Origin of the sequence: Amycolatopsis sp. NPDC051371 (assembly GCF_040682155.1) — a bacterium.
GTDB lineage: Bacteria > Actinomycetota > Actinomycetes > Mycobacteriales > Pseudonocardiaceae > Amycolatopsis.
Genome location: NZ_JBFBAG010000005.1, coordinates 56110 through 102208, shown reverse-complemented (window position 1 = coordinate 102208; position 46099 = coordinate 56110). Strand labels below are relative to the sequence as shown.

Annotated in this window: 41 protein-coding genes (1 of these 41 cut by a window edge); 11 read left to right on the top strand and 30 right to left on the bottom strand. The window is 71.6% G+C overall.

From position 1 onward, the window contains the following. Positions 1-463: 463 nt before the first annotated feature. The 5 genes from AB0M59_RS08805 to AB0M59_RS08785 form a co-directional block, all read right to left on the bottom strand. On the bottom strand, positions 464-1195 hold the full coding sequence (locus AB0M59_RS08805; RefSeq protein WP_364610958.1) for a ComF family protein: 732 nt from the start codon (positions 1193-1195) through the stop codon (positions 464-466). 39 nt (positions 1196-1234) lie between these two features. After that, complete coding sequence (locus AB0M59_RS08800) at positions 1235-2944, bottom strand: LpqB family beta-propeller domain-containing protein (protein ID WP_364611465.1); 1710 nt, start codon at positions 2942-2944, stop codon at positions 1235-1237. 38 nt (positions 2945-2982) lie between these two features. Further along, on the bottom strand, positions 2983-4707 hold the full coding sequence (mtrB, locus tag AB0M59_RS08795) for an MtrAB system histidine kinase MtrB (RefSeq protein ID WP_364610955.1): 1725 nt from the start codon (positions 4705-4707) through the stop codon (positions 2983-2985). 7 nt (positions 4708-4714) lie between these two features. Beyond that, positions 4715-5392, bottom strand: coding sequence for an MtrAB system response regulator MtrA (gene mtrA / locus AB0M59_RS08790; RefSeq protein ID WP_005150760.1), 678 nt, complete (start codon positions 5390-5392; stop codon positions 4715-4717). A gap of 157 nt (positions 5393-5549) precedes the next feature. Further along, a complete protein-coding gene (locus AB0M59_RS08785) occupies positions 5550-5864 on the bottom strand; it encodes a bifunctional 3-phenylpropionate/cinnamic acid dioxygenase ferredoxin subunit (protein WP_364610952.1) in 315 nt (104 codons plus the stop codon). A 164-nt stretch (positions 5865-6028) separates the two neighbouring features. On the opposite strand from AB0M59_RS08785, the gene AB0M59_RS08780 reads away from it, so the two are divergent. Beyond that, a complete protein-coding gene (locus AB0M59_RS08780; protein WP_364610949.1) occupies positions 6029-6853 on the top strand; it encodes an IclR family transcriptional regulator in 825 nt (274 codons plus the stop codon). Here the strand turns inward: AB0M59_RS08780 and AB0M59_RS08775 are convergent. Beyond that, on the bottom strand, positions 6850-7818 hold the full coding sequence (locus AB0M59_RS08775; RefSeq protein WP_364610946.1) for a WYL domain-containing protein: 969 nt from the start codon (positions 7816-7818) through the stop codon (positions 6850-6852). The two genes, AB0M59_RS08780 and AB0M59_RS08775, sit on opposite strands and share 4 nt — an antisense overlap. Positions 7819-7882: 64 nt before the next feature. On the opposite strand from AB0M59_RS08775, the gene AB0M59_RS08770 reads away from it, so the two are divergent. The 3 genes from AB0M59_RS08770 (at position 7883) to solA (ending at position 11603) form a co-directional block, all read left to right on the top strand. Beyond that, positions 7883-8332: a hypothetical protein gene (locus AB0M59_RS08770; RefSeq protein WP_364610943.1), complete on the top strand. Its 450-nt coding sequence runs from the start codon at positions 7883-7885 to the stop codon at positions 8330-8332. Positions 8333-8418: 86 nt separating this feature from the next. Continuing rightward, positions 8419-10476 (top strand): FAD-dependent oxidoreductase, encoded by a 2058-nt coding sequence (locus tag AB0M59_RS08765; protein WP_364610940.1) that lies wholly within the window; start codon positions 8419-8421, stop codon positions 10474-10476. Next, positions 10473-11603, top strand: a complete 1131-nt coding sequence (gene solA / locus AB0M59_RS08760) for an N-methyl-L-tryptophan oxidase (protein ID WP_364610937.1) — start codon at positions 10473-10475, stop codon at positions 11601-11603. Before AB0M59_RS08765 ends, solA begins: the two co-directional genes overlap by 4 nt. Here the strand turns inward: solA and AB0M59_RS08755 are convergent. The 3 genes from AB0M59_RS08755 to AB0M59_RS08745 form a co-directional block, all read right to left on the bottom strand. Further along, the gene (locus AB0M59_RS08755) at positions 11592-12224 is read right to left on the bottom strand and encodes a dTMP kinase (RefSeq protein ID WP_364611463.1); all 633 of its coding nucleotides are present in this window, start codon (positions 12222-12224) and stop codon (positions 11592-11594) included. The genes solA and AB0M59_RS08755 overlap by 12 nt on opposite strands. Positions 12225-12309: 85 nt before the next feature. Then, a complete protein-coding gene (locus tag AB0M59_RS08750; protein WP_364610934.1) occupies positions 12310-13068 on the bottom strand; it encodes a hypothetical protein in 759 nt (252 codons plus the stop codon). Next, complete coding sequence (locus AB0M59_RS08745; protein ID WP_364610931.1) at positions 13065-13640, bottom strand: papain-like cysteine protease family protein; 576 nt, start codon at positions 13638-13640, stop codon at positions 13065-13067. The genes AB0M59_RS08750 and AB0M59_RS08745 overlap by 4 nt, the downstream gene beginning before the upstream one ends. Before the next feature lie 247 nt (positions 13641-13887). On the opposite strand from AB0M59_RS08745, the gene AB0M59_RS08740 reads away from it, so the two are divergent. Further along, entirely contained in the window at positions 13888-14886 is a 999-nt protein-coding gene (locus AB0M59_RS08740) for a hypothetical protein (protein ID WP_103341215.1), read from the top strand. Here AB0M59_RS08740 and AB0M59_RS08735 read toward each other — a convergent pair whose 3' ends face one another. Then, positions 14887-15492 carry a TetR/AcrR family transcriptional regulator gene (locus tag AB0M59_RS08735; RefSeq protein ID WP_364610928.1) on the bottom strand — a complete coding sequence of 202 codons (606 nt, stop codon included), beginning with the start codon at positions 15490-15492 and terminating at the stop codon, positions 14887-14889. Between the two features lie 48 nt (positions 15493-15540). Between AB0M59_RS08735 and AB0M59_RS08730 the strand changes: the two genes are divergently transcribed. Beyond that, positions 15541-16986 carry an MFS transporter gene (locus AB0M59_RS08730; RefSeq protein ID WP_364610925.1) on the top strand — a complete coding sequence of 482 codons (1446 nt, stop codon included), beginning with the start codon at positions 15541-15543 and terminating at the stop codon, positions 16984-16986. A gap of 153 nt (positions 16987-17139) precedes the next feature. Here AB0M59_RS08730 and AB0M59_RS08725 read toward each other — a convergent pair whose 3' ends face one another. The 4 genes from AB0M59_RS08725 to ahcY form a co-directional block, all read right to left on the bottom strand. Continuing rightward, positions 17140-17481 (bottom strand): VOC family protein, encoded by a 342-nt coding sequence (locus tag AB0M59_RS08725; RefSeq protein ID WP_364610922.1) that lies wholly within the window; start codon positions 17479-17481, stop codon positions 17140-17142. After that, positions 17478-17921, bottom strand: a complete 444-nt coding sequence (locus AB0M59_RS08720) for a type II toxin-antitoxin system VapC family toxin (protein WP_364610920.1) — start codon at positions 17919-17921, stop codon at positions 17478-17480. Before AB0M59_RS08720 ends, AB0M59_RS08725 begins: the two co-directional genes overlap by 4 nt. After that, a complete protein-coding gene (locus AB0M59_RS08715; RefSeq protein ID WP_364610918.1) occupies positions 17915-18202 on the bottom strand; it encodes a toxin-antitoxin system HicB family antitoxin in 288 nt (95 codons plus the stop codon). The genes AB0M59_RS08720 and AB0M59_RS08715 overlap by 7 nt, the downstream gene beginning before the upstream one ends. A 109-nt stretch (positions 18203-18311) precedes the next feature. Continuing rightward, positions 18312-19784, bottom strand: coding sequence for an adenosylhomocysteinase (gene ahcY, locus AB0M59_RS08710; RefSeq protein WP_364610916.1), 1473 nt, complete (start codon positions 19782-19784; stop codon positions 18312-18314). 93 nt (positions 19785-19877) lie between these two features. Between ahcY and AB0M59_RS08705 the strand changes: the two genes are divergently transcribed. After that, a complete protein-coding gene (locus AB0M59_RS08705; protein ID WP_364611460.1) occupies positions 19878-22136 on the top strand; it encodes a hypothetical protein in 2259 nt (752 codons plus the stop codon). Between the two features lie 65 nt (positions 22137-22201). Here AB0M59_RS08705 and AB0M59_RS08700 read toward each other — a convergent pair whose 3' ends face one another. The 3 genes from AB0M59_RS08700 to AB0M59_RS08690 all read right to left on the bottom strand — a co-directional run bounded on the left by AB0M59_RS08700 (position 22202) and on the right by AB0M59_RS08690 (position 25679). Beyond that, on the bottom strand, positions 22202-22885 hold the full coding sequence (locus tag AB0M59_RS08700; RefSeq protein WP_364610914.1) for an LPXTG cell wall anchor domain-containing protein: 684 nt from the start codon (positions 22883-22885) through the stop codon (positions 22202-22204). A gap of 261 nt (positions 22886-23146) precedes the next feature. Beyond that, positions 23147-24676, bottom strand: coding sequence for an amino acid permease (locus AB0M59_RS08695; protein ID WP_364610912.1), 1530 nt, complete (start codon positions 24674-24676; stop codon positions 23147-23149). Positions 24677-24761: 85 nt separating this feature from the next. Next, complete coding sequence (locus AB0M59_RS08690; protein ID WP_364610910.1) at positions 24762-25679, bottom strand: cation diffusion facilitator family transporter; 918 nt, start codon at positions 25677-25679, stop codon at positions 24762-24764. A gap of 224 nt (positions 25680-25903) precedes the next feature. Between AB0M59_RS08690 and AB0M59_RS08685 the strand changes: the two genes are divergently transcribed. Then, the gene (locus tag AB0M59_RS08685; RefSeq protein WP_364610908.1) at positions 25904-28813 is read left to right on the top strand and encodes a BTAD domain-containing putative transcriptional regulator; all 2910 of its coding nucleotides are present in this window, start codon (positions 25904-25906) and stop codon (positions 28811-28813) included. 602 nt (positions 28814-29415) lie between these two features. Here the strand turns inward: AB0M59_RS08685 and manA are convergent. From manA to AB0M59_RS08660, 5 genes are all read right to left on the bottom strand, one after another. Continuing rightward, positions 29416-30645 carry a mannose-6-phosphate isomerase, class I gene (gene manA / locus AB0M59_RS08680; RefSeq protein ID WP_364611457.1) on the bottom strand — a complete coding sequence of 410 codons (1230 nt, stop codon included), beginning with the start codon at positions 30643-30645 and terminating at the stop codon, positions 29416-29418. Between the two features lie 54 nt (positions 30646-30699). Then, positions 30700-31794, bottom strand: coding sequence for a hypothetical protein (locus tag AB0M59_RS08675; protein WP_364610906.1), 1095 nt, complete (start codon positions 31792-31794; stop codon positions 30700-30702). Then, the gene (locus tag AB0M59_RS08670) at positions 31778-31999 is read right to left on the bottom strand and encodes a Trm112 family protein (RefSeq protein WP_364610904.1); all 222 of its coding nucleotides are present in this window, start codon (positions 31997-31999) and stop codon (positions 31778-31780) included. Before AB0M59_RS08670 ends, AB0M59_RS08675 begins: the two co-directional genes overlap by 17 nt. Positions 32000-32084: 85 nt before the next feature. Further along, entirely contained in the window at positions 32085-33440 is a 1356-nt protein-coding gene (locus AB0M59_RS08665; RefSeq protein WP_364610902.1) for a phosphomannomutase/phosphoglucomutase, read from the bottom strand. A gap of 80 nt (positions 33441-33520) precedes the next feature. Beyond that, positions 33521-33874, bottom strand: a complete 354-nt coding sequence (locus tag AB0M59_RS08660) for a DUF3499 domain-containing protein (protein WP_026468546.1) — start codon at positions 33872-33874, stop codon at positions 33521-33523. A 79-nt stretch (positions 33875-33953) separates the two neighbouring features. Here AB0M59_RS08660 and AB0M59_RS08655 point away from each other — a divergent pair, with 79 nt between their 5' ends. Then, positions 33954-34418 (top strand): metallopeptidase family protein, encoded by a 465-nt coding sequence (locus AB0M59_RS08655; RefSeq protein ID WP_364384953.1) that lies wholly within the window; start codon positions 33954-33956, stop codon positions 34416-34418. Between the two features lie 104 nt (positions 34419-34522). Here the strand turns inward: AB0M59_RS08655 and AB0M59_RS08650 are convergent, their stop codons facing one another. Beyond that, complete coding sequence (locus AB0M59_RS08650; protein ID WP_364610899.1) at positions 34523-37819, bottom strand: glycosyltransferase family 2 protein; 3297 nt, start codon at positions 37817-37819, stop codon at positions 34523-34525. A gap of 134 nt (positions 37820-37953) precedes the next feature. Then, the gene (locus AB0M59_RS08645; RefSeq protein ID WP_247063648.1) at positions 37954-38241 is read right to left on the bottom strand and encodes a WhiB family transcriptional regulator; all 288 of its coding nucleotides are present in this window, start codon (positions 38239-38241) and stop codon (positions 37954-37956) included. 261 nt (positions 38242-38502) lie between these two features. Here AB0M59_RS08645 and AB0M59_RS08640 point away from each other — a divergent pair, with 261 nt between their 5' ends. Then, on the top strand, positions 38503-39264 hold the full coding sequence (locus AB0M59_RS08640; RefSeq protein ID WP_364611454.1) for a site-2 protease family protein: 762 nt from the start codon (positions 38503-38505) through the stop codon (positions 39262-39264). 28 nt (positions 39265-39292) lie between these two features. On the opposite strand, the gene AB0M59_RS08635 is transcribed toward AB0M59_RS08640, so the two are convergent. From AB0M59_RS08635 to mshB, 3 genes are read right to left on the bottom strand one after another with little or no spacing between them, the layout of a single operon-like run. Beyond that, positions 39293-40084 (bottom strand): hypothetical protein, encoded by a 792-nt coding sequence (locus tag AB0M59_RS08635; protein WP_364610896.1) that lies wholly within the window; start codon positions 40082-40084, stop codon positions 39293-39295. Beyond that, a complete protein-coding gene (locus AB0M59_RS08630) occupies positions 40077-40469 on the bottom strand; it encodes a hypothetical protein (RefSeq protein WP_364610893.1) in 393 nt (130 codons plus the stop codon). The genes AB0M59_RS08635 and AB0M59_RS08630 overlap by 8 nt, the downstream gene beginning before the upstream one ends. Continuing rightward, positions 40466-41308 (bottom strand): N-acetyl-1-D-myo-inositol-2-amino-2-deoxy-alpha-D-glucopyranoside deacetylase, encoded by an 843-nt coding sequence (gene mshB / locus AB0M59_RS08625; RefSeq protein ID WP_364610890.1) that lies wholly within the window; start codon positions 41306-41308, stop codon positions 40466-40468. Before mshB ends, AB0M59_RS08630 begins: the two co-directional genes overlap by 4 nt. A 113-nt stretch (positions 41309-41421) precedes the next feature. Here mshB and AB0M59_RS08620 point away from each other — a divergent pair, with 113 nt between their 5' ends. After that, entirely contained in the window at positions 41422-43203 is a 1782-nt protein-coding gene (locus AB0M59_RS08620) for an ABC transporter ATP-binding protein (protein ID WP_364610887.1), read from the top strand. A 92-nt stretch (positions 43204-43295) separates the two neighbouring features. Here the strand turns inward: AB0M59_RS08620 and AB0M59_RS08615 are convergent, their stop codons facing one another. From AB0M59_RS08615 to AB0M59_RS08605, 3 genes are all read right to left on the bottom strand, one after another. Beyond that, positions 43296-44312, bottom strand: a complete 1017-nt coding sequence (locus AB0M59_RS08615; protein WP_364610884.1) for an ABC transporter permease — start codon at positions 44310-44312, stop codon at positions 43296-43298. An 80-nt stretch (positions 44313-44392) separates the two neighbouring features. After that, positions 44393-45313, bottom strand: coding sequence for an ABC transporter permease (locus AB0M59_RS08610; RefSeq protein ID WP_364611451.1), 921 nt, complete (start codon positions 45311-45313; stop codon positions 44393-44395). A 1-nt stretch (position 45314) separates the two neighbouring features. Next, positions 45315-46099, bottom strand: partial view of an ABC transporter permease gene (locus AB0M59_RS08605; protein WP_364610881.1) — the 3' portion only. 232 nt of this gene lie beyond the right edge of the window; only the last 785 of its 1017 coding nucleotides appear in the window; its start codon lies off the right edge, out of view; it ends in the stop codon at positions 45315-45317.

The window sequence follows — 46099 nt, the reverse complement described above, 5'->3', positions numbered from 1 at the left end:
CACCGCGGGTCGGCGCCCAGCCACCACGCGGCGATCGCAGCCGGCGGCCACCGCGGGTCGGCGCCCAGCCACCACGCGGCGATCGCAGCCGGCGGCTACCGCCGCCGGCCGCCTAGTGCCGCGCGTCCGAGGTTCGTTGACAGCGCGGCGGCGAGTACGAACGTCTTGAATGAGTCATTCAGGTCTTCGGAGGTCCTGAATGACTCATTCAAGACCTTTGGTCGGGCTACCGAGCCTGGCCCGGGCTCGGCTCGGCGAGCGCCCTCACTCCAGCGGCCCGAAGGTCGACATACTTGCCGCGCGCAACACCAGCGCCGCGCGCGAGGTGGGAGGCGCGTGGATGGGCAGACCCGCGGCAGGCATTCGCGCAGGACGGGCCGGCAGCAGGTTGCGGCGCCGAGCGCTGCCGAGTTCCATACCGGCTACCGCGAGCGGCATGGCGGTCGGCAGCCCACACCGCGCATCACCCGGCCGCGAGCAGCGTCAAGACCGCGGCGACCTCGATCCCCTCCCCCTCCAACGCTCGAACACAAGCCGCTGCCGTGGCTCCTGTGGTGATGACGTCGTCCAGCACCACCACCGGGAAGCCGGGCGGTGGGCGCCCCGCCTCGCGGAAGCGCAACCGCCCCGCCAAGTTGGCCACCCGTTCCGCGCGGTCCAGGCCGACCGCGTCGCGCGCGCCGCCGGTCAGCTCCAGTGCCGGGGCCACCGCGACTTCGAAACCCCAGCCGGCCAGGACGCTCGCCGCCGCGTTCGCCAGGCGCTCGACGTGGGGGCCGCCGCGGACCCGGGCCGCCGATCGGCGGCTCGGCGCCGGAACCAGGCAGATCTTCCGGGACGCGGAAGCGGTTCCGGCTTCCCCCGCGAAGGACGTCGCCGAGGTCCCGGAACTGACGGGATTCCGGACACCAGCGGAAACAGCCGTCCGAAGCGGCAGCACGACCACAGCCTCCGCCAACGCGCGCCCCAGCGAAGCGGCCAAATCCCGGCGTCCGCGTTCCTTGTAAGCGATCAGCAACCGCCGCGCCACACCCCGGTACCGGGCCAGCGCGAACACCCGCGCCACCCCCGCCACCGGGACCCGGACGACCTCGGACACCGAACTCCACACCCCCGCGCACCGGGCGCAGCACGGCGCCCCGCGGGCCCCGCAGCCGGCGCACCGGGCGGGGATCAGCAAATCGAGCAGCAGCACACGGACAGTGTCCCCGTCACCACCGACAGTTTCGCCCACTCAGCCCGGGTAGAACGGATCCGCGTCCTTCATCGAGTGGTTCTGCGGCCGCCACACCTCGCCCAGCACCGACGCCGTCCACAGTCCGCTCGCGTCCGCCACCACGATCGGGCGGCTGGGGGCCGCCGTCACGCCGTGGACCTGGGGCGTCAGGTTGGAGCTGTTGAACGCGTCCATCCGCTGGCCGTCCACGGTCACGCGGACCACCGGCTGGGACGTCGACGTCGTCACCGCCACCAGGGTGTCCTGGGCCAGCCAGTCCACGTCGACCACGTCGTGGAGGTCGTGGGGTTGCAGCAGCCTCGGCTCGCGCAGGGCCACCGAGTCGCCGGCGCCGACCACCGAAGCCACCCACAGCTGGCCGTTCACCACCGCCGCCACCCGGGCGCCGTCGCGGGAGAACCGCAGCTCCGTGACGTCGCCCTGCTGGGTCAGGTCCGTCGCGTTGACCTGCAGCGGCGTCCATTGGCCGTTCTGGTTCACCACCATCCGGGCCACCGACACCTGGTCGACCACCGTCCACACCTCGCCGGTGCCCGGGCGCCACGTCGGACGGCTCAGCGTGGTCCCGCCCAGGCCGACCAGCGGCAGGTCGTGCCCCAGGTCGCCGATCCGCAGTCGCACCTTGCCGCCGTCGCGCTCCACCACCGCCAGGCGCTTGCCGTCGACCGACTGGGCCGCGTTCACGACGTCGTAGCCGCCGTTGCCCGCCGGGCCCCCCACCGGCGCGCCGTCCTCCAGTGACCGCACCCGGCCGCCGACCGTCATCAGGCCCGGCAGGTCCCGGCTCGGCGACAGCGTCGCGCCGTACGCGGGTAGCTCGTTCGACCGCCAGTCCGGGTGGTTCGCGACCAGCGGGGCGCCGTCGGCGAGGATCCGGATCCGCGCCGACGTCACGTACTGCAGCGTGAGGACGATCTGCGCGGCGATCAGGTTCCGGATGTCGTCGGCGACCCCGGACAGCCCGGTCAGCGGCACCAGCAGCGTCCCGTCGTCGAGGCTCTTGACGTTCGTGTCGATCTCGACCGGCTCGCCGAGCAGGTTCTTCACCGACCCGGCCAGGCTCGTCGACGGGCCGTTGACCAGCAGGTACATCACCCGGCTCGGCAACCCGGACTGCGGCTTCGCGACGACGTAGCGCCGGTCGGGGACGAAGGTGGCCGACTGCTCCGAGTAGAAGTTCACCGGCACCGCGGTGTAGTTCTCGCTGAAGTCGGACTCGGTCGCGTACAGGTCGGGCGGTGCGTCGACGATCCGCCATTGGCCGGTCGCCTGCTTACGCACCTTCACCTTCAGCGCCGCCGGGCTGTAGTCCGGGACGAACGCGCTGTTCTGGTCGAGCGTGCCGACGTCGACCCCGCGCACGTTGACGACGAGGGTGTTCGGGTCGGGCTGCGGCGCCGGGTCGTAGACCGTGCCGAAGGTGTCCTGGATGATCGTCAGGCTGCGGCTCGGGCGCCAGTTCGCCCGGCCCTGCTCGTCCAGGTAGGCGCGCGCGGCCGCGTTGTTCTGGCCCGGCTTGAGGGTTGCGCCGACGAAGTCGCGCACGAGGGTCAGCGGGTCGCTGTCGGGCTTCGGCTCCGGCACGACGTCACCCGAACCCTGGCCCTGACGTTCGCCGGAGACGACGACGGGCTGGGACTCCAGCGGGACGTTCGCGCAGCCGGCGACCAGCACCACGCACAGCACCGCGAGCACGAGGCGCGGCAGCCGCGGCTTTGGCCCGCGTCCCCGGAAAGCTGGTGGGTTCACTGACCGATTTCCTCACGTTCGGCGAAGATCGCCTCGGGCGCCGGCGTGATCTCGATCAGCCCGAGGTGCACCTCGGCGGCGATGCGGTCGGGCGGCGGCAGCACCAGCGGCGGGTCGCCCGCGGGCACCTCCTGGCGACGCGGCAGTACGAGCCGGAAGCACGCGCCGTCGCCGGGTGCGCCCCACGCGTCGAGCTCGCCGCCGTGCAGGCGGGCGTCCTCCAAGCTGATCGCCAGGCCGAGCCCGGTGCCGCCGGTGCGCCGGTTGCGCGACGGGTCGGCGCGCCAGAACCGGTTGAACACCAGGTCGGCCTCGCCGGCCCGCAGCCCGACGCCGTGGTCCCGGACGGTCACCGCGACCGCGGTCTCGTTGGCGCCGACGGTGAGCACCACCGGCCGGCCCTCGCTGTGGTCGACGGCGTTGCCGAGCAGGTTGCGCAGGATCCGCTCGACGCGCCGGGCGTCGACTTCGGCGATGACCTCCTCGTCGGGCAGCACGAGCTCCACCGAGCTGCCCGCGTTGCCGGCGATCACCCGCACCTGCTCGACCGCGCGGGTGGCGATCGGGCGGACGTCGATGAACTCCGCGGACAGGTCTTCGACGCCGGCGTCGAGCCTGCTGATCTCCAGCAGGTCGCCGAGCAGCGACTCGAACCGGTCGAGCTCGTCGACCAGCAGCTCGGTCGAACGCGCGAGCCCGGCCGGGAACTGCTCGCGCGACGCGTGCAGCACGTCCGCGGCCATCCGGACGGTGGTCAGCGGCGTGCGCAACTCGTGCGAGACGTCGGAGGTGAACCGGCGCTGCAGCCCGCCGAAGTCCTCGAGCTGGCGGATCTGGCGCTGGATGCTCGCGGCCATCCCGTTGTAGGACACCGCAAGCTTCGCCAGGTCGTCTTCGCCGAGCACGGTGAGGCGCTGGTCGAGGTCGCCCCCGGCGAACTGCTCGGCCGCCGCGGCGGCCTGCCGGACCGGGCGGACCACCTGCCGCGTCACCAGGTTCGTGATGCCCGCGAGCAGGAGCAGCAGCACGAGCCCGCCGACCAGCAGCGTGTTCTGCACGGTCGCGACGGTGTTCTGCTCGGTCGTCAGCGGGAACAGCAAGTAGAGCTGCAGCGGGCTGGAGACGGTGTTGAGCGGCGTGCCGACGATCAGGTACGTCGTGCGACCGCCGTCGGAGTCGCCGGCTGTGTGCTCGAGCCAGCTCATCTCGTTGGCTTCGACGAACTGGCGCAGCCGCGGCGGCACGTTCTGGAACGGCCCGGCGAACGAGGGCTCGTCGCCGGACTGGTCGTGGCCGCCGCTGGCGAGCACCGGGACGAACGTGCCGGCCGCCGAGCCGGCCGCGTCCTGGCTGGTCGGCGTGATCGCGATCTTCTTCAGCGCGTTCTGGAGGCGGTCCCGCATCGCCTCGTCGGTCTCGTCGCCGAGGCCGACCAGCTCACCCGCGGCGGTGTCCGCGGCCGCGCGGGTCTGCGCGATGGCGGCGTCGCGCTTGGTGTCCAGCAGGCGCTCGGTGATCTGGTTCTGCAGCACCATGCCGAGCACGAAGACCACGGCCGAGGACAGCGCGAGCGTCGACACGGTGACGCGGAACTGCAGCGAGTGCTTCCACAGCTCGTTGAACGCGACCGCGCGCCGACGCGCGAAAACGACGACACGCCGCACCAGGCGTGCCGTCGTACGCGCGAACGCGGGGAGCCGTCTACCGGTCGCGAGAGTCATCGACTCGTCACGGAGGGCCGGCCTTGTACCCGACGCCGCGAACGGTCAACACCACCTCGGGGTGTTCCGGGTCCTTCTCCACCTTCGAGCGCAGCCGCTGGACGTGGACGTTCACCAGGCGGGTGTCCGCCGCGTGCCGGTAGCCCCACACCTGCTCGAGCAGCACCTCGCGGGTGAACACCTGGCGCGGCTTGCGGGCCAGCGCCACCAGCAGGTCGAACTCCAGCGGGGTCAGCGGGATGGCCTTGCCCTCCCGCGTCACCTCGTGACCCGGCACGTCGATCGCCAGGTCGCCGATGGTGAGCGACTCCGCGGGCTCGGCCTCGGTGCGGCGCATCCGGGCCCGGACGCGCGCGACCAGTTCCTTCGGCTTGAACGGCTTCACGACGTAGTCGTCCGCGCCCGACTCCAGGCCGAGCACGATGTCGACGGTGTCGCTCTTGGCGGTGAGCATGACGATCGGCACCCCGGACTCGGCGCGGATCGCCTTGCAGACGTCGATCCCGTTCATCCCGGGCAGCATCAGGTCGAGCAGGACGAGGTCGGGCTTCAGCTCGCGCAGCGCGGGCAGCGCGCGAGAACCGTCGGCGACCACGGCCGTGTCGAACCCCTCCCCACGGAGCACGATGGTGAGCATCTCCGCGAGGGCGGGGTCGTCGTCGACCACGAGAACACGTGCCTTCATGTCCACATATTCGCACTAGTTCCGGCGCCCGCACGCGCGACCCGCGTGTTTGACCACCAGAAAGATCAAGATCGCGACCATCGCCTGCTCCATCCGGGTGCCCCTGGACGGTCCGTGAAGGCCGGCACGCGGCCTTCACGGACCTGCGGGGAAAGGGTCAGGAGACGGCCGGGACGGGCGCGTCGACGTGCACCGCACCGTCCGCGACGACCACGCGGTGCGTGCGCACGGGGTTCTTGGCCGGCAGGCAGGTCGGCGCACCGGTGCGCAGGTCGAACCGCGCGGCGTGCAGCGGGCACTCGACGAAGCAGCCTTCGAGCCAGCCGTCGGCGAGCGAGGCGTCCTGGTGGGTGCAGGTGTCGTCGACGGCGAAGAAGCCGTCGTCGGTGTGGAACACCGCGATCGGGACCGGGCCGTCGACCCGGAGGGCTTCGCCCACGGGCAGGTCGGCGACGGCGCACGCTCGGATCATCGAGGCCTCCGGAAAAGACTGGCGGGGTGCCGGGACGGTTCGTGAATGTTGCGCATGGCGCGACTCTGCGCTTCTTGCGCAACAATCCGGTTCCGATGGCGTCCACGTCAAGCGATTCGCCCACTCAGCCGATAGGAACGGGGCGAAACGGATAGTGTTGCGCTATGCGGAACCAGGACTCTGCTGACGCAACCTCGGCGGGAAAGCATGCCTCGGCTGGTGGCAACGCAACTCAAAGCCAGGTGCAGTCGGTCGATCGGGCGATCAGCGTGCTCGAGCTGCTCGCCCGCAACGGCGAAACCGGCATCACCGAGATCGCGGGCGAGCTGGGCGTCCACAAGTCGACGGCGTCGCGGCTGCTCAGCGTCCTGGAGTCCAGAGGCCTGGTCGAGCAGCTCGGCGAACGCGGGAAGTACGCGATCGGGTTCGGCATCGTACGGCTGGCGGGTGCCGCGACCGGCCGGATGGACCTGGCGAAGCTCGGCCGCGCCAGCTGCCTGACTCTCGCCGAGGAGCTGGGCGAGACGGTGAACATCGCCATCGCCGACGACGGCGTCGCGATCAACATCAGCCAGGCCCGCGGCTCGGCGGCGATCACCACGCAGAACTGGACCGGCCAGCGCACGCCGCTGCACGCGACGTCCAGCGGCAAGATCCTCCTCGCGTACATGGGCGAAACCGAGCGCAAGCGGGTGCTCAAGCGGAAGCTGGAGCAGTACACGCAGCGCACGACGGTCGAGCCGGACGAGCTGATGACCGAGCTGGAACGGGTGCTCGAAGACGGCTTCGCGGCCTGCTACGAGGAGCTCGAGCTCGGCATGCACGCGGTCGCCGTACCGATCCACGGACCGGGCGGGGACGTCGTCGCGGCGATGAGCGCTTCGGGTCCGTCGTACCGGCTTTCGAAGCAGCGGGTGAAGCAGATCGTGCGGCCGATGACCGAGGCGGCGGAGGACCTTTCCGCGCAGCTCGGTTACTTCCGGGACTAGGGGTACAGCCGCGCCATCGCGCGGATCGTGGTTCCCAGGTGTGCCACCAGTTCCGCGGGCGCCAGCGCCTGCGCGTCCGCGCCGAGCCGGAGCACCCCGGCGGCCGCGTGTGGCACGCTCTCCATGGGGATCTTGGCGCGGCGCCGGCCTTCGTCGTCCGCGGGTTCGAGGGTGCGCCGCACGAGCCGGGCCGCTCGCGGGCCCAGGATGTCCGGCAGGGCCTCGATTCCCGCCGGTGACAGCCGCACGACGGCGGTCTCGCCGGCTTCGCCCTCTTCGTAGCTTTCGACGTTCGCGCGCCAGAACTCCGCCAGGTCGAAGCCGTCCGGCCGGGTGAACCGCTCGTCGAGCGGCTGCAGCTCCTCGATATTCGCGACGCGGTAGGTGCGCACGCGCGGCCCGGCGACGAGGTACCAGACGCCGGCCTTGAGGACGAGGCCGAGCGGGTGCAGCCGGCGCGTGACGATGCCGGGTGTCGGCGACCAGCGGCGGTAGGAAACCTCGACGACCTGGTCCTGCCACAGGGCTTCCGCCGCCGCGAGCAGCTGCGGAACCTGGTCCGCCTCGCGGTACCAGCCGGGCGCGTCGAGGTGGAAGCGCTGCCGGATCCGCACCGACGCGTCGCGGTACGGCGTCGGCAGCGCGGCCATCAGCTTCAGCTCGGCCGCGGCCACCTGGGCGCCCAGGCCCAGCTCCGCGGCCGGCTGCGGCAGGCCGGTGAGGAACAGCGACCCGGCCTCGCCGGCGGTCAGCCCGGTCAGCCGGGTGCGGTAGCCGTCCATCAGCCGGTAGCCGCCGTCGGGCCCGGTCTCGGCGTAGATCGGGACGCCCGCGGCCGCGAGCGCTTCGACGTCCCGGTACACAGTCCGCGCCGTCACGCCCAGCTCCGCCGCCAGTTTCGCGGCGCTCATCAGGCCGCGGTTCTGCAGCAACAGCAACAGGGACACCAGCCGGCTCGCGCGCATGCCACGAAGTCTGCCGGAAACCACTGACAGAAGATGTCAGTGGTGGCAGCCCAAGATCACCGGCATGACCGATTTCGCCTTCTTCCACGGCTCCTGGACCGTCGTCAGCCGCCGGCTCGAAAAGCTGTTCTCCGGCTGCGACGACTGGGACGTCTTCCCCGGCACCACCACCTGCACGCCGCTCTTCGACGGCGGCGGCAACACCGAGGAGATCCACTTCCCCGCTCGCGGGTTCCGCGGCTTCACGCTGCGCCTGTTCGACGTCGAGCGGAAGGAGTGGTCGATCTACTGGGCCAGCAGCCGCACCGGGCTGCTCCAGCCGCCGGTCGTCGGCACGTTCACCGACGGTCGCGGCGACTTCTACGGCGACGACACCCACCACGGGAAACCGATCCGGGCGCACTACATCTGGTCGGACATCACGGACACCTCCGCCCGGTGGGAGCAGGAGTTCTCCGCCGACGGCGGGCGGACCTGGGAATCCAACTGGGTCATGGAGTTCACCCGGGCCTGAGCAGGCACCTTTCGGGCGCTTGACACCACGTCTCGCATGACGCACTTTGTTGCCGAAGACGCAACTTCGTCGCCCGGAGGGACACGATGGCAGCACGGCCCCGGGTGGTCGTCGCCGGCGCCGGCCTGCTCGGCTGCGCGCTGGCCGACGAGCTGACCGAGCGCGGCTGGACCGACGTCACCGTCCTGGGCGGCGGCGAGACGGACGACCGGCCGGGGCTGGTGTTCCGGACCGACGCGGACCGCACGCTGACCGAGTTCGCGAAGTACACCGCCGAGAAGTACGGCGGCCTCGACGGCCCGTGGTGCTTCAACCCGGTCGGCAGCCTGGACCTCGCGACCACCCCCGAGCGGCTCGCGGACCTGAAGCGGCGCCACGGCTGGGCGACGTCGTGGGGCGTGCGCGGCTTCCTGCGCACGCCCCGCGAGTGCGCCGACCTGCACCCGCTCCTCGACGAAACCCGGCTGCTGGGCGGGTTCCACGTCCCCGGTGACGGCCTGCTGCACGCGCGGCGCGCAGCCGAAGCCCAGGTCCGGCGGGCGAAAGCCCGTGGCGCCCGGTTCACCGCCGAGGAGGTCGTGACGGTCGAGCGGGCCGGCGGCCGCGTCACCGGGGTCGTCACCGCGACCGGGCGGGTGCGGGCCGACGTCGTCGTCTTCTGCGACGGCTCGGACGGGCTCGCCCGGCCCGAAGTGCCGCTGCGGCTGCGGTACACGCGGACGTCGCCGCTGCCGGAACTGGCCGGGCACAACGACGACCACGTGCAGGCGGGCAAACCCGTGCTGCGCGACCTCGACACCGGGCTGACCGTCCGCGAGCACGTCGACCGGCTCGGCATCGGCGGCGACTGGGACACGGCGGTCGCGCTCCTGCCCGCGCTCCGGGACGCCGAGGCCGAAGCCACGACGACGATCCTGCTGCCCGGCACCCCGGACGGGCAGCCGCTGCTGGGTGAACACCCGGAGCTCGACGGCTTCTGGGTGGCGAAGGCCGTCCGCGCCGAGCACTCCGCCGGAGTCGCGCGCGAGCTGGCGCGCTGGCTCGTCGACGGGCAGCCGGTGCTCGCGCTGCACGGCTGCGACCTCGCCCGGTTCGCGCCGTCGGCCCGGTTCACCGCGGAGCCGGTGCGGACCGGACCCTTCCACGAGCGGCAGCTCGCGCTGGGCGCGCACTTCGGTTCTGCGGACGGCTGGACGCGGCCTGAGCGGTACTCATCCGACGCCGGTGCGGAAGCGCTCGTCACCCGTGAGCGCGTCGCGATGTTCGACCTGACGTCCGCGCCGCGGCTGGCCGTCACCGGGCCCGGCGCGCTGCCGTTCCTGCGCACCATGACGACCGGCGACCTGGCGGAACCGCCGGGAACGCTCACGGGAACGCTGCTGCTCGGCGAAGACGGCGGGGTGCGCGGCCGCCTCACCGTGGCCCGCCTCGGCGACGAACGGTTCCACGTCGGCGCCGGCGGGCGCCTGGACTTCGACTGGCTGCGGCGGCACCTGCCCGGTGACGGCACCGTCCAGGTCCACGAAACGACTCCGGGCACGTGCTGTGTCGGCGTGTGGGGACCACTGGCGGACTCCGTCCTGACCGAACTGTCCACAACGGACTTCTCAGCCGAGGAGACGTACGTCGGCGACGTCCCGGTCGTCGCGTTGCGACTGTCCACTGTGGGTGAACCCGGCTGGGAGCTGCACACGACGGCGGACCTGGGCCGCCGCCTGTGGGACACCCTGCGCGAACGGGACATCGCCGTCGCGGGTTATCAAGCGTTAACGAGCCTGCGGCTGGAGGCCGGCACTCCCGTCGCCGGCGTCGACTTCACCACCGAGCACGACCCCTACGAGGCCGGGCTCGGGGATTCCGTCCACCGGGACAAGGGCTACTTCCTCGGCCGGGACGCGCTGGCGGGCCGGTCCGCGGAGACCGTGACGCGCCGGCTGAGGCGTCTGACGACCGGGAAAGTGTTGCAAGGCAAGGAACCCGTCTACGTCGAAGGCCGCGCCGTCGGGTACGTGACCAGCGCCGGGTACGGCTACACCCTGGGCCAAGCCCTCGCGTATGGCTGGCTTCCGGTGGAGCACAGCGGATCCGGGACACCGGTCGAGATCGGGCACTTCGGCGAGCGCGTGCCGGGGAGGGTCGTGTGACGCACTACGACGTGATCGTGCTCGGCCTCGGCGGGATGGGCAGCGCCGCGGCGTACCGGCTCGCGCGGCGCGGGCAGCGGGTGCTCGGCATCGACCAGTTCGCGCCGGTGCACAACCGCGGGTCGAGCCACGGCGGTTCGCGGATCACGCGCCAGGCGTACCTCGAAGGCCCCGAGTACGTGCCGCTCCTGCTGCGCGCCCACGAACTGTGGGACGGCCTCGAGCGCGACAGCGGACGGCGGCTGTTCACCCGCTGCGGCGGGATCATGGTCGGCACGGCCGGCTCGCGCACGATCACCGGCAGCGTGGCTTCGGCTCGCGCCTTCGACATCCCGCACGAACTGCTGGACGCCGGCGAGATCCGGCGCCGGTTCCCGACCTTGGCGCCGTCGACCCGCGAAGTCGCGCTGTACGAGCCGGGCGCCGGGCTGGTGTCGCCCGAGGGCAGCGTCGCCGCGCACCTGCAGCTCGCCGCGCGGTGCGGCGCCGAGCTGCACCACGAGGAGAAGGTGTTCACCTGGAGCACGATGGCCGGCGGGGTGCGCGTCGGGACGTCGCACAGCTATTACACGGCCGACCGGCTGGTGCTCGCGCCCGGCGCGTGGGCCGGCGAGCTGCTGCGCGATTTCGGCGTGGAGTTCACGGTGCGGCGGCAGGTGCAGTACTGGTTCGCGCCGACGGGCGGGATCACGCAGTACCAGCGGCACCCCGTGTACCTCTGGGAAGGCGACGGCTACACGTTCTACGGCTTCCCGGCGCACAACGCGCCCGCGGACGGCGTGAAGGTCGCGTTCCACACCGGCGGCCGCGCGTGCACCCCGGACGGCATCGATCGGACGGTATCGGCCGAGGAGGTCCACGAGATCGCTTCCGTCGTGAAGCGGCACCTCCCGACGCTGCCGGGAGAGTTCCTCCGCGCGGCGACGTGCATGTACACCGATACGGCCGACGAGAGCTTCGTCGTGGCGCCGCACCCGGACGAGGAGCGGGTGGTGCTGGCGTGCGGGTTCTCCGGCCACGGCTTCAAGTTCGCCCCGGTGATCGGCGAGATCGTCGCGGACCTGGTGATCGACGGCTCGACGACGCATCCGATCGCGAAGTTCGACCCGGCCCGGCTACTCCCCTAGCAGCGTCTTCGCGAGCGCTTCGAGATCGACACCCGCGACACCGTCCAAGACGTGCCACGGCGCCAGCCAGCCCGACGCGGCCAGCTCGTCGTACACCGCCGCGCACCGTCGCTGCAGTCCGTCGTCGGTCTCGAACGCGTCGCGCTCGCGGTCGGTCTCCGCCTCCGCGCGCCGTTCCGCGCGCTCGGCCGCGACCGCCGGGGCCACCCGCAGCAGCAGGTGCGCGTCGGGGCGGGGCAGGCCGAACCGGCCGACCTCCAGCTCCCACACCCACTTCACGACTTCGCCGGCCGCGTCCTGGCGCAACCGCGCGGCCGCGTACGCGGCGTTGGACGCGACATAGCGGTCGAGGAGAACGACGTCGTGCGCGTCCCGCAGGGCTCGGATGTCGTCCGCGGCGCCGCTGCGGTCGAGCGCGTAGAGCACGGCCATGCCGTACACCGAGTCGGCGAGGTCGCCGTGTCCGCGGTGCAGCGCCTCCTTGACGAGGTCCGCGTGCACACTCTCGCCGTAGCGAGGGAAGGCCAGCGACGCCACGCTCGCACCCTTCGCGCGCAACGCGTCCGTCAGCCCGTCGGCGAGCGTGCGCTTGCCCGCGCCGTCGAGCCCTTCGATGACCACCAGTCGACCCACGGGCGTCACCATAACGGTGGTGGACCGGCGGGCTCGGTGGAAGGGGATCGACGCCGAGCCCGCCGGTTCGTCTTCAGGCGGAGATCCGCCTCAGGTGCAGCACGTAGCCCGCGCCGCTCACGGCCAGCACGCCGACGAGGATCAGCAGCGGCACCCAGCCGGTGTCGTGGCCGGACGGCGCCGGGCCACCGTCGCCGCGGGGCATGACCTGCGATGTCGCGTCGTAGCCGCCCGCCTCGCCTTCGCGGGCGTAGGCCGAGCCGGGGAGCTTGTCCGCGTACCGCGCCGAAACCGTCCGCTGGTAGTCGGCGACGGTGACCGCTCCCGCGTTCCCCGAAAGCGGCGTGACGCGGCCGTCGCGGACCGAGTACCAGGCGTCGACCTGAGGTTCGTGCAGCAGCCGGGCGTCCGCCGGCAGGGTGCGGGCGAACGCCGTCTCGACGTCGCCCGAGGCGATGTTGCCGACCTGCCAGGTGCCGTCGGCCCCGCGGACCGACCAGAGCGTCGCGGTCCGGCCGTCGGAGGCCCGGGCGGGCACCGCGAAGTAGGCGAAGTCGCCCGGTTCCACCCCCGGCTTGCCCACGACGAAGTCCGGCGAGAGCTCGTAAACCGGGTAGGCGTCCGGCGCGACCTGGACCGTCACCGGCCCCTTCGCGTCCGGCGCCTCGGCGAAGAAGCGGACCAGGACGTCCTGGAGGTCCGCCGCCGCGGCGTGCGCGGCCACGGCGTCGGCGCTGCTGATGCCGGCGGCCTGGGCCGCGCCTGACACCGGGGCCGTCATCAGCAGCGCCGCGCCGGTCAGCACGGCGAGCACGAGCGCCCGCCTGCTCATCGGGCGATCCCGGTGAGCGTGTGCGTCCAGGTGAACGACGAGTTGTGCGTGTAGAAGCCGTAGGTCGACCAGTTGTAGCGCCGGGCCGGCCCCGGGTCACCCCAGGACACCCAGCCGCCGCTGGTGTCGTAGCCGTAGAGGACGTGGGTGTGGCCACCGCCGGAGCGGTACCCGACGCGGGTCTCGACCGGCCGGTTCGCCGCCGTCTGCGTCCGGATGTCGGCGTAGGAGATGCGGCGGTCGAGGTAGCGGCCCGGCGAAGCGAACCCGAGCTTCGCGAAGGCTCGCTGCGGGTCGGCGAGGGTGCCGGGGAGGTTCGCGCAGTCCTTTCCGGTCTCGCCGTGGGCGAGCTGGCAGAACCGCGTCTGGCTCACCGCGGCGCCGTGGAAGGCCGCGATGGTGGCGCCCGAGCCCGCCCAGCACCATTGGCTGCGCTGCTGGGACTGCATCGTGAGGTGGGCCTGGAAGGTCGACGGCACTCCGGGCGCGGCTCCGGCGGTGACCGGCGCGACCAGGCACAACATCAGGCTCACGGCCAGTACGGCGTGGGCCCGGCTCGACTTCACCAGCACGGACGGCCTCCTGCTCGAACGTGGGCGAACCAGCGGTGGTCACAACGGTGAACAACGCGGTCACAAGGAGCAAGAACGCCATCTGGCTGAACGGACCGTTCCGGGGGCCGACCGGAACGCGGAACAGTCACCATAACGAGGCCAACCACCCTGAACGGGGGTCGGCACCTCCACTCTACGCTGCTAACGTGAACGTTCCGCGGTGTTCACGCCCAGCGCACACACTGGTCGGGTGAAGGGACGAGCGGTGGCACAAGACGGGAACCTCCCACTGATCATCGATGGCGCCCGCACGACCCGGGCATCGGTCGCCGAGCTGCCGAAAGAGCTGACCGAGGCGCTCCGCACCGGCGAGTTCCACCACGCCCTGAGACTGGCGATCGCCTACCGCGGCCTCTCGCTCGCCCGGCTCCGCGCGCACCTCGCGCTGCGCGGGGTCCAAATCGGACAGTCGACGCTGAGTTACTGGCAACGCGGGCTGCGCCAGCCCGAGGTGCCCAAGGCGCTCCCGGCGGTCCGGGCCCTGGAATCGGTCCTCCAGCTGCCTGCGGACGCCCTCGTGGTGCTGATCGGACCGCGACTGGTCCGCCGCGGCCACCAGCCGGCGGCGTCGTTCCACGACCTGCGTTCCGGTGACATGGGGTCGATCGTCGAGGACCTGCTCGCCGAACTCGGCGCGTACCCGTCGTCGAACCACTACAACGCCGACCTCGAGCTGCTGTCGGTCCACGACACGATCACGTTCGACGCCGAGCACCGCCAAGTCAGTCTTCGCACGCGGCTGGTGACGCGGGCGCGCCGACACGGCCCGGACCGCTACCTGACGGTCTACAACGGCGATCCGGGGTGCCGGATCGACGACGTCGAGCTGATCACCGACGAGGGCTGCCGCGTCGGGCGGATGCGCCGCAACCCCGACGCGGACACGATGGCGACGGAGCTGCTGTTCGACCGCAAGCTCGCCGAGGGCGACATCCACGTGTTCTGCTTCGAGGTCCGCGACGACTCGGGGTCGGCGTCGCCGGGGTACTACCGGATGCTGCGCGACCGCTGCGCGAGCTACCTGGTCCAGCTGCGCTTCGACCGCAACGCGCTGCCGGCCCGCTGCACCCGCCAGGTCCGCGCGCGCGACGACGCCCTGCCGGTGGTGGCCGAAGAGCTGGCGTGCGACATGGGCGGGGTGAGCAGCGCGTTCTTCAACGACGCCGGGCCGGGGCTGGCCGGCGTCGCCGTCGAGTGGAACTGATCACGCCACTCCGTCCCGCAGCGCGGTGAACAGCCGCTCGAGACGTTCGCGGTGGTCGTCCGCCACGACGTCCGGGTCGCCTCGGTCGATGAGCCGGCTCGCGGTCCGCACCAGCACCGTGGCGTAACCGGCGATGAAGAACGCCGCGAACAGCGGCCCGTCGCCGTCGAAGGCCGCGTCGCTCGCGAGCTCGTCGGCGAGGAGCCGCTGCAGGTCCGAAGCGATCTCCCGCACCCGCGCGATCAGGGCGGGCGACGCCGCGACCGTCCGGAAGAACGGGATCGCCCCGTCGGCGACCCCGGACAGCCCGTGGCGCTCGTCGAGGAGCCGGAGGGTCGCGGCGCGCAGGGACGCGAGCACGTCGACGCCCGGGGCGCGGTCGCGCACCGCCGAGCGCAGGACGTCGGCCGCGTCGACCTGGCGGTCCAGGAGGAGGTCCTCCTTGCGCGGGAAGTGCTTGAAGACCGTCACGCTCGAAACCCCGGCCTCCCGCGCGACCTCCGCGACCGTGACCGCGTCGAACCCGCGCTCGAGGAACAACCGGGTGGCGACCTGCGAGATCTTCGCCCGCGTCTGCGGCCCGCCGCGCTCCCCGGTCCTGGGCATCCGTCACACTCCCTTGTCTCACTAAACTTAGTCAGTTAACTTAGTGGCATGCCTTCCGAACAGACCACCGGCATTCTCGCCGCACCGCCTTCCCCCCGATCACTGCGGGAGGCGTGGATCGCCCTGGCGGGGCTGTCCGCGGTGTTCCTCTTCGAGATGCTCGACAACTCGATCCTCAACGTCGCGCTGCCCACGATCGGCCGCGAACTGCACGCCTCGACGACCGTCCTGCAGTGGGTGACGGGCGCCTACGCGGTCGTGTTCGGCGGGCTGATGCTGGCCTTCGGCGCGGTGGCCGACCGGTTCGGCCGGCGCCGGATCATGCTCGTCGGCCTGGTCCTGCTCGGCGTCGCGAGCCTCGCGACCGCGTTCGTCACCACCGCGGAGCAGCTGATCGCCGTGCGGGTGGCGATGGGCGTCGCGGCCGCGATGACGACCCCGGGTTCGATGGCGCTGGCCTTCCGGCTGTTCGCCGACGACGGCCTGCGCGTCCGCGCGACCACTCTCATCTCGACGGTGGGCCTGGTCGGGCTCGCGATCGGCCCGACCGCGGGCGGCTTCGTGCTCGCGATCGCGCCGTGGCAGGTCCTGCTGCTGGTGAACGTGCCGGTCGCCGCGCTCGCCTTCGCCGGCGTGCGGTTCGGCATCGCCGCGGACGACCCGGCCGGCCTTCACCGCGACCCGGTGGACATCCTCGGCGCGGCACTCGGCACGGCGACCGTCGTGCTCGCGCTCGTCGCCCCGACGCTGTTCGTGAACGAGGGTGCCCAGACCTGGGCACCGTGGGCGGCGACCGCGGCGGCGGTCGTGGCCGGGTTCCTGTTCGTCGTCCGCGAGCGCTCGGCCCGCTATCCGCTGCTCGACCTCAAGCTCGTCGCGCACCCGCTGGTGTCCAGCGGCCTGGCGTTCAAGGCCGCCGCCGGCCTGGCGACCGCCGGTCTCGGCTACCTGGTGACGCTGCAGCTGCAGCTCGACTGGGGCTGGCCGCCCGCGCTCGCCGCCGCCGGGATGCTGCCGCAGGTCGTCGTGCTGGTCGCCGGCGGCGTGTTCGTCAGTCCCTTCGTGCGCCGCGTCGGCCTCGAGCACGCGGCCTGGATCAGCGCCGCGGCGGTCGTGGCGGGGCTCGCCGTCTACGGCCTGCTGAGCCGGTTCGGCTACCCGTGGGTGGCGATCGCGCTGGTGCTCGTGGCCGCCGGGATGCGGGTGTTCGGCGTCGTCGCCGGCGTCAACGTCCTGCGCGGCCTGCCGGAGAACCGGACGACGATCGGCGCGGCGCTCACCGACACCGCCACCGAGGTCACGTCCGGCGCCGGCATCGCCGCCACCGGCACGATCCTCGCCGCGCTGTTCACCGGCGACATCGCCACGACGCACTGGAGCGCGCAGCAGACCGCGGAGTTCCGGGAGGCTGTCACGGTCGCCGGCCTGACGCTCACGATTGTCGCGGCGGCGCTGGTCGTGTGGGGGTTCGTCCGCTCACGACGGGCTCAGTGACCGCAGTGCTTGGCTTTGTCCCGTGCAGGACAACGAGCCTTGTGAGCGCCGCCCGGCTCGGCGGTCTTCCGGCGGCATCGGGGCGCGGTGGCGTCCTGAATGAGTCATTCAGGTCTTGGGAGGTCCTGAATGACTAATTCAAGACCTTTGAGATTACGCGGGAGGGCCACCGATGCCGAGCTCGTTTCCCTCGGGATCGCGGTAGATGATCTTGCGGACGCCGTTGTCGTAGGTCTCCCGATCCACCGGCTCGATGCCGCGGGCGGAGATCCCGGCGACGCGCTCGTCGAGGTCCTCGACGAAGAGGGTGTGCATGGCGAGCCCGGCCCGTTCGGGCCGCAGCACGACGTAGACCGAGCCGTGTTCCGCGACCTGCCAGAGCACCTCGGTCTCGTGCACGACGAACGTCGGCGGGGAGCCGAAGAGGCGCTCGTACCAGGCGAGTGCGCCGGGGAAATCGCGGACGGCGATCCCGGCGAAGAGTTCGACGCTCACCACACCTCGAATCCGTTGGCCCTCGCGGCCTCACCCTGACGCTGATCTCGCGTAACGAAGGCAATGGGTTCGCCGCCGGTCAACTCGGCCGTGTCGTGCATCGCGACCGCGATGTGGATCGCGTCGAGGGTGCGGACGGGGTAGTTGTCGGTGACCAGCCGTCGTGCTGCAGCGAAGATCCGCGGCGGCTCCAACGGGATGACCCCGAGTACCGACTGGGCGTCCTCGTCGAACTGGGCCAGGAACCCACGGGCATCCGGAATCCGGCCGGCTCGCTTGGCCGCCGTGACCGCGCTCGCGAACTCGAGCCGGGTCAGCTCGCTGGTGAGCACGACGTGATCACCGTCGATCAGCAACTTCCGCAGCTCGGCGTGTTCGGGCTCGTCGACGAGGTAGGCACCGACCACCGCACTCGTGTCGGCGTAGAGGACGGTCACCATTCACCCCTGGTCCAGTCGAGTGCCTCACTGACGGCCGTACCCCAGCCGCGCGAGAGCCTTTCCAGCTCGTCGTGTCCCGGCGCCTCACCTTCGGGCTCGAACGTCATCAGCTTGCCCTCGGCGATCAGTCGCCGCTTCCATTCCGCGCGTGTTTCGGTTTTCGCCACTACGCCCCTCAACGCTTCCGTGACCAGGTCGTTCATGCTGCGCCCTTCAGCTTCGGCTCTCGCCTTCAGCCGGGCGTGCAGCTCGTCGTCGATCCTCGTGATCAACTGTTTCACGACTCCATGATAGCGCATCACCCATTCGAGCTATCACTGTCCGAAACGCAGAACAAAGGGCCGCCCCGAACACTTTCGGGGCGGCCCTGACCTGCTGAAACGCTGAACCTCAGTACCGGTAGTGGTCCGCCTTGAACGGGCCTTCGACGTCCACGTCGATGTACTCGGCCTGCTCCTTGGTCAGCTTCGTCAGCTCACCGCCGAGCGCGTCCAAGTGGATCTTCGCCACCTTCTCGTCCAGCTTCTTGGGAAGGCGGAAGACCTCGTTGTCGTACTCCTCGTGCTTGGTGAACAGCTCGATCTGCGCGATCACCTGGTTGGAGAAGCTGTTCGACATCACGAACGACGGGTGCCCGGTCGCGTTGCCCAGGTTGAGCAGCCGGCCCTCGGACAGCACGATGATCGTGTTGCCGTTCGGGAAGATCCACTCGTCGACCTGCGGCTTGATGTTGATGCGGCGGATGCCCGGGTAACGCTGGAGGCCCGCCATGTCGAGCTCGTTGTCGAAGTGGCCGATGTTGCCCAGGATCGCCTGGTGCTTCATCTTCGCCATGTGCTCGACGAGCACGACGTCCTTGTTGCCGGTCGTGGTGATGATGATGTCGGCCTCGTGCAGCACGGTCTCGAGCTTGCGGACCGCGTAACCGTCCATCGCCGCCTGCAGCGCGCAGATCGGGTCGATCTCGGTCACGATCACGCGGGCGCCCTGGCCGCGCAGCGACTCCGCCGCGCCCTTGCCGACGTCGCCGTAGCCGCAGACGACCGCGACCTTGCCGCCGATCAGGACGTCGGTGCCGCGGTTGATGCCGTCGATCAGCGAGTGGCGGATGCCGTAGCGGTTGTCGAACTTCGACTTCGTCACCGCGTCGTTGACGTTGATCGCCGGGAACAGCAGCTCCCCGGCCGCGGCGAGCTGGTAGAGCCGCAGCACGCCGGTGGTGGTCTCCTCGGTGACGCCGCGGATGCCCTCGCCGATCTTCGTCCACTTGCCGGTGTCCGAAGCGACCGACGCGCGCAGCAGCTCGAGGAACACGCGGAACTCGTCCGACGTGTTCTCGTCCGGCGTCGGCACGACGCCCGACTTCTCGAACTCGGTGCCCTTGTGGACGAGCATGGTGGCGTCACCGCCGTCGTCGAGGATCATGTTCGGACCCTCGCCGTCCCAGGTGAGCATCCGCTCGGTGCACCACCAGTACTCCTCGAGCGACTCGCCCTTCCACGCGAAGACGGGGACGCCCTTGGGCTCTTCGGCCGTACCGTGCGGGCCGACGACGATCGCGGCGGCCGCGTGGTCCTGCGTCGAGAAGATGTTGCAGGACGCCCAGCGCACCTCCGCACCCAGCGAGACCAGCGTCTCGATCAGGACGGCCGTCTGCACGGTCATGTGCAGCGAACCGGAGACGCGGGCGCCGCGCAGCGGGTAGACCTCCGCGTATTCGCGCCGCAGCGCCATCAGTCCCGGCATCTCGTGCTCGGCGAGGCGGATCTCCTTGCGGCCGAACTCGGCGGCCTCGAGGTCGGCGACGGCGAACTCGATGCCGTTGCGGGTCTGGTGCCGCTTGGCAACGCTTTCGGGGGTCATAGTGGCGATTCCTCCAAGACTCGATGACGTCCGAACACTACCGTTGTCCGCTCGACCTTCCCTAGGATCGCGTAGGAGGCCTTCACCGTGCCCATGCCCGGCCCGGACACCCGCGTCGTCGAGATCCGCGTAGCCGGGCTCGTGGGCACCAGTGGAGAGACCCTGCTCGACGCGGTCTCCACCGTCGACGTCGCCGGCGACGGGCTGGGCCGGGTGATCCGCCCGGCGGACCGGCTGCGACGGCCGGCGCCCGGGCCCGTGCTGCCGGCTTTGGGCCGATCGATCCCGCGGACCCTCGAAGGCTACCTGTGGCACGGGATGACGTCCGGCGGCGCCGCGAAGGCGACCTGGGCGCTGCTGTTCCCGTTCTCCCTGGCCAACGTCGCGTTCTGGATGCTGCCGCCGGTCCCGCCGGGCCGCCGGCTGCCGCGCGTGCTCGGCGCGGTGTGCCGCGGCCTGCTGCGCGTCGGCGCCCTGCTGCTGACGATGCTGCTGATGGGCCAGCTCGCGGCGATCGCGCTCGACCTGTTCGCCACGCAGTGCCTCGCGCCCGGGTCCGGCTGCCTGCCCGTGGTCCCCGACGTCCTCCGCTCGGTGCCGGCGCGCATCGCGGTCGGCGTCCTGCCCCTGCTGGCCGTGATCTTCGTGCTGCACCGGATCTCGTCGGCGACGTGGGCGGTGCACGCCGACGGCGACCTGACCCAGGGCCCGCTGCGGATGCGCGCCGACCCGGAGACGCCGGCGCTGCGCTGCCTGCACACCGTCGCGGCGCTGGCCTCGGTCGCGCTGCTGCTGCTCGGCGGGCCGTTCCGGGTGCCGGGCGACGGCTTCGGCCTGGTGGTGTGGATCGTCACGCTGGCGCTGGTCCTCGCGACGGTCGTCGCGGCCGCGATCGGCGTCGACACCGGCCGGTTCGCCCGCCCCGGCGTGATCGGGCTGGCCGCGCTGCTCGTCGTGGTGGCCGCGGTGCGGCTGCGACCAGGCCCGGGTCCGCTGCCGGGGACCAACGGCGTCGTCGAAGGGCTCGGCGCGGCCCTGGTCGCCGTCACGGTGCTGTTCGCGCTGTTCCTGGCCCCGGCCGCGCTGCTGGCCCGGCCCGGCTGGGTGCACAAGCCGCGCCGACTGCGGCCGTGGCTGGGCGGCTGGGCGGCCGCGCCGGTGCTCGCGCTGGCCGGCCTGCTCGGCGGCGGGTTCGGCGCCGGCCTCGCCGAAGCGCTCCGGCGGCTTTCCGGCGCGGAGCACCTGCGGGTGCCCGACACGTACCTGCTGGTCACGGTCCTGTGGGGCGCCGGACTGGCGCTGGCCGGGGTGCTCGCCGTGCTGGGCTTCGCGGTCGCCGTCCCGCTGCGCCGGCTGCGTCGCGGCGTCCCGGCGATCGTCGAGCTGATGGAGCACGACGAGCGCCAGGAGGCCCAGGCCGCGGCGGCGTGGGCGCGCTCGGCGTGGGAGCGGCGGCACCTGCACCACCTGGCCCTCACGGTCGCGTCGGCGATGTCCGCGGGTGGCGCGGCGCTGCTGGTGCTGCGGTTCGGGTTCGGGCTGGTCCCCGGCTGGTTCGGGCCGCTGTCCGCGATCGGCGTGGTCGCGCTCGGCGCCCTCGCCGCGGGCCTGCTGCGCGTCGTCTACACGGCCGCGCGGACCCCGCAGCGCAGCCGGCACCTCGGGGCGCTGGCCGACCTCGTCTGCTTCTGGCCGCGGGCGGCGCACCCGACCGTGCCGCCGTGCTACGCGCTGAAGGTCGTCCCCGAGCTGGCCGCGCGGGCGCGCGAGCACCTCGCCGAACCGGGGACGCGAGTCGTGCTCTCCGGCTACAACCTCGGCAGCCTGCTCACGGTCATGGCCGCCGCCCGGCTGGCGGCCGAGCTGCCGGCGGCCGACCTCGAACGCGTCGGCGTCCTCACCGCCGGCTCCCCGCTGCAGTGGGGCTACCAGCGCGCTTTCCCGGCGCTGCTGCCGCAGGAATCGCTCGAAACGCTCTTCGCCGACCTGGACGGCCGCTGGCGCGCGCTGTGCCGCGGCACCGACATCTTCGGCGGCGGCGTGACGACCTGGCGCCACGAGGTCTCCGACCGGCAGCTCTACGGCGTCGGCTACCAGCCCGAAGGCGGCATCGGCCCCCTGAAGGCGAAGGCCGACGCGAACGGCGTCCTCATCCTCGGTGGCGACCACTGGCTGCCGGACCCGCTGCGCGGCCCGACCGGGCGGCACCGCTGGGCGCCGGGGGTGCTCAAGCACCAGGACTACGTCGTCGACGCGGAGTGGGACCACGCCGTCGCTATGGCCGCCGGCCTCGGCAAGCCGTCCGGCGGCGAACAGGGCCTGCTCTTCGGGGACTTCTCCGGAAAGCCGTGAAGGCCCCCTTCCCGGCTTCTTGAGCCGGTAAGGGGGCCTTCGTGGAACTTCGGGCTAGCTCAGCCTCACTCGGAAGCCTTGCGGCGGAACTTCAGCAGCGCGAGCAGGCCGCCACCGCCGAGGATCAGCAGGGCCGCGATCCAGACCAGCCACATGTTGTCGAAACCGGTGTTGGCCAGGCCGCCACCGGTGCCGGACTCGTTGCCCGCCGGGACGACGGCCGGAGCGGTGGTGCTGGTCGGCGAGACCGAGGTGTCCGAGGTCGCCGGGGCAGTCGGCTTGACGCTCGTGGTCGGCGTCGACGGCTTGGTCGGCGGCGTCTTGGTGTCGGTCGGCTTCGTGGTCTTGGTGCCACAGACGAACCACTTGTCGATGGTGGTTTCCTGACGGTGGCTGGTCAGCGTCGGCTTCAGGTCCTTCCAGGGGGCCTTCGGCGACAGCTGCTTCTTGCCGGGGATGTACTCGTTGAACCCGTCGTCGCCACCGATGACGACGATGCGGGTCACGGTCACACCCTCGTGGACCTTGGTGATCGTCAGGGTCTTCTGGCCCACGCCACCGCTGAAGTCGACGTCGTCCTGGGTGATCTTGTCCTGGTTGTCCGCGCACTTCGAGTGGCTGCGGTCCGGGATCGGATTCGATCGGTCGTCGGGGCTCCAGCAGGCCAGCGCGGAGCCGGCGGTGCCGATGAGGGCGGCGGTGGTCAGCGCCATGATCGCAACGGCGCCGCGGAAGGTACGTCTGCGCATTCGGAACTCCTGATACCGGCGGGGAGAGAGCACTTGCGAAATCTGGGGTCACGAAGCCACCGAGTGTGTGAATCACGCTGCTGTAATTCACCCGTCGGTGGCACGCGAAGGATCGAAAGGTATCGCACGTCACTCGACCGGCTACACCGGGTCCCCTTTTAGGCACGAAACGCAAGATCGTCCGATGTGAAGTCCCCCGAAAAAGCCCCGTCGGCCTGCGCGAACGCAGATCGACGGGGCTTCACGATCGGGTGGGTGAGACTAGGCCTCCGGAGCCTTGACGGGCTGCTCGTCGAGACCATCGGCCTGCCGCTTGCCGAGCAGCGAATGCCGCCGGCTGTAGCCGAAGTAGATCACCACGCCGATGATCATCCAGGCGACGAACCGCAGCCAGGTCAGCACCGTCAGGTTCAGCATCAGCCACAGGCAGGCGAGGATCGCCAGGATCGGGATCAGCGGCACCAGCGGCACCTTGAACGCGCGGGGCAGGTCGGGGCGCGTCCGGCGCAGGATCAACACGCCCGCCGAAACCAGCACGAACGCGAAGAGCGTGCCGACGTTGACCATCTCTTCGAGCTTGTCCGCCGGGAAGAAGCCGGCCGCGAGCGCGACCAGGCCGCCGACGATCAGCGTCGCGCGCTTCGGCGTGCCGTGCTCGCCCGTCTTCGCCAGCCCGCGCGGCATCAGGCCGTCGCGCGACATCGCGTAGATGATCCGGACCTGGCCCAGCATCAGCACCATGACGACGGTGGTCAGGCCGGCCAGCGCGCCGAAGGAGATGATGTTGGCCGCCCAGTCGACGCCGTTCGCGGAGAACGCCGTGGCGAGCGTCTTGTGGCTGCCGTCGCCCGCCGAGGTGGCCAGGTCCTTGTACGACGTCATGCCGACGACCACCAGCGAGACCGCGACGTACAGCACGGTGACGATCGCCAGCGAGCCCATGATCCCGCGCGGGACGGCCTTCTGCGGGTTCTTCGTCTCCTCGGCGGTAGTCGCGACGATGTCGAAGCCGATGAACGCGAAGAACACCAGCGAAGCGCCGGCCAGCAGGCCGAAGACGCCGAACGAGCTGCTCGCGCCGCCCGCGATCAGCGAGAACAGCGACTGGTCGACGCCGGTCTGGCCCGCGCCGCCGGTCTCGCCCGGCGGGATGTACGGCGTGTAGTTGGAACCCTTGATGTAGAAGATGCCGAGGATGATCACGAACAGCACCACGGCGACCTTGATGCCGGTGATCACCATCGAGACCCGCGAAGACAGCTTCGTGCCGACGGCCAGCAGGATCGTCAGGATCGCGACGACGACCAGCGCGCCCCAGTCGACGGTCACGCTCCCGATGTCGAACGTCGTCTTGGCGCCCTTGCCGAACAGGTAGCTCAGCACGGTTTCGAGGTAGACCGACCAGCCCTTGGACACCGCGGCCGCGCCGACGGCGAGCTCGAGGATCAGGTCCCAGCCGATGATCCACGCCATGAACTCGCCGAACGTGGCGTAGGAGAACGTGTACGCGCTGCCCGCGACCGGCACGGTCGAGGCGAATTCGGCGTAGCACAGCGCCGCCAGCGCGCACGCGATCGCGGCGAAGACGAACGCCAGCGAGACCGACGGGCCGGCGTAGTCACCCGCCGTCCGCGCGGTGAGCGTGAAGATGCCGGCACCGATGACGACCGCGACCCCGAACACCGTGAGGTCCCACGCGCTCAGGTTCCGCCGGAGCTTGGTATCCGGCTCGTCGGTGTCCGAAATGGACTGCTCGATGGATTTAGTGCGCCACAATCCCGTTCCGGGCACCGTTGACCTCCTGCGGCTGGCCTGCGTGTATCGCGGTAGGTCACCCTATCGGGTCAGACGCGTGACGGCTCGCCGAGCGATCGGCCTACTTCGCGAGACTGCGGTCGAGATCCGGCTCGAGGTAGATCAGCTTCGCCACGGGCACCTTGGCGCGGACGCGGGCCTCGGCGTCGTCGATGGCCGAGGCCAGCTCGGCGGTGTCGAGGCCGGGGACCATCGCCAGCTTCGCCGCGACGAGCAGCTCGTCCGGCCCCATGTACTGGGTGCGGATGTGGATGACCCGCTCGACCTTGCCCGCGGCGAGCTCGTCGACGATCGTCGCGAGCACCGGCTCGTTCGCGCCTTCGCCGATGAGCAGGCTCTTCATCTCGACGATGAGGATGATCGCGATGACGCCGAGCAGCGCGCCGATCGCGAGGGTGCCGACCCCGTCCCAGACGGGATTGCCGGTGATGACGGACAACCCGACGCCGAGCAGCGCCAGGACCAGGCCGATCAGCGCGCCGGCGTCCTCCAGGAGGACGACGGGGAGCTCGGGCTCCTTCGCCTGGCGGATGAAGCCCCACCAGCTCGCGTCGCCCTTGATCTTCTTGGACTCGCCGATGGCGGTGTAGAAGCTGTAGCCCTCCAGGCCGACCGCGACGACGAGGATGATCACGGCGACGATCGGCGATTCCAGGGGCTCCGGGTGGCCGATCTTGTGGATGCCTTCGTAGATCGCGAACGCGGACCCGAGGGTGAAGAGCATCAGCGCGACGATGAAGGAGTAGAAGTACCGGTCGCGGCCGTAGCCGAACGGGTGCTCCTTGTCGGCCGCGCGCTTCGACGTCTTCTGGCCGAGCAGCAGCAGGCCCTGGTTCGTGGTGTCGGCCAGCGAGTGCACGGACTCCGCGAGCATCGACGACGACCCGGTGACGAGGAAGCCGACGAACTTCGCGGCCGCGATCCCGGCGTTCGCCCCGAGCGCGGCGATGATCGCCTTGGTTCCGCCTCCAGCTGACACGACCGCTCCCCTGGTTGGTCCTGAATGTCCGGGTGGAGCCTAATAGGACGGCGTGCCCGCGACCGTCCCGCCCGGGCTAACCGGCCGCCGACCGGGTGGATCGGCGGGACCGCCGGCCGGTGGTCCCGCCCGGGCGACGGCGGCGGACTCCCCGCACCGCCGGTTTCTGTCGTACCCCTCCGCTACCGTGACTCTCCCTGCTCACCAGCCTGGGGAAAGGTGACATGGCGTCCTTCGCCGTCCTCGGTCCGCTCGCGATCGAAAGCCCGCCGGGGCACTGGGTCGCGTTGCGCGGCGACCGGCAGCGCACCCTGCTGGCCGTGCTGCTGCTCAACGCCGACCAGTACGTCCACGTCGACGTGCTGGTCGAAGCGCTGTGGCCGGAGCGGCCGCCGAAGTCCTACGCCTCGAACCTGCACACCTACCTCTCGCGGCTGCGCGAGCGGATCGACGGCCTGCGCGTCGAGCACGGGCCGCTCGGCTACCGGCTGTGCGTCGAGCCGGACGAGCTCGACCTGCTCGTCTTCCGGTCGGCCGTCGCCGACGGGCAGCGGGCCGGGGACGCCCTCGCCGCGGCGGGGCACTACCGGCGGGCGCTCGCGCAGTGGCGGGGGCCGGTGCTGGCCGGGCTGCACGTCCCGCGGCTCGACGCCGACGTCGCGCGGCTGGAGTCCGAACGCCTCGCCGTGTTCGAAGACTGCGTGGACGCTGAACTGACCGCCGGCCGCCACGGGGAGCTGACCGGCGAGCTGCAGGCCATGATCACCGAGCACCCGCTACGGGAACGGCTGGCCGCGCAGCTGATGATCGCGCTGCACCGGGCCGAGCGGCAGGGCGACTCCCTGGAGATCTACCGGCGGCTGCGGACCACGCTGATCGAGGAGCTCGGCGTCGAACCGGGCGCCGAGGTGCGGCGCGTGCACGCGGCCGTCCTGCGCGGTGAAGACCCGATCCCGCGCATGCCGCCGCCGGTCTGGCCGGTGTGCCAGCTGCCGCCGGACATCGCGGACTTCACCGGCCGCGACGCCGAGCTCGCCGAGCTCACGGCCGCGCTGGGCAGCGGCGCCGGCGTCCCGCTCGCCGTGCTCAGCGGTGAACCGGGCGCGGGCAAGAGCACCTTGGCCGTGCGCGCCGCGCACCGGCTGCGGGCGCGGTTCCCGGACGGTCAGCTGTACGTGCCGCTGGGCGGGCGTGACGTCGGCGAGGTGCTGGCCGACCTGTTGCGCGCGCTCGGCGTGCCCGGCCCGGCGGTGCCGGACGACGTCCGCGCCCGCGCCGCGGTGTTCCGCGGCCGGCTGACCGACCGGCGGGTGCTGGTGGTCCTCGACGACGCCGGCGACCCCGAACACGTCCGCGCCCTGCTGCCGGGCACCCCGGGCTGCGCGGTGCTCGTCACGAGCCGGCAGCGCCTGAGCGGGCTGGCCGGCGCGCACCGGCTGTCCCTCGGTCCGCTGTCCGACGACGAAGCCACCGAGCTGCTGAACCGGCTCGCCGGCGCACGCGTGGCCCGGGAGCGCGCCGACGCCGGCCGGATCGTCGCGGCGTGCGCGAGGCTGCCGCTGGCGCTGCGGATCGCGGGCAGCCGGCTCGCCATCCGCCCGCACCTGCGGCTCGGCGAACTGGCCGACCGCCTGGAGGACGAGGTCCGCCGCCTCGACGAGCTGACTGTGAGCGACCTGGCCGTCCGGAGCAGCATCGCGCTGAGCCACGAAGCTCTCCGGCCGCCGGCGCGGCGCGCGTTCCGGCTGCTCGGGCGGTGCCGGCTCGTCGACCTGCCGGCGTGGGCGGTCACGACGCTCATCGGCGACGACGCCGACGAGGCGGTCGAAGAGCTCGTCGAGGCGAGCCTGCTGGAGGCACGCGGACCGGACGCCACCGGCGAAGGCCGCTACCGGATGCACGACCTCGTCCGGCTGTACGCGGCGGAAGGGCCGCCTGAGCAGGGCAGCGGAGCGTCGACGGTGCTGGCGGCGACCCTCGCGCTGGCCGACGCGGCCGCGGCCCGCCTGCCGCGCACGGTGCCGATGCCGGCGATGGCCCACGAGCCGTTCCCACAGCCGTTGCCGGGTGCTTTGGTCGAGCGGCTGTTGGAACGTCCGGAGGAATGGTTCGCGGCCGAGCGCGCGAACCTCGTGCGGCTCATCGGGTCGCTCGACGCGCGGGAAGCGTTGCTGTTGCTGGACAAGCTGAGCGTGTACTTGTACCTGCACGGGCACTACGCCGACATGAGGGCGGCGTACGAAACGGTCCTGGCGGCGACGGACGACCGCCCTTCGGCGGCGATCGCCGAGGCGAACCTGGCTCTGTTGAAGCACGCGCGCGGACAGTACGAGGAGGCGGCCTCGGCGTACCGCGAATGCGCGAAGGAGCTCGAAGCCCACGGCGACCTCCACACGCACGCGTGGGTTTCGGCGAATCTCGCGCACTGCCTAATCGGGCTGGGCCGCGCCGAAGAGGCGCTGCAGACCGCTCGCTCTCTGTCCACTCTGGACGATCAGCTGGTCCGGGAGGCGGAGTCGGCGGCGCTGTTGCGACTGGGCCGGGTGGCGGACGCGCGCGAGGTCGACCGGGTCGCCTTGGCATCGGCGCGGGCCACGGGTGACCCGCGCCGGATCGGCACGGCGTTGCACGGGTTCGCGTGGTCGTCCCTGCTGACGGGCGACGGCGCGGAGGCGGTGGCGGCGATCGCGGAGTCGGTGGAGCTGCTGCGAGGGACGATGGCCCGCTCGGCCTTGGCGAAGTCGTTGCGCACGCTGGGCGCGATCTCGGCGGCGACGGGCTCGCGTGACCGCGCGACGGCGGCGTTCGAGGAGGCCCGCGACCTGGCCAGAGACCTGGACGAGCGGCCCCGGGAGTTGTCCTGCACTCGCGCTTTGGCGGCAAGCTGGATCGGCGAAGGCCGCGCGGCGCAGGCGATTCCGGTGCTCCGGGCGTGCTTGGACGAGTTCCGCGAGATGGGCGGCAGGTCCGCGACCGGCTTGACGTGGCTGGTTCTGCGGCGGGCGTACGAGGCGGTGGGTTCCCCGGACGAGGTTTCGGAAGCGGCCGCCGAAGCGGCGGTTCTGGCCGATCCGCGCGACGCGAGCGCAGCGGCCCTGCGACGGGCGTTGCTCGCACTGGCGGACCGCGCCTGACCCCGCCACTCCGCCCGACCGTGTCGTCCGCCGATCTCGCGTGATGCCCCTCGAATCACGCGAGATACCCCGCCAATCACGCGTGATGCCCCTCCAGACACGCGAGGTCCGCCCTCAATCACGCAAGTCCCGCGCCCAATCACGCAAGTCCCGCGCCCAGACACGCGAGACCCGCCCTCAATCACACGAGTCCCGCGCCCAGTCACGCGAGATCCACGCGCGGGATACCCCTCCAGACACGCGAGACCCGCCCCCAAACACACGAGACCCGCCCCCAAACACCACCGAAGGCAGCTCTCTCGCACCGCGCCGCCGGCTCAGCCCTCCCCAACCGGGCACCGAACCAACCCCCGCCCCGGCGCACCCGGCAAGAACGCGGGGTGGTGCCGCCCCCTCGCGGCACCACCCCCAGCCCATGGGCGCCGGGCGTTGCCGACCGGCGCCACCCCCAGCGGACCGGCTGCGCGCGTCGGCGCACCAGGGTCCCCCCCTTGGTGTCGATGGTTGCCGATGCCGCCACACGGAACGCACACAGAACCACCAAGCGCAGAACGACGAAGGCCACCACCGGAACTCCGGTGGTGGCCTTCGAACAAACTCCGTCAGTCCTCGCAGTTTCCCGCGGTCGCGCGGAACAGCTGGGCCCGCGCACCGTCCAGCGGGCGCACGCGCACCGGCGGGTCCGCCGCCGGCAGCCACACCGACTGGCCACGGCGCAGCTCGACCTTCTCGCCGTCGTCGGCCGTCACGAGCAGGTCGCCTGCCGTGCACAGCAGGATCTGCGGGCCCACGCTGTCAACCGAGATTTCGTCGTCCTGGCCCGCCGCCCACTCGACGCGCGACAGCTCGAACTCGGGCGCGTCCGTGCGGTACACCGACAGACGGTCGCCGCTGTCGCCGCACTGGACCGGCATCTCGCCGCACGCGAAGTCGACCACGCGCAGCAGCTCCGGGACGTCCACGTGCTTCGGCGTCAGGCCGCACCGCAGGATGTTGTCCGAGTTCGCCAGGATCTCCACGGCCGTGCCGTGCAGGTACAGGTGCAGGTTGCCGGCGGGCAGGTAGATCGCCTCGCCCGCGCGCAGCGTCAGCCGGTTCAGCAGCAACGCCGCCAGCACGCCCGCGTCGCGCGGGTGCGCCTCGCCGAGCTCCAGGATCGTCCGGCACTCGGCCGCGAACTCACCGTGCTCCTGGACGTGCACGACGCACGAGTCGAGTACCTCGGGCAGCAGCGAGTCCAGCGACGACTGCGGCAGCGTGATCCACGTCGTGAACAGCGCCCGCAGGCCGAACGGGTCCGGCTGGGCCTCCAGCAGCCCGGTGTACTTCGCCAGCCCGGGCGTCTCGATCGCCTTCAGCAGCTTCACCGTGCGATCCGGCTCGCGGAACCCGGCGAGCGCGTGGAATTCCGTCAGCGCGCAGACGAGCTCCGGCTTCGCCGTCGGGTCCGGGTAGTTGCGGTTCGACGCGTCCCGCGGGATGCCCAGCTTCTCCTCGCGGGCGTGCCCCTCCGCGGCCTGTGCCGCCGACGGGTGCGCCTGCATCGACAGTGGCTCCTCCGCGGCGAGGATCTTCAGCAGGAACGGCAGCCGCCCGCCCCACCGCTTCGCGCACCGCTCGCCGAGCTGCCGCACCGGGTCGGCGTCGACCAGCTCGAGCAGGCTCCGCTCGGTCCCGTCGGGGCCGATGACGTGCGACGGGTCGCCCGGGTGGGCACCCATCCACAGCTCGGCCTCGGGGTGCGGCGCGGGTATCGGACGGCCCAGCAGCTCGGGGATCGCCGTCCGCGATCCCCAGGCGTAGGGCCGCACCGCGTTGCGCAGCAGCTCCACTGTCACCTCAACTCCACTCCTTCGGCGCCGGCCGGGGCCGGTGCTCGGCGGGTCTCACGCCGTCGCGGGCGCGAAGCGGCCCGCGCCGCCGATGCTGCCCGCCGCCAGCCCGAGATAGACCGCCGCCAGTTCGAACCGCAGCGCCAGCACCGCGGCCCGCACGATTTCGTCGGCCTCGATCTCCTCGGCCGGGGCGATGACCTCCGCCCCGGGCAGCAGATCCTCGGCCTGGAAGCGCGCCGCGTCCGTGGCCGGACCGGTTCGCACCGAGAGGAGCAGCACCCGAGTCGGGATGTCACCTGATGGATCGTCCGGATCGGCGAAGATGTCACGTTCCGCGCCACTCGAAAGTGCGGCCCGCCGCAATGCGGGACGCGCCAGAGCCTGACGATAGTCCTCGACGTCACAGACGGTAGCAGCGTGGGCAGCAAACGCGTGCGCAGCGTGTTCGCCGACGGCGACCGCGACCGGGTCCAGACCCCACAGCAGGGGCACGCGGTCCGCGACGCGCAGCGCGAGCGCCTTGGCCGGGTTCGCGAACGACTCCCGGGCCAGGTAGTCCTTCTCGGCTTCCAGGTCGAGCTGGTCGGCCAGCTCCTGGACGTCGGAGACCAGCAGGCCCAGCGCGTTCGCGGTGAGCAGCCCCGCGGCCAGGCCGCGCGGGAACGCCAGCTCCGGCGGCACCGGGATGCGCGGCGCCAGCAGCAAGCCCTTGCCCGCCACGGCGGCCGCGACCGGACCTTCGGCCGGCGCGGAGAGCACGACCGAGGCGCCGAAGCGCGCGGCGCGCTCCAGCGACGCGGCGAGCTCGCGGTCGCCGGGGTCGTCGGTGTGCGCGAAGACGACGTCGAGCGCGCCGATCCAGCTCGGCACCACCTCGGCGACGACGACCGGCACCGGGCACGACGGCGTCAGCAGCGCCGCGAGCAGCCGGGTGAGCGTCCGGCTCACGCCCGGCCGGTCGATCAGCACGAGGGCGCGCGGGCGCCCCACGTCGAGTCGGTCGGCCAGCCCCATCTCGGCCGCGAGCTCGGCGGCCGCCCGCACCTGGGCGCCGGCCATCGCGGCAGCTCGCAGCAGCCCCGCGCTGTCGGCCTCGGCCAAACGCGCGGCGTCGTCGAGCAGCGAGTCGTCAAGCACTGTCGGCATCGGATTTTCCGGCGTCGCCCGGCAGGGTGGCCTCGTCGAGGAGCAGCACCGGGATCCCGTCACGGACCGGGTACACCCGGCCGCATTCGGTGCACGTCAGTGCGTCGGCCTCGGGGTCGTCCGGCGCACCGGGACGCAGCGGGGCGTGATCGGGCGACGGGCACGCCAGGATCTCGAGGAGCTGGGCGTCGAGCGTGAGGGCCATGGTTCCTCCATACCACGCGATGAGGTGTGGTGAAGGGCACCTTCCGGACACAGTTGGGCCCGGAAGCCGCCCTCCACGGGACGGGTCAGCTGCGGATGATCGCGAGTACTTCGTCCACCAGCCCCTGCACGGCCTCGGCGTTCGCGGCCTCGACGTTCAGCCGGAGCAGCGGTTCGGTGTTCGAGGGGCGCAGGTTGAACCAGGCACCGCCCGGCAGCTGGACGGTCAGTCCGTCGAGCTCGTCGAGCTCGACGCCGGAGCGGACGCCGAAGGCGTCCTTGACGGCCATCATCTTCGCGACCTGGTCGTCCACGGTGGAGTTGATCTCACCGGAGGCCGCGTAGCGCGAGTACGCGCTGGTCAGGTCGGACAGCGGGCCGTCCTGCTCGCCGAGGGCGGCGAGGACGTGCAGGGCCGCCAGCATGCCGGTGTCGGCGCGCCAGAAGTCGCGGAAGTAGTAGTGCGCCGAGTGCTCGCCGCCGAAGATGGCGCCGGTGCGGGCCATCTCGGCCTTGATGAACGAGTGCCCGACGCGGGTGCGGACCGGCTTGCCGCCGTGCTCGGCGACGATCTCCGGCACGCCCTTGGACGTGATCAGGTTGTGGATGACCGTGCCGCCCGGGTCCTTCGCCAGCTCGCGGACGGCGACCAGCGCGGTGATCGCGCTCGGCGAAACCGGCTCGCCGCGCTCGTCGACGATGAAGCAGCGGTCGGCGTCGCCGTCGAAGGCCACGCCCGCGTCCGCGCCGACCTCGCGCACCTTCGCCTGCAGGTCGACGATGTTCGCCGGGTCCAGCGGGTTGGCCTCGTGGTTCGGGAAGCTGCCGTCGAGCTCGAAGTACATCGGGACGACGTCGATCGGGAGCCCGTCGAAGACGGTCGGGACGGTGTGCCCGCCCATGCCGTTGCCGGCGTCGACGACGACCTTCAGCGGCCGGTTGCCGGACAGGTCGACGAGGTTGCGCAGGTAGGCCGCGTAGTCGGCGAGCACGTCCCGCTCGCTCGTGGTGCCCCGCTGGCCTTCGAACCCGGGCACGCCCTGCTCGACGGTGTCGCGGATCTCGGCGAGCCCGGTGTCCTGGCCGACCGGGGAGGCGCCGGCGCGGCACATCTTGATGCCGTTGTACTTGGCCGGGTTGTGGCTCGCGGTGAACATCGCGCCCGGCAGGTTCAGCGAACCCGAGGCGAAGTAGAGCTGGTCGGTGCTGGCCAGCCCGATGCTCACGACGTCGAGCCCCTGCGAGGTGACGCCCTCGGCGAAGGCCGCGGCCAGGCCCGGCGACGAGTCGCGCATGTCGTGCCCGATCACCACCGCCGGCGCTTCCGGTTTGATGAGCAGGGCGAACGCGGCGCCGAAGTCGCGGACGAGCGCCGCGTCGAGCTGCTCGCCGACCACGCCGCGAATGTCGTAGGCCTTCACGATGCCCGAAAGGTCTGGCACGCCGTCTCCCCGCGAATAGTCGTCCCGGCGCCCGCTGCGCCGCGCGGAAAGCCTACCGGCGGTGGTGGTGGGTTACGCGTTCAGGCGCGACCGGGGAGGACGCGCAGGTGCCCGCGGCGCCCGGAGGGGCCCTCGGGCTCGGGCGCGGGGGCCGGTTTGCCGGGGCGGCCGGCCTCGCGCACGGCCTCGGCCAGCGCCGTCAGCTCGTCGGCCGACGGGTCCGGCGCGGCGAAGGCGCCTTCGTGCCGGACGACTTCCCAGCCCTTGGGGACGGTCAGCCGCAGCGCGTGGGCTTCGCAGAGGTCGTACGAATGCGGCTCGGAAGCGGTGGCCAGGGGGCCGACGACGGCGGTGGAGTCGCTGTAGGCATACGTCAGCGTGGCCACAGCCGGCTCGAGACAGCCGGTACGCGAACACTTCCGTACGCTCCGCACGATCCGAAACGATAGCGCGTCGCCGCAAGCTAGTAGGAGCGACACGCGCTGGGACGTGCCGACCGCATAGACTTCCGGGGTGGCGACGGCTCGTGATTACCGACAGCGGCGGCGCTCGCGACGGGACCGGCACGGCCGGGGCCTGCGCGGGACGCTGTACCCGGCGACCCTGCCCGCCGCCGCGAGCCGTGCGGAGAGGTTCGACGCGCTGGTGCTCGACGCGCTGGAGCCGATCGAGGCCCGGTGGCGTCACGAGCTGACGAAGCTCGACGTGGCAGTGGACGACGTACCCGAGGTTCGCGAGAACGGCCGGGCGCCGTCGGACGGCGTGCTGCACGACGGCGCGGTGCCGTTGTCGCGGCTGGTACCGGCGGGGGTGGACCGGACCGGGCTGCCGACGCGGGCGCGGATCGTGCTGTACCGGCGGCCGTTGGAGGCGCGCGCGAAGGACCCGTCCGAGCTGGCCGACCTGGTGCACGACGTGCTGGTCGAGCAGGTGGCCGGGTACCTCGGCGTGGAACCGGACGTCATCGAAGGCGAGTAGCCCCGGTCCCGAGCGCCCCAATGTGGCCTTCGGTGCGTTCAACGCACCCAAGGCGGCCTTCGGTGCGTTGAACGCAACCAAGGCCACATTGGGGCGCTGGGAACTCAGGGGCGGCGGCGGGCCGGGACCGCCGTCAGCAGCGTGAACAGCACCGCCGCCAGCTGGGCCAGCAGCAGCAGGTTCCGTTCCGTCCCCGGGAACTCCACCGTCACCTCGGACGTCGACGGCGGCACCGACACCGCCACCTGGTGACCCCAGGCCGGCACGATCGGCACGCTCTTCCCGCCCACCGACGCCTTCCAGCCCGCTTCCTGCTCCGCCGCGAGCACCAGCAGCCGTCCGGTCGGCCCGTCGGACACCCGGACGCGCACGTCCGGCAGCCCCGCCTGGACCGGCGCCACGCCCGGCGCGTTCCGAGGCGCGCCGCCGCCCGTCACCGCCGCTTTCGCCTGTTCGGGCGAGATCAAGATCACCTGTCCGGCCGGCGGGAGCAGCCGAAGCACGCCGCGGCCGTCGGACGTCGGCGCGGCCACCGAGACCAGGTCCTTCGCCAGCGGCACGTACGCCTGCGGGTCGACGCCCCCCGGCAGCACCACGAACTGCACCCCCGCGGCGGCCGCGGCGGCGAACGCGCGCTGGACCGCCGCCGCGTCGCCTTGGCCGAGGTCTCGGCGCCAAGAAGCCAGCCGGGCCGGGGTGCCGGGCGTCGGGGCCAGCTCGTCGTCGCCGTAGTGGGGCAGGCGGCCGCTGATCTGGCGGGTCGCGTCCGGGGCGAGGTCGAGCACCGACCGGCCGGACGCGGACACCTCGGCCGAGACCTCCGGAGCGAGCGAAGGCCGCTCGCCGGCGCGCAGCGGCCCCTGACCGCCGACGACCACGGCGCCCGCCGCCAGCGCGAGGAACACCCCGACCCCGGCGACCGCGAACACCTTCGGCAGCCACGTCGCGGGCACCCCGGCCGAACCGCCGCGCTGCCACGAGCCGAGCACGACCCACAGCAGTCCGGCGCCGACGATCAGCAGCGGCACGCCGGCGTGGCCGTGAGCCGGTGAGCCACCCTGCATCGGCGGCGCCGTCACGAGCCGCACGAGGACCAGGCCGCCGGCTCCCAGCGCGGCCAGCGCGAGCCCGCCCGCCGCGAGCTTCGTCGGGCGGACGACGATCGCGATCAGGGCCGCCGCGATCACCGCGACGCCGATCGGCCATGCACCCGGGCCGCCCGGGTCGAGCCCGGCCAGGTCGGTGCCGGACACCGCCGAAGCCGCCCCGCCGAGTCCCTGCACCAGCAGCTCCGGGTGCCGCAGCAACACCGTCGGCCACGGCAGCAGCAACGCCAGCGGCAGCAGCACGACGATGCCGACCGACGCGATCCGCCGCGCCAGCCCGGTCGGCGCGGGCAGCACCACGAACCCGATCAGCAGCCCGGCGAGCGCGAGCCCGTGCGCCAGCGGGGAGAACGCGCCGAGCAGCGCCACCCCGAACGCCGAGAGCGCCGACACGTGCAGCCACCGCGTGTCCGCCCGGATCAGCAGCCCGGCGATGCCCGCGGCCACGAGCGGCAGCACGAGGTGCACCACGACGACGTCGAGCCGGCCCTGCGCGACCCCGGCGGTCGCGGCGGGCAGCAGCGCGTAGGTCGCGGCGATGACCGCGCGAACCCAGCGGCGCACGCGCAGCCGTCGCGTCGCCGCGTACGCGCTCAGCGCGGCCAGGGGAATGTCGCCGAGGAGCAGGATCGCCACCAGTGCGGCCGGGCCGCCGATCGGCGCGAACACGGCGCCGAGCGTGCCGAGCACCGGCAGCGTCGCCGACGCGGGCGCGCCCGTGCCGCCGGCGATCGCGTGCCACGGCGTCAGGTACGACGACCAGAGTTCGCCGAGCCCGCCGACCGGCAGGAGCTTGCCGCCGAAGAGGTCGAGGCCAAGCCGGGCGCGGTTGACGACCAGTCCCAGCGCGGTCATCACGACGAGCAGCACCACCGGCGGCGCGAAGATCGTCGCCGCCAGCACGCGGCGCCGGTTCACCTCGACGAAGACGATCTCCGGCTCTTCGACGGCGACTTCGGTGTCTTCAGTGTCTTCGGTGGCGGGAACAGCTTCGGGCGCCGCGGTTTCCGGCAGCGTGACGGCGACGAGCGTGCCCGGCCGCCGCAGCCCGGAACCACGCGAGCTGAGCCCGCGCAGGGCGCCGGCGGGCAGCGCGTCCGGCCCGACCGGACGGCCCGCTTGGGAGTGCATCGCGCGCGCGTCGAGCGCTTCGGGCGTCACCCACGCCGACTCGGTTTCGACGGTCTCGGGCACGCGGCCGAGCGCGACGTCTTCCTCGACGCCGCGGCGGACCAGCCCGACGACGCCGGCGCGCACGGCGTTGCGCAAGCGCGTCACGCGTCCGGTGAAGAGCCCGCGAACCGTGCCAGGCCGCGGATTCCGCCGCCGGCGGGCGCGTGCGGCGCGCAATCCGCCGTGTCCACTGAGGAGGTACGTCGCGGCGGCGAACTCGGCCCGCGCTTCCCCGGTGCGGCGCAGCAGGACGAACGCCAGCGCGCGCAGTAGGGACAGCAGCGGGAGCCGGATCATCCCCAGCCAGAAGGAAAACGGCGAGCAGTTCACGAGGAACACGCGCAGCCCGTGAGCGCGGTTCGCGGCCGCGAGCGGGACGGCGACGGCGTCCGCCGTGCGCTGGCCGGTGGTGACGGCGCGCGCGTGGCGCACCCGCGCGGTCGGCACGGACAGGACGAGCCCGCCGGCGGCGTTCGCGCGCCAGCCGAAGTCGAGATCCTCGCGCAGCAACGGGAAACCGGGGTCGAAGCCGCCGAGCTCGTCCCAGGCGTCGCGGCGCACGAGCGAGCCGGCGCTGGGCACGGCGAGCACCTCGGCCGGCTCTTCGCCGAGCGCGGCGACCTGCTGGCGGTGCCCGGACGCGTCGGTGGACAGGCCGGCTTCGACGATCAGCCGCGGGTCGGTCCAGTCGAGGCCCAGCGAGCCGAGCACGGTCGCCGACGGTGTTTTGGTGGCGACGCGCAGCAGTTCGTCGAGGCAGTCGGGTTCGGGCGCGCAGTCGTCGTGCAGCAGCCACAGCCACGAACCGGGATCGCCCCAGCGTTCGGTGGCGTGCTCGACGGCGCCGGCGACCGCGGCGGCGAACCCGGTGTCACCCGGCAGTGTGATGACGCCGGAGAGGACGGGCGCGGAATCCGGGCCGGGATCGGCGGCCGCCTCGGCGAGCAGCCGCGGGGTCGCGTCGGTGGAACCGGTGTCCACGGCGAGCACGTGCCGGGGCCGGACAGTGCTGCGGCGCAACGAAGAAAGCGCCAGCGGCAGCCAGTTCTCGCCGTTGTGACAGACCACAATGGCCAGAACGGGCGCGGTGCGCAGGACGGGCGGCGTGGCGGTGCGGGGCAACGACTGCTCCAGATCAGGCGGCGGATCGGTGCGGCCACCCTACGGCCCCGGTCCGTCACCCGATGGTGAACCCACGCCGAGTGTTCACCTCGTGGAATCACCGGTGACGCGACGCATCACCGGTGAGTCCCCCTCTAGACAGCCCGTTTCTTCAGCTTCCGGCGCTCCCGCTCGGACAGACCGCCCCAGATGCCGAAGCGTTCGTCCTTGGCCAGCGCGTACTCAAGGCACTCGTCCTTGACCTCGCAGCCCAGGCAGATCCGCTTGGCTTCACGGGTGGAGCCGCCCTTCTCGGGGAAGAACGCCTCCGGGTCCGTCTGCGCGCACAGGGCGCGTTCCTGCCAATCCTGCTCTTCCTCGGTGGCATCGATGAGCTCGGTGAGATCTCCCAGAGCCTGCTCCGGGATCTCGCCCCAACTCATGACGTGCCCCCATTCCTTACCATCGGCTTCCAACCGCACGTCCGCCTCCTCGCTCCCTAGCACTCCCCAGGCTGGCGGTGGTGAAACGACACTCGCTGTCCCCTCGACAACGAATGACATCACTGTGATTACACCCGTGTAGTGCGGTCAGGTCAAGCGGAGTAGCGAGTTCGGGGGACGTTCGGGCCCGATCGCGCAAGGGGACACGCCGGTAACTTCACACCGGGCATACGGAAGACTGGAGACGTGCAGAAGTCAGCAGTGCGCCCCAGCCCGGTCTTCCTCGGCATCCTCGCGCTCACCGTCGCCGGTGGCGCGATGGCCGCGTTCGGTGACATCAACACCGTTTTCGTCCGCGACCGCGACCCGCTGCTCATCGCCGGCGTCGTGATCTTCGTCGCCGCCGGCTGGGTGGCGTCGCTGTCGCTGCACGAGTTCGGCCACGCGATGGTCGCCTACCGCGGCGGCGACTACAGCGTCGCCCACAAGGGTTACCTGACCCTCGACGTCCGGAAGTACACCGATCCGGTCCTGTCGATCATCCTGCCGCTGATCTTCCTGATCATCGGCGGCATCCCGCTCCCGGGCGGCGCGGTGTGGATCAACCGCGGCGCACTGCGGTCGCGCGGGACGTCGTCATGGGTGTCGCTGGCCGGCCCGCTGAGCAACCTCGCGGTCGGCGCGGCGCTGGCCCTGGTGGTCTCGCTGGTCCCGATGGCCGGCGGCCTGGTGATCGCGATGTCCTACCTGGCGCTGCTGCAGATCGTGACCTTCCTCCTGAACATCCTCCCGATCCCGGGCCTCGACGGCTGGGGCGCGATCGAGCCGTACCTGCCGCCGCGGGCGCGGGAGATCGGAGCCAAGGTGCGCCCGTGGGCGCCGATCATCCTGTTCGCGATCCTGTGGTTCTTCCGCCCGGCGAACACCGCCTTGTGGGAGGCCTCGTACTCGATCTTCGGCGCCTTCGGCGGCTATGTGGACGGTGCCCAGATCGGGTTCAGCGTGTTCCAGTTCTGGAACTGAGGTCGGGGCCGGGCGCCGCGCGGGAAGATCACGCGCGGTGCTCGGTCAGCCAGACGTGCGCCCGTTTCCAGACTTCCTTCAGCCCCGACCGCTCCCCGAAGTAGTCGCCCGCCGCGCCGACCACCGGGAGCATCCCGATCGCCCGGTGCAGGAAATTGCCCCGCGGCCGCTTCTCCAGCTCCCCCGTGATCCCGAGCAGCCCGCGCCCGAGGCGCCACAGCGTGCCGGCCGCCGCCTTCACCGTCGCCTTGCCGTGCTTCTTCTCCGACGCCGTCAGCTCTTCGGTCAGCTTCGCCGCTTCGTCCGCCTCCGCCGCTTCGTCGTGCTCAGGGTGCTTGCCCGCCGCGAGGTCGGCGTCGATCTCGCGCTCGAACAGCACCGACGCGATGAGCCGCACCCGCGTGCCGACGTCCGTCACGCCGTATTCGCCGGCGATCGCGCACAGCAGCAGCCCCTGTGACGCCGCCCCCAGCGTGTCCTGCACCGGCAGCCGGTCGGCCAGCGCGCCGCCCAGGCCCGGGATCGACGTCAGCAGCGCCGTGAACCGGCCGACGCGGTTCATCCACCAGCTCGACCGGTCGTAACCCGTCATCCGCGCCCACGCGGCGGTGCCGGGCACCTTCACCGACGTCACGCCGTGGATCAGCTTCGCCTTGAGCCCGGACTCGACCTCGGCCAGGTCGTCGGTGTCCGTCCGCTTGGCCCGCTCCTGCAGGCCGAACGGGTCGGACTCGCGCAGCGCGTCGAGCATCGGCCCGCACGCTCGCACGAACGGCCGCAGCACCGCCACGACCTGCTTGTCGGAAATCGCCTCAGCCACGTCCCCGGCTCCTTCCCGCCGCACGGCCCAGCCCGCTGCCGAGCACCAGCGCGCCCGGCAGCGCGCTCGCGCCGAGCAGCACCAGCGCGCGCCAGTCCTGGATCAGCACCAGGTCGCCGCCCGGGCCCAGCAGGCCGAACCCGAACACGACGACCACCCACACCGCCAGGGGTACCCACGAAAGCCCGGGCCGCACCAGCTTCGCCGTCGTCGACACCAGCCACGGCGTGGTGACAGCGCCCACGACGACCGTCAGCGGCAGCGGCACGACGCCGACCCGCAGCGGCAGGAAGAACAGCTCCAGCACGGCCAGCAGCACCGTGTCGACGGCGAGCAGCAGCAGGAACAGCCGCTGTTCCCAGGTCAACGGCTCCGGCACGGTCACAGCCCGCCGAACAGGTCGTCCGCCGCACCCTCGGCCGGGCCGTGGGCCAGGACGAAGGAGTCGTGCGCCGGGATCGGCTGGGCGAGCTCGTTCGTCAGCGCGAAGTACGGGACGTCGCCGCCGGCCACGGCCAGCTGCGTCGCGTGCGCGCGCAGGGCGGCCAGCTTCGCCGGGACGTACGCGGCGACGTCGAGCGTCGTCGTGATCTCCTCCTCCGGCGTCGCCGGCAGCTCGTCGTCGGGCGGCACGGCGAACTCGGGGCCGGCGGCCCGCAGCGCGGCCAGCCCGGTGCGCATCGCCTCACTCGACGTGACGGTGTGGAACACCCGCGCCACCGACTCCGCACGCGGCGCCGCCGCCATCGTGATCTCGTGGGCGCGGATGTGGTCGGGGTGGCCGTAGCCGCCGAAGGCGTCGTAGGTGACGACGACCTGGGGCCGCACCTCGTCGAGGATCTCGGCGAGCTGCGCGGCCTGCTCCTCGGCGCTCCCCCCGGTGAACGCCCGCGGGTGCGCGGCCGACGGCGTGCCCGCCATGCCCGAATCGCGCCACCGGCCGATCCCGCCCAGATAACGATGTCGTGACACCCCCAGCGCGGCGCACGCGGCCCTCAGCTCGGCGACGCGGTAGCCGCCCAGCTGGTCGGCCGCCCAAGCGCCCAGCCCCGCCAGCTCGGGCAGGCCGGCCATGATCTCGCCCTCTTCGCCGAGCGTGCAGGTCACCACGGTCACTTCGGCACCTTCGGCGGCGTATCGTGCGATCGTGGCGCCGGTGGTGATGCTCTCGTCGTCGGGATGGGCGTGGACGAGCAGCAGTCTGCGCGGTACCGGGGAGATCACGGGTTGAGCGTAATTCCCGTGCTCCGACCTTCGTCGGGGACACCCTCGGTTATCCTCGCGCGAGTCGCGACCGCCGCGTCGCGATCGTCTGTACCCCCACGAAGGGCATCTTGGTGAGCACTGAAGCAACATCGGCGGACGTCGCCGGCGTGTCCGGATCCGTTCTGTCGATCTCCGACCTCAGCGTGTCGTTCCAGACCGAGGACGGCGTCGTGGACGCCGTCAAGGGCATCGGGTTCGACGTGCAGCCCGGCGAAATCGTCGCCGTGGTCGGGGAGTCCGGGTCCGGCAAGTCCGTCACGTCGATGTCGGTGCTGGGCCTGCTGCCCAAGACCAGCCGGATCGCCGGCGAGCTGCGCCTCGGCGAGCGCAACCTGGCGGATCTCAAAGAGAAGGACATGCAGAAGATCCGCGGCAACCAGGTCGCGATGATCTTCCAGGAGCCGATGACGGCGCTGAACCCGGTCTACACGGTCGGCTGGCAGCTGCGCGAGGCCCTGCGCTCGCACCTGGACATCTCCAAGGCCGCCGCGGACAAGCGCGCGATCGAGCTGCTCGACATGGTCGGCATCCCGAACCCGGAACTGCGGTTCAAGCAGTACCCGCACCAGCTCTCGGGCGGTCTGCGCCAGCGCGTCGTCATCGCCATGGCGATCTCGTGCGACCCGAAGGTCATCATCGCCGACGAGCCGACCACCGCGCTCGACGTGACCGTGCAGGCGGAGATCCTCGGCCTGCTGCGCAAGCTGCGCGACACCCTCGACACGGCGATCGTGCTGATCACCCACGACATGGGCGTGGTCGCCGACATGGCCGACCGCGTCATCGTGATGTACCAGGGCGAGATCGTCGAAGAGGCCCCGTCGCGCGAGCTGTTCGCGTCGCCGAAGGAGGACTACACCCGGCGGCTGCTGGCCGCGGTGCCGGTGCTCGGCCAGCGCCCGGAGGGGCGCCGCCTGCTCGACGACGCCGGGATCTCCTCCGACAGCACCGAGGCGGCCAAGATCGCCGAGGAGATCCGGCTGGCCGACGCCGAGCTGGAGGCCGTGATCGAGGAGGCCGCGCCGGCCCTCGAGATCAAGAACCTCGTGCTCGAGTACCCCGGCCGCCGCGGGCAGAACAAGAACCGCGCGGTCGACGACGTCTCGCTGACCATCGCCAAGGGCGAGATCGTCGGCCTGGTGGGCGAGTCCGGCTCCGGCAAGACGACCGTCGGCCGCTGCGCCGTCGGCCTGCTTTCGGCCACCCAGGGCACCATCGCGATCGCGGGCAAGGACATCACGAAGATGTCCGCGAAGGAACTTCGTCCGCTTCGCCGGTACTTCTCGATCGTGTTCCAGGACCCGGCGTCCACTCTGGACCCGAAGATGACGATCGGCGAGTCGATCGCCGAGCCGATGGTGCTGCACAAGGTGCTGGCCGGCAAGGAGCTGTCCGCCCGCGTGCGTTCGCTGCTCGACAAGGTCGAGCTGGGCGGGCACTACATGAACCGCTACCCGCACGAGCTCTCCGGCGGCCAGCGCCAGCGCGTGGCCATCGCCCGGGCCCTGTCGCTCGACCCGGCGCTGCTCATCGCGGACGAGCCGACGTCGGCGCTGGACGTGTCGGTGCAGGCCCGCGTGCTGGACCTGTTCCTCGACCTGCAGCAGTCGCTGCAGTTCGCGTGCCTGTTCATCAGCCACGACCTGGCGGTGGTCGACCTGCTCGCCGACCGCGTCGCGGTGATGCAGCACGGCAAGCTCGTCGAGGTCGGCACCCGCGACCAGGTGCTGCACTCGCCGCAGCAGGACTACACGCGCCGTCTCCTGTCGGCGGCGCCGGTCGCGGACCCGGTGCTGCAGGCGGAGCGCCGCGCGGCCTGGGAGGCCGGCAGGCTGGCCCCCGTCGCCGACTGACCCGAGCGCCCCAATGTGGCCTTGGGTGCGTCCAACGCACCGAAGGCCGCCTTGGTTGCGTCAGACGCACCCAAGGCCACATTGGGGCGCTGCTAGCCCACGCGGATGCGGGGGTCGAGGATGCCGTACATCAGGTCGGCCACCAGGTTCGCCACCACGACGCTCGCCGCGATCACCACCAGCCAGCCCATCAGGACCTGGGGGTCGTTCTTGTTGACCGCCTCCACCAGCAGCGTGCCCATGCCGTGCCAGTTGAAGACCGTCTCCGTGATGATCGCGCCCGTCACTGTGGCGCCGAAGTTGACCGAGAACAGCGTCATCACCGGGATCAGCGCGTTGCGGAACGCGTGCCGCCAGATCACGCGGCTGTTCGAGACGCCCTTGGCGCGCGCTGTGCGGACGTAGTCGGCGCCCAGGACCTCCAGCATCGACGCGCGCTGGAACCGGCTGTACGCGGCGAACGTGATGGCCATGATGGACAGTGTCGGCAGCAGGAACGCGCCGACGTACTTCGCGAGCGCGTCGCCGACTCCGGTCGCCGAGAGGCTCTCCGGGCTCGTCGTGCGCAGCCACGGGTTGCCGAGGATATCGGCCAGGCCCAGCTGCCGCACCCAGCCGTTGAGCTGGATCGCGTAGCCCTTGAGGACGATGGCGATGCAGAAGATCGGCATCGAGAACATCAGGAACGCCAGCGTCGTCGCGAGGTAGTCCCAGAGCGAGTACTGCTTGACGGCGGCGAGGACCCCGACCAGGACGCCGAAGACCAGCGCCAGCACCGACGCCGCCAGCACCAGCTCGAGCGTCACGCGGAACGCCGCCAGCACCTTCGGCGCCACCGGCTGCAGCGCGTTGCCCTGCGCGATGGAGATACCCCAGTCGCCGCTGAGGAAGTGGCCGAGCCAGGTGAAGTACCGCGCGACGACGCCCTGGTCCAGGCCCAGCTTGTGCTCGGTGGCGGCGATCGCCTGGAGGTTGACCCCTGGCTTGTTGCGCAGCTCGCCGAGCGGGTCGCCCGTGTTGGCGACCATGACGAAGCAGAGGAACGTGCCGATCAGCAGGACCGGGACGGAGATGGCCAGCCTGCGGAGCACGTAGAGCACGAGATTCATCCGAAACCCCCAGGTCCGGCGATCCTCGCGCGAAAACGGACGCGGGGGCGACCGGAACCGGTCACCCCCGCGTCACGCGTTCAGGCCTTCATTCTCCGCTGGCGCGGGTCGAAGGCGTCGCGAAGACCGTCACCGATGAAGTTGATCGTCAGTGAAATCAGCACGAGCACGATGAACGGCCCGAAGAACAGCGCCGGCCGCGTCTGCAGCTGGGCGTAGTTCTCCAGGATGACGCGGCCGAGCGAGGTGTCCGGCAGCTGGACACCGAGGCCGATGAACGACAGCGCGGCTTCCGCCAGCACCGCCTGGGCGACCGCGAGGGTCGCGTTGACCGTGATGCTGCCGACCATGTTCGGCACCAGGTGCTTGAAGATGATCCGGAACGTGCCGGCACCCGAAGCGCGAGCCGCGTCGACGAACTCGCGCTGGGACAGCGACATCGCTTCGGCGCGGGTGATCCGGGCGATCTGCATCCAGCCGAACGACGCCAGCACCAGCGCGACGATGTACCAGGAGCCGCTCCCGAACACCTTCGCCAGGATGGCCGCCGCGGCGATCTGCGGGATGATCAGGAACAGGTCCGTCACCCGCGAGACCGCCGAGTCGGTGAACCGGCGCAGGTAGCCCGCCAGTGCGCCGAGCACGACGCCGACGACCGTCGACAGGATCGACACAGTCAGCGCGATCAGGAGCGAGAACTGGGTGCCGCGCAGGATCTGCGACACCATGTCCTTGCCGACCTGCGTGGTGCCGAGGGGGAAGTCCCCGTTGGGCTTCGCGAAGGACGGGAAGGAGCTGTCCTCGTAGCTGTGCTTCCAGAACAGCGGCAGCAGGATGCTGAGCAGGATGATCAGCACCAGCACCGCGGTCGAGGCCATGGCCAGCTTGTGGTGCAGGAACTTCCGGAGCACCAGCTTGCCCTGGCTCCGGGGTTCGGGCAGGGCTTCCGGCGGGAGGGTGCCGTCCTTGGTCGCGGTTTCGCTCGCGAGAAGGGAGTTCAAGTCAGCCAACGCGAATCCTCGGGTCCAGGATGCCGTACACCAGGTCGGCGATCAGGTTGGCGACGATCACGCTGGTGGCGATGACCACGAGCCAGCCCATCATCACCTGAGTGTCGTTCTTGTTGACGGCTTCCACCAGCAATGTGCCCATACCGTGCCAGTTGAACACCGTTTCGGTGATGATCGCGCCGGCGAGCACCGACCCGAAGTTCACCGAGAACAGCGTCGTCACGGGGATCAGGGCGTTGCGGAACGCGTGCCGGAAGATGACCCGGCCACCTCCGAGGCCCTTGGCCCGCGCGGTGCGCACGTAGTCCGAGTTCATCACCTCGAGCATCGAGGCCCGCTGGAACCGGCTGTACGCGGCGAAGCTGATCGCCATGATGGACAGCGTCGGGAGCAGGTAGGCGCCGATCGTGCTCGTTATGAAGTCCCCGACGCCGTCGGTTTTCAGCTGCTCCGGGCTCGTCGTGCGTAGCCATGGATTGCCGAGCACGTCCTGGAGGCCGAGGTCGCGCACCCACCCGTTGATCTCGATCGCGTAGTTCTTCAGGACGATCGCGATGCAGAAGATGGGCATCGAGAACAGCAGGAAGGCGAGCGTGGTGGCGAGGTAGTCGACGATCGAGTACTGCTTCACCGCGGCGAGCACGCCGACGATGATGCCGATGATCAGCGCGAGGATCTCGGCTCCGACGACCAGCTTGAACGTGACGCCGAAGGCCGCCATCACCTTGGGCGCGACCGGCTGGAGCGCGTTGCCCTGCGCGATGGACGTGCCCCAGT

Excerpts from the sequence above, each read along its gene's own strand:
- AB0M59_RS08735 (WP_364610928.1), bottom strand. The coding sequence starts at position 15,492 with ATGCCCAGGACCGGGGAGCGCGGCGGGCCGCAGACGCGGGCGAAGATC.
- AB0M59_RS08775 (WP_364610946.1), bottom strand. The coding sequence starts at position 7,818 with ATGCGCGCGAGCCGGCTGGTGTCCCTGTTGCTGTTGCTGCAGAACCGC.
- AB0M59_RS08765 (WP_364610940.1), top strand. The coding sequence starts at position 8,419 with ATGGCAGCACGGCCCCGGGTGGTCGTCGCCGGCGCCGGCCTGCTCGGC.
- AB0M59_RS08685 (WP_364610908.1), top strand. The coding sequence starts at position 25,904 with ATGGCGTCCTTCGCCGTCCTCGGTCCGCTCGCGATCGAAAGCCCGCCG.
- AB0M59_RS08750 (WP_364610934.1), bottom strand. The coding sequence starts at position 13,068 with ATGAGCAGGCGGGCGCTCGTGCTCGCCGTGCTGACCGGCGCGGCGCTG.
- ahcY (WP_364610916.1), bottom strand. The coding sequence starts at position 19,784 with ATGACCCCCGAAAGCGTTGCCAAGCGGCACCAGACCCGCAACGGCATC.
- AB0M59_RS08770 (WP_364610943.1), top strand. The coding sequence starts at position 7,883 with ATGACCGATTTCGCCTTCTTCCACGGCTCCTGGACCGTCGTCAGCCGC.
- AB0M59_RS08675 (WP_364610906.1), bottom strand. The coding sequence starts at position 31,794 with ATGCCGACAGTGCTTGACGACTCGCTGCTCGACGACGCCGCGCGTTTG.
- AB0M59_RS08730 (WP_364610925.1), top strand. The coding sequence starts at position 15,541 with ATGCCTTCCGAACAGACCACCGGCATTCTCGCCGCACCGCCTTCCCCC.
- AB0M59_RS08670 (WP_364610904.1), bottom strand. The coding sequence starts at position 31,999 with ATGGCCCTCACGCTCGACGCCCAGCTCCTCGAGATCCTGGCGTGCCCG.
- AB0M59_RS08705 (WP_364611460.1), top strand. The coding sequence starts at position 19,878 with ATGCCCGGCCCGGACACCCGCGTCGTCGAGATCCGCGTAGCCGGGCTC.
- AB0M59_RS08780 (WP_364610949.1), top strand. The coding sequence starts at position 6,029 with ATGCGGAACCAGGACTCTGCTGACGCAACCTCGGCGGGAAAGCATGCC.
- AB0M59_RS08615 (WP_364610884.1), bottom strand. The coding sequence starts at position 44,312 with ATGAATCTCGTGCTCTACGTGCTCCGCAGGCTGGCCATCTCCGTCCCG.
- AB0M59_RS08720 (WP_364610920.1), bottom strand. The coding sequence starts at position 17,921 with ATGGTGACCGTCCTCTACGCCGACACGAGTGCGGTGGTCGGTGCCTAC.
- mtrA (WP_005150760.1), bottom strand. The coding sequence starts at position 5,392 with ATGAAGGCACGTGTTCTCGTGGTCGACGACGACCCCGCCCTCGCGGAG.
- AB0M59_RS08785 (WP_364610952.1), bottom strand. The coding sequence starts at position 5,864 with ATGATCCGAGCGTGCGCCGTCGCCGACCTGCCCGTGGGCGAAGCCCTC.
- AB0M59_RS08645 (WP_247063648.1), bottom strand. The coding sequence starts at position 38,241 with ATGAGTTGGGGCGAGATCCCGGAGCAGGCTCTGGGAGATCTCACCGAG.
- AB0M59_RS08700 (WP_364610914.1), bottom strand. The coding sequence starts at position 22,885 with ATGCGCAGACGTACCTTCCGCGGCGCCGTTGCGATCATGGCGCTGACC.
- mtrB (WP_364610955.1), bottom strand. The coding sequence starts at position 4,707 with ATGACTCTCGCGACCGGTAGACGGCTCCCCGCGTTCGCGCGTACGACG.